Below are 57,671 nucleotides of genomic sequence, written 5' to 3'. Positions count from 1 at the left end.
TTTGACATTCCATTAGCCGTTTCAACCATCGTCTTAATTTGATTAGCTATTTCATTTGTAGATTGTAAAATTTCAGCAAAGTTTTGCTTCGTTTCATTTGCGATAACAAGTCCAGATTGAACTTCCTCATTTACATGATTCATAGATTTGACTGTCTTACCCATATCATCTTGTATTTCACATATTAATTTACTAATTTCACTAGAAGATACGCTAGACTGCTCTGCCAATTTACGTACTTCATCTGCAACAATCGCAAAACCTCTTCCATGCTCACCGGCTCTTGCAGCTTCAATCGCCGCATTTAGAGCTAGAAGGTTTGTTTGATCTGCAATATTTTGAATTACTTCTAAAATATCACCAATTTGTTTTGATTTATTATTTAGTAATTGTATAACTGCATCTGATTGTGACACAGATTCTGCAATAGACTGCATCTGGTTTACTGTTCTTCCTACTAGTTTCCCACCATCTTCTGCTTTTTCACGAGTATGTGCGGAAGCCGTATTAATAGATGATGAACTATTTGCTACATGCTGAATTCCTTCCGTTACATCAAATAGCAACATAGCACCATTTTCTACGCTTGTTGTTTGCGTCGTTGCCCCACTTGATATTTCATCCATTGCGATTGTAATTTGCTCAGTCGCTTCACTTGCTTGCCTTACACTTGCAGTTAGCTCTTCTGATGCCGCTGCAACATGCCCAGCTGAATCGTTAATTCTTCCGATTAACGTCCGTAACGAATTCGTCATCTCATTAAAGCCTTTAGCAAGTTGGCCGATTTCATCATTAGAATGAATTTCAATTGTTTGCGTTAAATCCCCTTCACTTATTTCTTTAGAGGTAACAACTAATCTCTTTAAAGGCTTCGTAATTGAAAGTGTTACAAAATAAATAAGTGCTCCACCTATTACTAATGAGATAAGCATAACAATTAACATATTATAAAATACAGGTTGAGCAGCTTCAATTACTTCACTTGAGTACATAGTCCCACCAATTTTCCAACCTGTTTTTACATTTGTAGCAAATACCATATTCTTTTCACTACCACCATAAGAATATGAAAAAGCACCGTGATTATCTTCATAAATTTTCTTTGCCCAAGAATCAGCCGCTTTTTCTCCTGATTTTTCTTGTGGATGAGCAATTATTTTTTGCTTTCCATCTAAAATGAAGGCATATCCTTTTTTACCAATATTAATTAACTTTGATGTTTTTAATAAATTATCTAAACTTAAATCTAGCGCAACAACCCCATTTTTATCTTCTGTTTGTTTTGCGATTGTTACGACAATATGTCCATTTCCTTTTGCCTTATACGGCTCAGTAACAACAATACCACCTTGTTTTGCCACTGCATCTTTATACCAAGGTCGTGCTGTTGGATCATAATCTGCTGCCATTTGTATATTTGGTTCTTGCACAAATTTTTTATCATTTCCGGCAACATATACTTGTTCAACATCTTTATTTAAATTTATATATTGAGATAATATTTTTCTTAATTCATCCTGATTATCTCCTTGATACATATTCCCCTGAATCACCCGTGCAAAATTATTCACATCATTAAATTTTGCATCAATCATTTGATTGATTAAATTATCCAGTATTTTTATATTGTCGTTGGCACTACTCTTAATTTGTGATTCAAAATTCTTTTTGGCTGTTTGATAAGACATGCCTCCGATAATAGACACAGCCGCAATTAAAATTACAAAGAATGAAATTAATAGCTTTTTTGCTACTTTCATATCACGAAACAAATTTAATAGTTTACCCATTATGAACCTCCTAATTTTCAAATTTAAAAGTTAAATTGAGTTAATTATTAATATTTCCCAATCCCTAATTATTATTTTCATAACCTATTATGATGAATACTTTGTAAAGTTTAAACAATTAATTTCTCTTTGTCTATATATATAAATAATATTATTATAAAATTTACAAATAGAAAAAACCAAAGGGCACCCTTTGGTTTTTACATTTTTTTATGTTGTTTAGAAAGCTTTTTCCACTTATCACGCTCTGCTCTGGCAAGGATTGCATCTTGTCTTCTCATAAAATACGCCAGTTCTCTTTGTAATTTTTTATAGCTTTTCAAACGATCTATCGTAATAAGTCCGTTATCAATTGCACTATGCACCGCGCATCCTGGTTCATTCTCATGCTTACAATCACGAAAACGGCATGTTGTCGCGAGTTTTTCAATATCAGAGAATGTTGTTTGAATCGCTTCGCTTCCTTCCCAAAGTTGCAATTCCCTCATGCCGGGAGTATCAATAACTAAACTACCACTCGGTAATCGGAACAATTCACGATGAGTTGTCGTATGTCTTCCTTTACTATCTTCCTCACGAATATCTCCCGTTTTTGCTACTTCAATTCCTATAAGTGCATTTAACAAAGTGGATTTCCCAACACCGGATGATCCGACTAAAGCAATTGTTTTCCCTGAAGAAACAAATTGCTGCAACGATTCAATACCAGTATGCTCTAAACTATCAACGACGAAGATTGGAACACCAATTGCCACAGCTTCCGTTTCAACAATTTTCTGTTCCATGTCCTCACATAAACTACTCTTTGTTAAAACAATTACAGGCATTGCACCGCTTTCATACGCTAAAAGTAAATAACGTTCCATTCTTCTTACATTAAAATCATGGTTAAGTGCATTCACTAAAAATAGATAATCTACATTCGCTGCTATTACTTGTTCTTCCGTTCGAGTACCAGCCTCTTGTCTAGAAAAAGAGCTTCTTCTCGGAAAAATACTATGAATGATAGCTTTCTTTTCATTCTCTATTTTCTTTATATACACCCAATCACCAACAGCTGGATAATCTCCCTTCGTTACTGCTTCATGCCGAAACTTCCCAGACAGTTCTGCCATATATTCACCATCGTTACAAATAATGCGATATATATGCTTATGCTCAAGTAAAATACGACCTACTTCAAATTTCTCTACAGCTTGTTCCTCAAAAAAAGAATCCCAGCCATACGATTCTAAAATATTTTGATTCAAATTGATATCCTCCCTAGTTTTAGCTAAGTGGAAGGATAGTGCGCTCACTTATATCGTTTCGCCCTTTCCATCCACCTTTGTATTTGGTTTATTATTCATATAAGTTATTTTCGCCATAACACATCACCCCGTTCTTATTTTAATTACTCTCATTATATGGAATTCTCCTATAAAAAGCTACATCATTTAACGTAATTTTCAAATAACTTGTTTTTGAGCATTCTAATTTGTCCTCGGTGACTAATTTCATCTTCTAGCACATGAAACCAAAGATAGTGCTGGTTATATACTACACCGTTAGGCCACTTTCTTTCTGACATGAGCCACTCATCACCTTGTTCACTTAAATACTTCAGAGATTCTTCTCGAACACTTTGTAGAAGTTGTACATAATACTGTATTTCATGACCACGGATTGCTCTACCCGCTTCCCCTAAATACAGTGCATCTTCCCATATTTCTAATTCTTCTTTTGTAAAGTCACGATCTTGAAATGAAATAAGCTGATGAACTTTTTCAATAGCTGCTATATGTTTTAATAAGGCACCAATTGAATTCCCGCTACTCTGCATAATTAAATCTAATTGCTCAACTGATAAATTTCTTACTTCGCCTAATGTTACAGCTCTCGTATGCTCAAGCATGCTTACTAATTCCCCTATTTTTTTTGTATAACCATCTACACTTCTTATTCGATAATCTATATTCATATCACGCACCCCTTTCTGCATTCATATTATTGTAAAAATGATTCATATAATAGACTGAAATCTATCGGAATTTTCTGTTATAATTAAATTGAATACAAAATATACCCAAACAAACTTTCTCAATATGCTTATATGAAATATTAAAAGGAATCAATATAAAATAATCGAATCTTATTCACTAAAAGGAGTGGATTCGATGGAAATGTATCAATGGCTAACCGCTGTTCTCGTTGGTGGCATTACTGGCTTCGTTTCCCATCTAATCAATAACCAAGGTAAGTTATTGCTTCCACGCCGTTTGAAAACATTTTTTCATTTTGGATTTTTAACTGATATTTTTACCGGTAGCCTAGCCGCACTTCTCGGACTCGTTTTATTCGATGTCACCGCAATAAAAGAAATTATAAAAGTATCCATTGTAACTGCTATTTCCGGTCAAACTTTCTTACTACATCAAGCTCTTGGTGGCGAACAGGCTAAAAATACGCAAATTGGGAAAGCTGATGAGAAGATTCAAGAAATTGACAAATTATTGCGACGTTAGTGTATACTTTCTTTTAAAATTATTGTTATAATGAGAAATAAATATTTTCTATTGCGTCGTTTGTCAGGAGAAAGGGTGTTTCGTATGACAAAAAAGAAAATAGAAGATTTCTTAACAAACTCCGAAAAAGAGGAACTGCTAGAAAACTATAAATGTTTACGAGAAGCCCGCACAAAAAGCGAAGCTAACTATTTTGGTGAAGCAGTGAACCATCTATTAAATAAAGCAAAACAACGAATTATTAAAGATGCAGGTATACATGATGAAAATGCAGCAACTGTTCAATCAAAAAGAAAAGCACTGTTTTAGTTACATTAGCTAAAACAGTGCTTTTTGTTACAATATTTTTCACATTACTTTCACATCTATTTCACAAATATAAGTACTTCTATATGTTAAACTAGGTATATCCTTTTCCGAGGAGCTATATGCCGATATATAAATCCCTATCACCATAGGGATTTTTTATTTTCCCATAATTTTATTACAATTCTTTTTCAATAATATAGCTGAACAACGAATTATTAAAGATGCAGGTATACATAATGAAAATGCAGCAACTATGCAATCAAAAAGAAAAGTACCTTTTAGACTTAACCCAAAAAGTGCTTTTTGATTTACTAAAACTTTATGATGCAATTCCTTTTTCATTATCTTTATTAATGTTTTCACTTTTTCTAAACAGAAATAAAGCTAAAACATATAATAACGCAGTAAAGCTACCTACTAATATAAAATTATGAGATGTTGCAAATAACATTCCTGCTATTGCCGCACCAATCATTTGGCCAATGTACATCGAGGCATTTGCAAGAGCAGCACCTGTTCCTCTTGCTATAGTAGACATGTTTTGTAAGTGTCCCATCATTAATACAAACAAAATTCCTGTCACAAAAAATAAAACAAAGAAAAATAATTCAACAAATATAATACTCTTTAAATAAGGGAGTATTACATATAACACTGCTGTAAATACAATTCCACCATAGAAAGAAAAATTGTAACCAATTTTATTTACGAGTCTAGGGACCCAAATATTACCAGCTAAATTTCCTAATCCTAGTACAAGCATAGCCGTACCTACTTCATGAACCTGTAACCCAAATTGAACGAAAAGCCATACACCAAAGAATGAAAATGCAGCAAAATTTCCGGTTTGAAAAATAAAGTAGGCAAAATAGGAAAGTGAAACCTTTGAATCTGTAAGTAATTGTTTATAACGCTTTAAGATAGATTTTTTATTTCCACTTATATAAACAGAGGGTACTATCCCTCTGTTTCACTAATCTTCTAAAATAGATTGGATTTCTTTCATGACTCTTTTATTCAATGAAACGTCTACCGCTTTCACACTTTCTCTTATTTGCTCTGCCCGCTTTCCACCAGGTATAACTGTATCAATTCCTTCTTTATTTAATAACCATGCTAACGCTAAATGAGACACTTCAATATCATTTTCTTTAGCTAGCCCTTTTAACTTTTCCACTTTCTTAAAATTACTCTTATATGTATTTTCTTCAAATAGATTTACATTTTGGCGCCAATCGACTTCGTTCAATTTAAAATCTTCTGTATATTTTCCGCCTAATATTCCAAAAGCAAGAGGCCCATATGGAATAAATGAAATACCCGCTTCTATACAATGCGGCAACAGTTCTTCCTCAGCCGTACGTTCTAACATATTGTACGGAGATTGTACAACATCTATATGACCATGTTGGTTCGCTTCTTTTAATTGTTCTATGTTTACGTTCGATATTCCAATTGAACGAATTTTCCCTTCTTCTTTTAAACGAGTAAGCTCTCCGATTGAATCTATGTAACTTGTTTCAGAATTTGTAAAATGCAAATAATATAAATCAATATAATCAGTCTGTAACCTTCTTAAGCTATTCTCCACAGCATTTCTTAAATAACTTGGTTCATTGTTAATATAAGTTTCTCCATTTAATAACGGTTGAATTCCACCTTTTGTAGCAAGTATAAGCTTATGGCGTTTTCCCTTTAATACTTCTCCTACCATTTCCTCAGATCTACCGACACCATATGAATCTGCTGTATCAAAAAATGTAATCCCTTGCTGAATAGCTTCTTCTACTAATTGCTTTCCTTCTTCTTCATTCACATCAGCATATAAATTATGTCCCCCTACTGCATTTGTACCTAAACCCAACTTTGAAATATTTAATCCTGCCTTTTGCAATTTTGTATACTTCATTTTTTCTCCCCCTATATTTCTATCGTTCTAATATATTCGAAGAATAGAAATATACCACTTTATATGTTATAGTGCAAATATCTCAACTTATACAAGCAGGTGAAATATGCGTACACTCTATCATCCAAATCGAGAAGAAATTCAATTTTCTTCTGTCTTATATGCACTTAGCGATCAAATTCGTTTACAAATTGTAAATATGTTACTAGAGAAAAACGAACAATCTTGTGGCGCTTTAAACATTCCTATTGCGAAATCAACTTTATCTCACCATTTCAAAGTTTTACGTGAGTCAGGTGTTATGTACACGCGCCTTGAAGGAACACAACGTTTCATTTCAATTCGTGAAGAAGATTTAAATGCTAGATTCCCAGGTTTGTTACAAGTTGTATTACATGCGACAGAGCCATATTAAAAAACATCTCATATGAATATGAGATGTTTTTTAATATGGCTATTCTTTTAATAAATCTATTAATCCATTTCCTTCAGATGTACGTTCGTACCCTAAAGGTACAGTTCTTTTAATGAGTTGTGCATATATTTCCGGCTCCGATAACTTTCGACCATATTCTTTCTCACACTGTTTAATGAGCAAGGCGAGCGCTCCAGCAACATGCGGCGTCGCCATGGAAGTTCCACTTAACACAGCATATTTCCCATCTGGATACGTAGATAATATTTCATCACCTGGCGCTACTAGATCAATTTCTTGATTTGAATTACTAAAACATGTAATCTTCCGCTCTAAATTAACAGCACCAACTTCAATTACCTCAGAATAAGCACCTGGGAAATCTAATTCCTCTGTTTCATCATCGCAATCTCCATTATTTCCAGCAGCACATACAACGAGAACATCCTGATTTACCGCATTTTGAATTGCTTCATGTAATTCTGGAACATCTTGCGGACCACCAAGTGACATTGAAATAATTCTCACTTTCTCTTGATTCGGCCCTCTCCAATTTACAGCATAATGAATTGCCTCAATAATTTGCTCATAACTTCCAGAACCATCTCCCGCTAAAACTTTTAATACTAACATTTTAGCAAGTGGTGCAACTCCCAATACACCGACACCATTTTCAGTCGCGGCAATCGTGCCCGCTACATGAGTACCATGTCCGTTATTATCAAGATACACATTTGGATCAGCTTCATAATCTTTTGTGAAATTTCTTCCGCCGATAATACGATCCTTTAAATCTATATGATTGGTATCACACCCTGTATCTAATACGGCAACGACTACATCTTGCCCCTTCACACTCTTTTCCCATACTTGTGGAGCGTGAATCAGTTGTACACCTGGTGGAATTTCATTTACTTGCTCTACCACCTTATTTACGGTAAACGGAATCAATTGTATACCTTTTTGCTTATTCACTGTACTACTCATCGTAATCCCTCCTGAAAATGTATTATTTTCATTTCAGACCACTTTTGAATACTTGTAAATGTAACATTCGTTTTATTCTTTTTGTTTTCCTTCTTTTCAAATATTTCTCAACATCATTAACTAACTCTATACTACTTTTTTATTTCCCCTATGATTTGTAGGAAGTAACAGCCCGTGTCGTTCAACTAATAACCAAAATAAGAGGACCAATTAATGGTCCTCTTACAGTCTTTTAAAAAAATGATATGTAATTTGAAAAATAATATAAATTAAGACTAAACCTCACTCTTGTTTAAAAACTTTTCTATTTCTTTTACTAAATATTCCGCTCCCTCTATCCCAACAGTAATATTTCCATTTGCTAATGATATGTTCTGTTCTGAAACATCACCTGTGATTTGGCAAGCATTGTAAGGTTGATATTTTTGCAAAATGATTTTATCTGCTTCTACAAAAATTTCAAGCGGTGATTTGATTTGTATTCCCAATACATCGCGTAATTCTTTAGGGATAACAATTCGTCCTAATTCGTCTACTTTTCGAATAACTCCTGTTGCTTTCATAGTTCTCCCCCCTTACTCTCTATTAATTTTTCCACCTCGCTTTTTCCATTTTATCACTTTTTGACAATACTTGCCTCTTTTTAGAAAATTTTGTACTCGAGTTAAAAAAACACATTTAATGCATACGTAATCTCTCTTTCAATTGTTTTACATAACGGGATCTTATAAGTAAGAAGTATACAACTTGAATACCTATGAAAATACTTAATACAACTGTATTTTCTTTAAACAATGAGTACTCAAACATTTGCCCTAACGCCGTTAAGGCTACTGCCCCATGTAATGTTGCAACACCAATTGGAACGAAGAATAAAAGCGCCAATCGAATTGTAACTACCTTCGATAATTCCCCACTCGTCAATCCAACTTTTCGAATCATTTCGAACAAGCGAACATCATCCTCCAAATCGGAGAATAAACGGAAGTAAAGGAAACTTCCTGCGCAAACGAAAAATACTATACCAATAAAGAAACCTACAAATAAAATCGGTCCTGCAATTTGTAAACTTTGGTTTTGTTCGTACTCTTCCGCACTAAACGTTGAATGTTCTTGATGCGGTTTAATTTGATGCGTAAGCTCTTTACCAATTTCAATCTCATCTTTCATTCTTTCAGTTTTATACATATAATCTTTTGTCTCTATAAATCCATCTTGTAATGAATCATATTGATTATTAGAGATTACATAAACATTTCCTCTTAATATTTTCCCCAATGAAGATGAAGTAACTTTTTTCACCTTTAAATGTTCATTCATATTGGGTAAAGTAATTTCTTTTCTTTCTTTCATCGCCGGCCCTGGTATATTAGCTGACAAAAATACAACCTCTTTATTTGCTACAGTATTAAATGGTTCTCCTGTTAACTTTGCATATTCCTTATAGTCTGATTCTTTTATAAAAGTGGCGCTTCTTAACGACTGTTCCTCCGTTTTCTTTGTCGAAATATTAGTTTTTGAAGCTGCTATATTATGTTTCTTTAATCCTTTGTCAATCATTTGTATATGTTGTGATTCGTTACTATTCCCTTGCTTAGAATGGTAATGAAACGCAATTGGTCTCTCCATTATCCCTTTCGTCATGGATGCAAAGCCAACTAATGTCCCTATTGCTGAAAATGCTACAGTAGAAATAATGGTTACAATAAAGAACATTCTTGCGTTATCTCTCATGCGATACGCTAAATCTGATAACGTAATAATATTAGTCTGTGTCCAATAGAAACGTTTACTTTTTTTACATAATCGAATAATAAAGACACTCAGCTGCTTGTACAACAAATACGTCCCAATAGTAACTACCGTTGTAACAGGAATCATCATAATAAATACCATTGCGCCATGCGATAGAAGAGCTCCTATATAGCCAGCACTAAGCAACACTACTGCTAATATTGAAGAAATGATTGATGCTTTCGGTTCCGGTTTTGCCTCTGCTGATCCTCTAAACAACTTCATAATTTTATTTTTACGAATCATTCCTGCACTAAACAATGATATGATCATAAATAATATGAAAAACATAATACTCGTTACAACAATTGCTTTCATCGGTATGTAATAGGATAAGGAGATATCTAGTTTTAATATCATCGGGGCGGCAAATATTAATACCCCTGAAAATAACATACCTGAAAGAATACCAAAAATAATTGCCCCTATTCCAATCATAATATTTTCAAAAAAGATAAGACGCTTTAATTGATATTTCGTCATACCTAGCATCATTAAAATTCCTAGCTCACGCTTTCTCGTTTTTAAAAACATTCCCATCGAATATAAAATAAAGAAGAATGTAAATAAGTAAATAATAGACTGTGCAAAAGACATACTTACGAATACGTACTGCCCCAATTCTCCTGCACTTAATGCCGGATGAAACGCAAAAAATGAATACACAAAAAAGGCCATAATTGCAAATGCACTACTTAAAAAATAGGCTGAGTATGTCCGTCTATTTCGCGTTACATTCCGATATGCGAGTTCTCTAATGTTCATATTACTTCTCCGCCCTTCTTTCTACTAACTATGTTTTTATATTAGTAAAGTACGGAAATAACTTCCATCGATTCAAATGACAAAAACCTTACATTTTTGAAAGGTTTAAAAAAATTGATTATGCGTAGCACTTTATTTATAATGACTACATTCATATTCATACACACATCCTATTGTATATTCGTTAGTTTTGCGAAATAATAAAGGATAGAAGTATGTACCAATATAATACATAATTTTTTTTACCGCTTTAATATGAATAGGAGGAAAATATAATGACATTACAAGAACAGATTATGAAAGCATTACATGTTCAGCCTGTAATTGATCCAAAAGTTGAAATTCGTAAACGAGTTGATTTCTTAAAAGATTATGTAAAAAAAACAGGTGCAAAAGGATTTGTACTTGGGATTAGCGGCGGCCAAGACTCTACATTAGCAGGACGCTTAGCACAACTTGCAGTTGAAGAAATTCGTAACGAAGGTGGTAACGCAACGTTTATCGCTGTACGTCTTCCTTATAAAGTACAAAAGGATGAAGATGACGCACAATTAGCGTTACAATTTATTCAAGCTGATCAATCAACTGCATTTGATATCGCTTCAACCGTTGATGCTTTTTCAAATCAATACGAGAACTTATTAGGTGAATCATTAACTGATTTCAATAAAGGTAACGTGAAAGCTCGTATCCGTATGGTTACACAATATGCAATTGGTGGACAAAAAGGGCTACTTGTTATCGGAACAGATCACGCTGCAGAAGCTGTAACAGGGTTCTTTACAAAATTCGGAGATGGTGGTGCAGATTTATTACCATTAACGGGATTAACGAAGCGCCAGGGACGTGCATTATTACAAGAGTTAGGTGCAGACGAGCGACTGTACTTAAAAATGCCAACAGCTGATTTATTAGATGAAAAACCGGGTCAAGCTGATGAAACAGAGTTAGGTATTACTTATGATCAATTAGATGATTATTTAGAAGGTAAAGCAGTTCCAGCTGACGTTGCAGAGAAAATTGAAAAACGTTACACAGTAAGTGAGCATAAAAGACAAGTACCAGCGTCAATGTTTGATGATTGGTGGAAATAGAACATAAAAAAAGAAGCTAATCTTTTAGCTTCTTTTTTTATGTTAGCGATATACCCCTACTCTTTTCTCCAATAAATCTTGCAAGCAATCTTCATGTTGTTTACAAAATAACGGTGGCATGTCGTCTAACGGGAAAAACTTCAAATCTAACGTTTCATCACCATCTACTTTTTTGTCGCCTCCAACTATTGAGCATGAAAAACACATCACAATTGACTGTGCCTTATCTCCATTTGGATATGATTGAAAATATTTTGTATACACTCCAATAAGCTCATTTATTTCTACATCATACCCGGTTTCTTCTTTTATTTCTCGAATCGCAGTTTCCGCAGCCGATTCTCCTATCTCCATTGCGCCACCTGGAAATCCCCAAGCGTTAAAGTCTCCTCTTTTTTGCAATAATACTTCTCCCTCTTTATTAAATACACAACCACCGGCAAAATTTAAGAAAACATAATCATGCCCTACTTTTTCACGTAATTCTTTTATATAGTTGGCCATTCTCTTTCCCTTTTTCATACTTCTATCACTATTTCTTATCTTTTTCAAGCAACTCAATAATTCGATCTAGCTTCTGGTTCATATTAATTACATAGTGTTTCTTTGCAGCGCTGCTTTGTAATACTCTTCTAATAAACAAAGTAAATGATATGAAAAACAAAACGATAAGTCTGATTACTAAACAAGTATATATCAATGTAAATATATTACTTTCGAACAAGTTCATTCAGCATTCACATCTTCTCCTTTTTATTTTATCACATAATTAACAATTTTTTAAATTAAACAACAAATATAAAAAGAGCATCTTTTACAGATGCTCTTTCTCATTACTTAATACGTAAATGTAATTGTCGCTAATGAATAACCGGTCATTGCACTATATGGTGCTACTTGATAAGACACACGCTTTGCACCTTTTGGCCAATTTATTTCATTTAATACTTTCTTTATATCTTGCATCGCTCCATCCATGGACTGCTTATATCGTACTTCTACTTTTTCTGGTTTGGCTGCAAACTGTTGCTGTAACTTTTTCTTAAATTCATTATAATTTTCTGCTCCGTATTCCGCAGATAAGTATTGTAAATTTGTTTCTTTTAACATTTGCTCATATACGACAGTTTTTGAGCTACCAGCTTTTATTTTATTTGTTAATTCACCAAAATAACTTGTAGTTGCTGCTGGATATTTACTACGATCCCAGTCGTGATCTTTACTTAACTGTTCGTCAGACATATTAAAATATGAGTAAGTTACACGCCCTACTTTATCTGGTACTGGATCATCAAATGTAGTATCTAGGTGATACCATTTGTTTTCAATGTTTACTAAATTCCACGCGTGAGCTTGTCCGTTTCCTGTGCCTGTTACAATATGATTTTGAATACCTGCCTCTTTTAACAACTCATACGTTAATAGTGTATATCCTTGGCAAACGGCAGAACGATTCGCTAATGCTTCATATGCCGTATACGCTTGATAAGACGTATCATAAGACACATGCTTAACAACGTAATCGTGAATAGCTTTTACTTTCTCATGCTCATCCATCCCTGGTTTTACAATTGATCCAACAATTGCTTTCGCCTGAGCTTTTACATATTGAGTTTGTTCTTTTGATTCACGGTATTTTACTTGCAGTGTAAACGTATAGTCCCCTGGCATTCCTTTAATAGAATATCTAGTAGACGCTACATTATATTTTACATACTCATCAGCATCTACAATTTTATTAAACTCACCATACAATTGATCCATAATATTTCTAGCATTTCTATCTTTTGTTTTATATGTGATTGTAATATTTTCTTCTCGATTATCAATCTGTTTTTTTAATTCTTTTCTGAAATCATCTAATAACTTTACATCTGATTGTGCTGTCACTGTAGTCGGATTTGTAGCTGCATAAGATACAGATGACGCTTGTAAGCCTCCCATTACTATAGTTGAACAAAGTGCGGCAGCTGTCACATACTTACTTGTCTTTCCCATCTTGTCACTCCTTATATTCTATAACTATACGAAAAAGTATCGTATAGTTTCAGAGTATACAATACTTTTTCGTATAGGTCATATGAGATTATGCATATTAACTAATTCACATAAAAAGGTTGTTCTTTTAAAAAGAACAACCTTTTTTCATTAGCAAGTTTGTAATACGCAGCATGTATTTTCAAAACGTCGATTTTTCAAATCTTCATTACTAATGCAGAAATATAGCATTCCTAGTTCTCCCCAAACCATATTACAATTTTTATGATCTGAATCAATTTGGAATAAAAGAGTCATTTGCTGCGGGTCTACTCCCATATATTCTCCTGTCTCATATAACACTTCTTCTTGTACAGAGAATGGCTCACCAAACATTTGATGGTTATCGTAGTTATCCGGAATTAGCTCTTCAAGTAATTGCAAGAAATGATCTGAATCAGCCTCATCTTCAATGAAAAGTTCTGGTAATTTGTATGTCAGTTCAAAAGTAATTGCACACTGGTTATATTTCGCTTGTATTTGATTTTCTCTTCGTAATTGCTCTACAGGAATATCATAATAAAGTACATGCCCAGCTTCTGTTAGGTTCACATTTTCTTCAAAATAATTTTCAATGCAAAAGAAATACAGCATCCCCGTTTTAGGAAGATTGTGATCCATACCAACATTTTGTAAATCACTTAAGTTAAATTGCGCGATAAATTGTAGTGGATTTCCTTTATGCTTTGGATATTCAAATAAAGCTGGTAAATCTGGAAATCCCCCCATTTTCGAACTACCTATCGCAACAGTTTCCTGCTGCTTTGGCACAACTTTTATACAAGGAAATATAGTATTAATAAGTTCCTCTTTCAAGTGTGTTAGTTCATATTTATCAATTAATACTTCAATTTTTTTATTCATAAATTCTCCTTACATTTACATACTTATTTGTATCTTAGTACAAAGATTATACTTCATTCTTTACAAAATCAACAAGCCTCCAAAAAACGGGCTTATCCTTCGTACGCGAACAAGTTTAAATAAGCATACTATACATTGTTCCTACAAACACGATAATTCTTTAGTTCTTCCAGTACATTTTCCCCTCGTTCATTTTTAAATATAAGGAGGAATTCCACATGGGTTACGGATATAGTTGCTGTGGTTACGGATACGGTGGTGGCGGCGGTTGTGGTTACGGAGGTTTCGCTTTATTAATCGTTTTATTTATCCTTCTAATCATCATCGGAGCTAGTTGTTGGGGCGGCTTTGTAGGCTGCTAGTAAACTTAAAAACTATTGCAAAAAAGCACGTACAATACGTGCTTTTTTGCCATTTCCAAATCTTTTATTCGAAAGGAAGTATGTTTAATGAAGATTGATGGTGTTTTTGAAGGAGGCGGTGTGCGCGGTATTGCGCATGTTGGGGCAATTTGCGCGTTAGCCGAAAAAGGTTATGAATGGGAACGTGTAGCTGGTACATCGGCTGGTTCGATTATTGCAGCGCTCCTAGCGGCAGGATATTCTTGTTCAGAGTTAAAAACGATTATAACTGATATTGATTATAATAAATTTATGAAAAGAACTTTTATTGATAGAATTCCTTTTATCGGTAAGGGACTAAGTGCATGGACTACTCTAGGTATATACTCTAATGTATTTATAGAAGAATGGATTGAAGAATTACTTCGAAAAAAAGGTGTTCATTTATTTACTGATTTACCAGATCTAAACAAACTCAAAATCATCGCCTCTGATATTAGTAATGGTAAAATGGTTGTCTTTCCTGACGACTTACCAAACTACGGATTTTTAAATTATCGCTTCTCTATTGCTAAAGCGGTAAGAATGAGTAGTACAATCCCCTTCTTCTTTGAACCCGTAAAATGGAGAACTCCAAAATGGAAGCAGCCTTGTTATATGGTTGATGGAGGAATTCTAAGTAATTATCCAATTTGGATCTTCGATTCACCTACCGCTCCTCGCTGGCCGACTTTCGGATTTCATTTTGTAAAGGATGAAATTCAAGCTGCCCCTGCTCGCTATAACGAGCCTATTTCCATGTTCAAAGGACTATTTAAAACAATGATGCAAGCCCATGATTTACGTCATTTAGATAAGGAATCAAAAGCAAGAACCATTACAATTCCAACAGGAACGATTACAAGTACTAATTTTGAACTGACAAAGGAAGAAAAAGAATGGCTTTACAATTCTGGTTATAACTCTGCTAATAAATTTTTACAAGCTTGGAACTTTAGGCAATATATTGATGAATATAGAAAAGGGAATCAAGACCGAAAGACAAATCGATTTTTCCGTCAACTTGACTCATAATATTATTACTTTGCATATAAATACGAGAACGTTTAACAACCTAATAGTAAATAAGCCTAGTAATTTCTTATATTACTAGGCTTATTTACTTCCTATATAATCTCGTACATTGTTTAAGGATACGTTAACCCTTCGGCTTCTTCTGCAGTAATAACTATGTAACGATTTCCCGTTCTTAATCCTAACAGTTCTGCTTTTTCAATCGCCTCTTGCTTCGTCTCCGCATAAGCAGCTAAGTATTTATGTCCACCAATCATTTGGCAAATTACATATTGTTTCATGACTTTCTCCTCTTACTTTTTCATTAGTTGTGCAAGTTTTTTTATACCTATTTCAATTTCTTCTAACGTTGCATATGAATATGATAGGCGCAAAAATTGATTTGCACTTCTATCATACAAAGTACCTGGGTTTAATAAAACCTTTTCTCGCAGAGCTTTATCAAATAAACTACGATATGAAATGGGTACTTTTATATGTACCCATATATAAAACCCACCTGTTGGTTCATGCCAAGTTGCTATTTCACGAAGATATTTATCTAACATTAGTAACATAAAATCTCTTCGTTTTTTCAATTCACTTCTTACAAATCGTAAATGCTCATCATATAGACCATTTGTAAACCACTCTGCTGCAATTTGCTGGGATATAGAGCTTGAACCATAATCTGTTTGCATTTTTATGTCTGACAATCTTTGAATTACTGGCTCGGGTCCAACAATCCATCCAATTCTTAAACCTGGACTAATTACTTTGGACATGCTTCCAATATGTAATACGATTCCATTTTTATCATAGGCTTTTAAAGGTTTTGAACAAGGTGCATCAAACCATAAGTCTTGATACACTGCGTCCTCTATAATAGGTAATCCAATTTCATTACATACTTCCATTATTTCTTTTCGCCTCTTAGTATCCATACTAAAATTCGTCGGATTATGAAAAGACGGAATTGTATATAAAATAGAGGCATTAAATTGCTTCTTATATTTCTCAATAAATGATGGATGTAAGCCACTCTCATCCATTGGGATTCCAATTAAACGTATTCCTGCTGATTGAAAAACATTAAGTGAATATAAATAGGAGGGTTTCTCTAATAAGATTGATGCCCCTTTCGAAAGAAGCCCCATAGAAATAAGTTGCAGCGCTTGAATTGCTCCCGAAACAATTAATATAGAGTCAGGAGATACATATACACCATGCCCCTTTAAGTATTCGGAAATCTTTTCCCTTAAATAAAGATTTCCTTTCGGCTCTTCATACCCAAGCGTCACATTTGACTTTAAAAGCTTATTCATAATTTCTTTCATCTTTGTCTCAGGTAAGAGACTCGGCGCGAGCTCACCTGTTCCTAACCGAATTACATGTGGATAAAATTCAGCTTGATTAATCTCTTGAATAGCTGGGAGATTCGGATAATGAACTCCTGTTTCTACATAAGACTGCCAATTAGGCGGGGGTGCGTAAGTTGAAGCATTCTCATTATTATTTACAACAATTGTTCCTTTCCTGCCATTCCCTTCAATATATCCCTTCGCAACTAGTTCATCGAAAGCCATTACAATTGTGCTTCGATTCACACCAAATGTATGGGCCAAATCTCTTTGTGAAGGTAATTTTGTTCCAACGGTCCATTCTCCATTAACGATCCTTTCTTTTATATACGTTTCTATTTGTTTATACAGCGGCGTCGCTAGAGACATATTCGGTTTCCAAACGAATCTTTCCATCATATCACCTTATATTCTTTTTGGTTGGTAGCCTCCCCAACCATATGGATGGATACAAATTTTCATTTCTTCTATACAATATACACTATCATAATGAATTAAAATAGGAGGTAATATGATGAGTGAAGCAATTATTCATGGTATCATTCTTGCATTTGGACTTATCATTCCATTAGGTGTACAAAATGTTTTTGTCTTTAACCAAGGTGCGAGCCAACCAAACATTTGGAGGGCAGCCCCTGTAGTATTAACTGCCTCTATATGTGATACGTTACTCATATTGATTGCGGTGCAAGGTGTCTCCCTTGTACTCCTTACTTTTTCTTGGCTAACTAACTCGTTATATATAATTGGATTTTTCTTTCTCCTATATATGGGCTTTGTTATTTGGAGAAGTAACCCTTCCAACGATGTAAAACAAGAAAAAAGTATGCCCTTAAAAAAGCAAATCCTTTTCGCAGCATCAGTCTCATTATTAAATCCACATGCAATTTTAGACACAATCGGTGTAATTGGAACAAATTCTATTCAATACATAGGAAGTGAAAAATGGGCTTTCACACTTGCAACTATTATCGTTTCTTGGATTTGGTTTATAAGCTTAGCTTTAGCGGGGAAATTTCTAAAAAGACTAGACTCAACCGGAAAGGCAATCTTATTATTAAATAAATTTTCTGGTCTCATCATATGGGGTGTCGCGCTTTATATGTTAAAACAAGTTATTTATTCTTAATGAACGTAAGAGAATTGCATGTTACTGAAAACATCATGCAATTCTCTTATAAATTATGAAGTAGGTTCCGGTTTCTGTTTTACCGTCTTTTCATCTTTTGCTGGTTTAATCCAAATGATTGCTATAACAGCACCAATGGCAGCAAAAATACTTGTCAAATAAAACACTTCATGGTCCGCCCCTTTCATAAAAAAAGAATATAAAGGTGGTCCAGCTGCTACACCGATAAATCGCATTGAACTATAAAATGACGTAACCGTTCCCCTTTGCTCCTTTTCAATTCCTTGTGTAATGAGGGCATCTAAACATGGGAGTGCCATACCAATTCCTATCCCCATAATAACAAGACAAAGAAGTAGTAAATAAATCCCTTTTATAAATAAAGGAATGATGACTGATGCAGCTGCCATTAAAAAACCAATATAAATACACTTCTTCATAACATTTTGATTATCTCCAATTTTTTTACCGGCCATATATGAACTAAGTGACAGTACAAGTAACGGGATAGCAAGCACACACCCTTTCCATATACCATGAATGTCATACTTTGATTCCAGTATAGTCGACAAATAAAAGAGAATTCCGAATAAAATAAGCATAATAATTGCACCTAATGCAAAAATGGCAATTAACCATCTTCCCTTTTCTCGAAACGTAGAGATAATAGATTGAATAAACTCTTTTAGTGGTGGTACTTCCCCTTCTTGTTTTTTTGCCTTTACTAATACCAGCAATAAAACAATTGATACGACACATAAAACTGGAATCGCCCAAAATGGTAAGAACCATACAATGGCAGCAAGAGCAGATCCTAAAATAGGGCTCAGCACTTTTCCAAATGTATTGGATGTCTCAATGATTCCCAAACCTGTACTAACTTGTTTTTCATCTTTGTATAAATCACCAACACACGGTATAACAACCGGCATTGCACCAGCAGCACCAATACCTTGAATCGCTCTACCCATTAGTATCCAAATGTAGGGATTATCAACTTTCCAAGATACCCAGCCAGTTATCGCTCCTCCTATAGCCGCAATCAGCAAACTCGGAACCATTACCATCTTTCGTCCCCATCTATCTGATAAATAACCAGCAATCGGTATAAGTAAAATGGCTACGATAGAGTAAATTGTAATAATCATGGATACTTGAAACGATGAAATATGTAATTTCTTTTCAATTGTCGGCAAGATTGGAATAAGCATTGAATTCCCTAATGTCATGACAAGTGGAACTGATGCAAGCGCAATTAAACAACAGTTTTCTTTTTTTAACATGTTGATTTCGGAACCTTTCATCATATATTTCTTACCATATAATAGCCCTGCTGGAACATAATTTTCATTCCACCAGGGCTATTACATCTTTAATACTTCCCATTCACAACAAAAGAAATTGGGTAAAATATAGTATTACTTCTATTCTTTGAATTCTGTTCGCTATATATCCATACCAATTAATTGAAAAAAAAAGAAAGGAAGAATCCTTCCTTTCTCCTATAACCTTCTACATTTAGCGAGTATATCCGCCACCAAGCTGTTGTTCTGCCATCGCTACTAGGCGTTTTGTGATTTCACCGCCTACAGAACCGTTTGCACGTGAAGAAGTATCAGCTCCCAGTTGTACACCGAACTCTTGTGCAATTTCATACTTCATTTGATCTAAAGCCGCTTGTGCTCCATGTGATGCTAATTGATTAGAATTACGATTTCTAGCCATTACCAATCACCTCCTTATTTATATATAAATTGTGTAAAATTCAAATTAAAATACATGGAAATTTTTGGTTATTATTTCACGATAAAAAAAGAGCCTCTAAACGAGACTCTCACATCATTTCACATTATGAAGTTACTACTTCTAAATTTCTATTTATTAATACTTTCATTTCTTCTTTTAATATCTCCTTTGAGTTATGTCCAAACCATTCTAAAGAAGCAAAAAGATTCGTATCCCTCACTTCCTGAATAATCTCATCATAATTTACAATACCTTCAAATAACGGAACCATACCAATACGACTTCCTGCTGCAGCATATACATTATTAGGTTCAAACACATGCAAATAATTCGCTGAAGATATATTCTTAAAATGGTAATGTAATGTCCACGGCTTTAATTGATGGAAACTGTCTATTGGATCTGCGCCAGACTCCCATATATGAAGAAAATCAAGATTTATTTTTAAATTCGGATGATTTACTTCTTCTAATAGTTCTATAGTAGCAGGCAATGTGTCCGTTAGTGTATTGGGATGTGTTTCTAACAGCACATACATATTGTGCTGAGCAAACACATCACAAATCTTATGTATTCGCTTCACATACTCTTTTCTCTCTTGTTCCGAGAAGTCCTCGCTCCCTTTTTGCCCAGCAAACGTGCGAATTTTATTCGTATTAAACCAATTAGCTAGTACTACAAGTTGTTCACTTTTCTCTATCGTTTTTTCAAAATCTGCTGATAATGATATATCTAAGTAATCACTTATCATCGTAATTTCTAAGTTTTTATCCTTTAGAAAATTCAATTCTCGTTCTGTCGTTTCACGTTCTTGCATGTACAAATTTTGTGCATGCGTCCCCCATAATTCAATTCCTTCAAAACCGTTTTCATATGCAAATTGAACAATATCAGTAAATGAAATTAATTGATGACGAAATGAAATGGTACATAGCGAATATTTCATAGCATTAAACTCCCCTATCTTAAATTCAGTTAGCTTATTAAAGAGTTACGACAGACTGATTTGTTTTCATACCTTTCCATGATAGAAACTGTCTCTCTAATTCCTTCTTAATTTGCAGTTCAATTGCATTCATTTCATCCAGTTTTTCAATAATCGATACTAGCATACCTTTATTATTCGTCATTGCCATTTTAATTGCACGATACTGTACATTTGTAAATCCTTGTACAATATCCTCTACCCGATCACACCAATAATCAAATTCTTGCTCCGAATATTGCAACGTTTCACGGAAGTATGCAAAGGCATGCTCATAACTATATTTACGAATTGCAAGTACTGGTATTTGTTTTACTGCTGCTACAAGTCCAGAAAGCGTATACCCTTCTTCCTCATTTGCCATTTTTACAATTACATTTTTTAGTTCCATAGTCAGTTCATTGTCGTTCTTTTTGAATGTTTCTGTGAAATAACTAGCTACTGTTTCTTGCGTTGGCTCCCCAATTCTTTCTATATCAATGAAATACCCTCCACCAAATGGGTTATCTTGAACAGAGTGAAGTACTTTTTCTCTTTCCATACTCCCTTCCCAACGAAAATCAGGATCTAGCATGAACCACTCTTCTTCTTTCTCTGTTTTTGATATCATTAAATAATGCGGAAACGGTTTTTGATGAAATTTATTTTCCCTCTCTGGCAATAAAGACATATCAACCATTACAATGATATAACGATTTTCCGGCTTGTTTTCTACTAATTCTAAAAACATTTCTACATTGCTATCTTTATCTTTTGCATGATCATACCATTCGTTTACTTTAATACCGTACAATTTTTCAAACCAAAGTAAATAATGATCATGGTTAATGTTTTCAGAGTGATATGAAATAATTCCGCCTTCTGTTATATCAAAATCTCCATCCCATAGTCCAAAATAAAATGGACGAAAATCAATGTCGCTACGCCTTTTTATAATTTCACAAAAACAACTCACTAAACAGTGCACTTTAATTGAAGTCATACTCTCATCCACTTTCCTAAAGGTTAGTTATTCACATTTACTTCCTGTAACGGCTGTAACTCCTCCATAAAATCAAGCAAAGATCCTACAGTAAGAAATGCTTTTGGATCTACCTCATCCTCTGGAACGCATAGCTTTAAATCCATTTCTATGTATACAATAAGCTGTAACATCATTACCGAATCTATATATAAATCTTGATTTAAGCGCATCGTTTCTTCTAAATGCGTTACATTTTTCAGTTCCATTTTTTCTATCATAATTTTTAACACGGCATTCTTTAACGCTTCCCGTCTCATGTTGTAACCTCTCCCATCTCTAGTAACTTTCTACTTACTTTTCCCGTTTTATTTTTAGGAATTTCATTTACACTTTCAATTTCATGCGGAACTTTATAAGAAGGTAAGTGCTGAATACACCATCCTCTTATTTGCACTGGATCAACATGAGAGATCACTTTCGCTTTAACTATTTCGCCCATCACAGGATGTTTCCCTCGATATACAATTGCCTCTTGAACACCTTCCAATCGAAGCATTGTTTCTTCTACCTCTATAGGAAATACTTTTAATCCTGAAACGTTAATTACATCATCCATACGCCCCATAAAATGAAGGCCGCGCTCAGATTTATACCCTAAATCTTTCGTGAAAATTTCCTTATCGTTCATTTTCACGACGATTTCTTCCGGTGCATTTTCATCTGAACCTATGCTTATACTCGCATGAGGTAGAGGGTTCCCTAAATCTAAATGGCTTGTCATATCATGACATATACTAATACAACCTGCTTCAGAACAACCATATTGCTGCATCATAAATGTTGTCATTTCTTTTAGTTTATAAAATAGTGCTTCTGGCAAAGGCGATCCGGATGTCATAATTTTATGAAACCGAAACGTTCCTAATGGAAAACTCCCCATAATGTGTAACATAAGTGGCACTGCATATATGATATGTTTTTCTGTATTACGAACTATATTTAATGCGAATTTAGGATTTTTGTTCGTAATGATTACAGGCTTGCTCCCCCTCTTAATTGCTGATAACGTACCACATATTAGTCCGTATGAATGTGAAACAGGAGCCATAACGATTGGCACTTCATCTACTCCACAGTTTAAAGCTTCATTATAAGCGGTAATTTCCGTATCAACTTCTGTCCATGCTCTACGAATCAATTTCGGTTCCCCTGTAGTTCCAGAACTATATTGCAATAAAGAAGGCTCTTCTAGTAAAAAGTTCCCTACTTCTAATTTTGTAAAATCCCCATATTCTCCATATAAAATTCCTACACAATTTGCACGCTTTGCCATTTCAATAGCTGTTTCTTTTGGCGTATCTTCATGTATAAGTAATACTGATGATTTCTTTTCTTTTAAGAAAAACACAAGCGTAATAATATCGAATGGATCTTTCAGACAAAGTGCAAATCTATTTCCTTCTGCTTTTTGAAATTGTTCCATTTCCGCATAAACTTGTAATCTCAATTCAAAATCACTTTTGCTATACTCTTGTTTATTAACGATTAGCATAATTTCCCCCTGTAACAACTGATTTTTGTTTCATAAGTTGTCTTACTCTATACAATGGATTTGGAACTTCATGAACAAGCGATTCCACATCCATATATAATCGACGTTTCGTTAATTGTTCAGCATAGAATGTAGGTGCATATAATTGAATATTTTCAAATCTACCTTTCAAATGTGGATATATTCTTAAATGATTTTCAATTTCTTCAACAACCATTATCCAAAAACGTTCTTCTTTCAATCCATATTCATCCGCAAGTACGAACGCTAATTCTCCTAAATTAAACAGGAAAAGTGCATCTAATACCATCTCTTGCAAACATTCGATGCGATCCATTTCAAAGAAATCATTCATTTTTCCATTCGCATATGTTCTATGCATTTTAGTAAAGTCGGGACATTTATCAACTTCTTTCAAATATGGACGATAAAACTCAAGCCCTTCATGAAAATCCTTTAACGCAATACGAACAGGCACCCCTTCTTTATGGACTAGAATCATATTTTGTCCATGTGATTCCAGTGCGATGCCATGCTCTACAACAAGATGTATAACTGGTATTATCGCTTTTTGAATAAGTAATTGTAGCCAATCCTTCATTCCATATTTGTTCAACCATGCATCAATAATTGGTGTACCATCTTTCTCTTTAGCGTATAAACCATTAAAAGGAATTGCGTCCTCTTGTGCATCTAAATACTTGTGAACGCTTTCGCGCCAAATACATCCTAATGAACCATATATAGCTTTCTTATTTGTGTCATACGTTACACTGGAAAACTCCTTTAACAAGATTAAACGTGCTTCATCGCTTAAATAGGCGTCATTACTTACAACATCACTTAACCAATTTGATATTGCTGGTGCACTCACAACAGAATACGGTTTCAACGTACGGAGTGTTGAAGTGTTGAGTAAATTCATCGATAATTTAACGTACGGTTTCTTTGGATTCGTAATATTTCTTACCGTTCTCATTGACTGTTGTGCGCAATACTCATCCTCTGATGTTCCTAAATAAATAATAAATTTACCCTGTATATGATCCGCATAATTTGAAATGATGAAATTCTCCCACTGCCAAGGATGAACAGGTATAAACACGTACTGTTTTGGATTACATCCCCGATTACAAATTCGCTCCATAAACTCTTCTAATTTACGCTCACCAATCTCCTCTATTAAAATTTCGTCATAAATTACTTCATTCTCATACCCTACACTGGAATATTTTTTATGCGCTGCAATCCATATGAGTTTTATTGGCTGCATAAATTCATATCCATATTGAAAATTGTCACGATATTGAAATCCAATACGAGCTTTATAACTAGGGTGATATGGATGGCCGTCTATTAAATGGCTTTCAAACTCATCGTAAGATTTTTGATTGTATTCTTTCTTATTATTTCTTTCATATTGTGCAATCGTGTCTTTAAATATTGTTTGTTCTAATTCGTGCATAAAAGAATCTAATTTGGCTTGTTCTACACTAGCAACTCGAAAAACTTCTTCTAGAAATTGCGAGACAGATTGTATTTCTTGCTGTTCATCTTGGACTCTTACTATTAATGAGTCTAAAGAAATACGTCCAAATGTCATCCGTTCCCTGCCATAGCATTTGTACGTGACACTTTTGTCTTCTTCATCAAGTCCTTGTATTATAAAAAGAATTTGTTCTTCTTTTTCTATGCGAACCGGTGTAATAATCCCCTCATAAATTAACGATTCTACTAATTGACGTAGCACTCTTCTTCGTACTGAAATGTAATCTTCTGATTCGAGCGCCTTCAATACTTTCGTATGATACATGTCCACTCTCATAAAACCCTCCACCTTATGACAAAATACCATTATTTGTATTACGTGAAATTTTAACGCTATTTATGAACGAACAGCCACTTCTCTAACGAGCGGATTATGTACTTGCACATAAATTGCTTGCTCTAATGGATTACTTAACTCATCGACATCGAAAAATCTCGTTAGTAAATTTGCTTTACACGCTAACTTATCTTCGTCCAATAATTCTCTTAAAAATGTTGAAGGTTCCCGGTTATACGGAAGGAATGATTCAAGTACAGACCTTAATTCCGAGAGAAGAATTTCCTCCTTAATTAATCCTGCTGTGCCAAAACCATTAATGAGGCCAAACATATGATTGAAAATTAAGTAGTAACGAAATCTCTCATCCACAATATAGTCGTCATATAAATTTCCAGTACGTTCTCCAATACCAGCTAATTCATTATTAAGCATCTCTTTCATTGAATTACAGAAATAAAATCCTTGATTATCACGGAAATAATATTTGACCGGATAACCATCTTTTAGCTGAACAACGCTATTTTGCTGATGAGCTTCTAATGCAACACCATACTGTAAATACATCCATACCATTGGCTTTAAAGAAATATTCATATATCTTCTAAACCACTCTAAGCTTACTTCTTCACAGCTTTTACTTTCTAAATCTGCTAGGCGATGAATAATATTCGATAACCGCGTACGCTCCCCAGGTATAGCATCTTGAACTAGCCCAGCAATTAATGTTGCGTCGTTTGCATGTTCACTATAAAAAGGGTTCTCGCGAATAATCACTTCAAATCCAGATTCTTGTGTTCCATAATTTAATGTAATATAGGCTGGATCACAAATAAAATCAAAGCCTGGAAATCTTTCTCGTACTTCACCAATAGCCGTATTTAACATTTCCTTCCCTTCAAGACCACTCTCAAGTTCTTTCAGTTTATTAATACGCATTGAATTCGTTACTTTCACCGGAAATGAAAACTTAAGCATATACTTCGAATCGGGATGATACAGCGTCCTTAGTGATGATGTTGCCATAAAATACTTACCTACAGGTCCAATATACTCAAGCAATTCTTGAACTATCCAATCCTGTACGTAAGCTTGATGCAAGAGCCATTCTGCCTGAAGCGGATGAATTGGAATTAATGCATATTGATCTTCCTTACAGTACTTCGCTATAAATTCCTTACTAACCATCTCATCATTACTTAATTCTTCTTTTATAATCGTTGTTGTAGAAGCTGATAATAATGATTTTTCATTTACTATACTTTTATGTGCCCGAAAATAATGAAGCTGACATTCTCCTTTTAATTCTGGAGAATACATTTCACTTTTCCAATCCAATATCCCCTGTCTACTCTTTGGTGTAGGATGAGTTAAATGCCCAAATAATAAAGACTGCTCCGCTTCTATAAAAGTTGTATGGAAACCGTATAATGCGGATGTATCTTCTATTCTCTCTTTTATAAATTCCTCAATATTTTGACAACTACGAATGACTCGAAGCATAAGTTCCGCAGGATTCGTTCCTTCTCCGTAGTTGATAGACATCTCTTTTATTAAAAATGTAATAACTGTAACGTAATCTGCTTTAATAACAGAATTACTATCTCCAATTTGATAATAAAATTTTTCTCCAAACAAATGGCGATCTGTTGATGATTTATATATAACTTCTCCATACAAAGTAACGTTCTGTGCCGATAGCCGACAACATAAATATGTGGGGACTGTATCTCTATTCAACGTATTACTGAAGATACTCTTCATTCTTTCATCCTCTGTAATCCATTCTCCACTCCCTGTTTCTCTTAAATAACAGTTTAAAAAGCTTTGTAATGTTGCATGTTCTGCGATTTGTTTCGCATGCTGCATGTTGGTCCTCCTCTTTATATTAAAGCTATCGAAATTTTATATAATAAACGATAATTGAATGTCGTTATCAATTATGATTCTAATTGATAATGATATTCAATTCAAGAGTATATTTCAGAATTTTTTTATCAAATAAAATTTTTCTTTTTTTCTTTCTTTTCTTTAATCTAGTTAAAAGTACACTAGAAAGATTCTTGTTTTCAAACTAATTACCTACTTTTATTAATCCATTTTTTGATGGATTAATAAAAAGGTACACCAAATGAGGTATACCTTTCCCTATGATATGTTTACATAATACTATTATATGCATCAATCTATATAGCTGTTTGTTTTTGTAACAAATTCAAATCTCTCCAACAATACGCTGTTTCTTCTACCTTTACTCTCTCTAAAAATTTCGTATCAATTTTTTCAGGGTTGAATTTTTCATAAAACTTTTTAGAAGGATTATTCGTAACGACCCAAACTAAAAGAGATTGCATATCATTCTTTACACATTCTGATAGTAACGCTTGAAATAACTTTTGGCCTATTTTCAATCCTTGATACTGTTGTAAAAGATAGATTGCATATAATTCCCCATCACAATTATATGCACCGCTTCTTTCAACTCCCCCATCAATAAATCCGACTATCGTTCCATTTAACGTCTCTGCTACAAATCTATATTGGCATGTATCTTCTTGTTGAAAAATGTTTTCCCATTGTTTTTCTCGTTGCTCATATGTTATATTTTCTAAAAATTCGTCAGCAAATATACCTTAATACGTTGTTTTCCAGCTATCAACATGCACCTTTGCTATACCTCGTATATCATCTTTTATAGCTCTTCTAATATGTATTTCCATCATTTCTCCCCCTTGTTATTCATCATTATATCAATTTATTTCCTTAAAAATCCAAATAAAAAAAGAGCGAATGCACTTCACTCTTTTTTATCACAATTATCTACTTTCCACTTCCACTGAAACAACACGATCAATCTCTTTCAGGGAGCTATATAACTCTGTTGTATATAAATCTTCTGGAGCTAAAATAACCATTTCCAATTGCTGAAATGCTCCACTATCTATATCTTTAATTTTCACTCGTTTCACATGCATACCTAAATTTTTAATTTGCTTAAATATACCATCTAACTCATGATGCTCTTTTACAGTAATTTTTATAGATAAATCCTTTTGTCGTAATGAATACGGACCTGCAATTTTCACAAGTTGTGGAAGTACGTTAATTGCTAAAATAATTAAAATCATAGCAACCGTCGCTTGTAAATAAAAGCCTGCCCCAATTGCTATACCTAAAGCTGAAGCAGCCCACACCATAGAAGCTGTCGTTAATCCAGAAATAACATCATTACTTCTTCGTAAAATAACACCTGCCCCAAGAAAACCAATCCCACTCACAATTTGAGCAGCTAGACGCATTGGATCCATATTTGTATGCCCTGGAACAGAATATACATGTACGGCTTCAATTGAAACCATCGTAATTAAACAACTTGCTACAGAAATAACCATACTTGTTTTCACACCAAGCGGTTTATTCTTTAGCTGCCTATCTATCCCGATGAATAATCCTAAAAAGAGTGCTAAACCTAATTTGAGTAAAAATTCATATGACATATTTCCATTCTCCTTACTTTACAATATTTCCCTTGGAATAATTCACTATAACTCTTTTATGATATCAATTCCAGTCTTTTCTATTCATTCAACATAAAAAACCGAAAAAACATTTGTAACGATGTTTCTCCGGCTTTTTATTATGCTTAAGATTCTTCTTTATTTCTGATCTTTAATCTTAATCTCTGCATCTTTGTAGAATGCTAATTTACTGTCATTATACTCTTTTGTAAATTTGTTAAACTGCTCTTTCGACTTTTGTGCTTCCACATTTAATTCATTAACAGTTTTAACTTTTTCACCGATTTCTTTTAATTTCGTTTCTTTTACTTTTAATTTTTCATACAGTTCTTTTTCAGTCGCTAATACTTTCGTGTAATTTTCATTCATCTTTTTGAATGCATCATAACGATTTTTATACGACTCTTCTACTGCTTTTGCTTGTTTTTGTAACTTCTTATCTTCAATTTTCTCTATATTACTTTGAACAGATTTCGTTTCCTTCTGTGCTTTTTCTAGCATTTCTTTTTCACTTTTCAATACTTTTTCACGGTCATCTACATTTGCAGTAGCTTGCTCTATTTTCTTCACAACTGCTTCATTATGATCTTTACCTTCTTGCAAAATTTGAGCATATAATTCTTGCCCTTGTTTCTCTAACTGCTCTAATTTTTTTGCTTCATCCACTAAAGATTTTTCTTGTGTTGCTGCTGTTTCAAAAGCTGTATATAGATTTTCTTCTGGCTTTTCACCGAAACAACCTGTTAAAAGCCCTACTGATAATGCTCCAACTACTGCTACTTTTCCATACTTCAACGTTCATTCCTCCATTACATACGGTTATCATGCCAGAAGTTCACTGGAAAGTGACTCTCTTCATGATAAGCTTCAAACTCATAACCCTTTTCTTTTAGCCCCTTTAAAATTGCTGGCACAGCAGCAACTGATTGCGGGTGAATATCATGCATTAAAATTACTTCTTGTGGTTTTGTTGCGTTTGTTAAGACATTTTGAGCAATTTGTGCTGCAGCTGCATCAACTGGCATTTTATTGTATTTCCAATCTAATGAATCAATTGTCCAATCCCATACTTTAAATCCGCCTTCTACCACTTTATTTCGAAGACCTTCATTCAATCCAGGCATCGAACCATATGGAGGACGTGTTAATTTAGGTGATTTCCCAATAATATTAGCGATTAAACCTTGATCTTCTTTCATTTCATTTACATACTCGCCATTTTTATATAACTTTGCGAAATTATGTGTCATACTATGCATGCCTACATAATGACCCTCAGCATTTTCACGTTTCACTAAATCAGGAAATTCTTTTACATTCGCTCCAATTAAAAAGAACGTCGCCTTCGCATCATGTTGTTTTAGCGTATTTAATAATTCAGCCGTATATTTCCCTGGCCCATCGTCAAATGTAAGATAAGCAACTTTTCTTTCTTTTCCATTAAAACGACTTGGTGCCGTTTTATTCATTTCAACTTTCGGCTGTTCACTTGCAAGCTGCACTACATTTTCTTGTTTTGCAACAGCTTTTGCTGGTGAAGTAATTGATTGGAACATGTAATACCCAATAGCTACTGCGGCAATCGCTATTAAAACGACTACTATTTGTTTAATTTTTAAAGCTTTTTCCATTCTATCGAATTCCTCTCCCTATTAATCTTATATATAAATCGCCCAATATAATTATACATCTATTTATTTTTATTTCACCATGTAAACAGATTTTTTTGTATTATACTGGGAGTTTTATCAAAAGTATTGTTCCATGTGCTTATAAGACTCAACGTATCTCCATGAAGATCCACCATTTTTTGACGATAGCTAAACCATATTTTCACCTATTACATAATTATTAATCTGGCAAAATAGCTGGTCAATATATGATAAATGATCTTTCGCAATTACTATCTCTTCATCTTTCACCTTAATCGCTTCAATGTGTATGAATATGTAATTGCATTTTGAACAGTCTTTCTTTAACCTGTTTCAATTTCCACCAATTCAATTGTTCTATAAATAGTGATAAATTGAATTTCCTTTCCTTCAACTTTAGGAGCTAATTTCCAAATAGTCCCCTCTAGTATATCGTATAATTACACCTTTTGTTTATATAAATTAAAATGATTTTAGTATAATTTTTCTAGAACAAAAAAACGTTATTAAAAAGTTGCTAATCCACTTCAAAAAAAAGATTGGCAAAAGCCAATCTTTTTTTATTATTCGTTTCGAACTGATTTTGGCGTTACACCTAAATGATCATTTAATTTTTTTGAAATATCTTTTATATTTTTTTCATTTGGAATGTAATAATAAATACCACCGATACGTTTATCTGTACCTTCTATTTGCATTTTTTCCATTTCCAAATTAGTTCCTGCCATATTTTTTGTAATGGCAAGCATATCGTCAAATGTTAAGTTCGTTTTCATGTTTTTATCAACCGCATCTAGTAAAGAGCCCATTTTGCTAATTGATTGAACAGACATCGCTTTTTTGGCAATTGCTTCTATTACAAGTTGCTGTCTCTGTCCACGCATTGCGTCACTATCAATTTTACGCGTTCTTGCAAGTGCAAGTGCTTGTTCTCCATTTAAATGTTGGTAACCTTTTTCTAAATGGATCATACCAGCTTGGTCTTTACTATCTTGTTCAGTGAAAGTAACTGGTACATCAATATCAATACCACCAATTGAATCGACAATTTGTACGAATGATTCAAAGTTAAACTTCACATAATAATCAACAGGGACATTTAAAAATCTTTCCACTGTATCGCGTGTGCTTTCTACGCCACCAAATACGTGAGCATGAGTAATTTTATCTAATTTTTTTCTAGTTGGAATATAAACACGTGAATCACGTGGAATACTTACTAGCTTAACAGACTTATCATCTTTATTAATTGTTGCTAATAAAAGTGCATCTGTTCGAACTGCTTCGCCATATTGGCTTTTTCTCATTTCACTTCCATCTACACCCATGATTAATATTGAAATATTATCCTTTAAAGGTTCAACTTCTTTATCACGCTTTGATGACTTTTCAATTTTTGCATATGCATCATTTACAACTGCTTTTGCTTTATTATATATAAACGAACCATATCCTACTCCTCCAAAAATAAGTAGGAAAAATGGAATTAATATGAACCATTTTATTGACTTTCTTTTAGAACGCTTTTTATTACTTCTCGTATTTTGTTCTAATTCAGAGCTCATACCCATTCGCCTCTCTTTCTCTTTACCAAGTATAATGTAAGTCTATTTATCTTCATATTGAATTTCCTTTCACTAACCTTACAATTTTGTAAGGTTACTACTTAAACCCAATACGTATTCCATTTCACATTATACTCTCGTACTTATTTTTGGCAAGTCACTATTTACCAATTTCAAAAATTTAGCACTTCGCAACATGTGAATTTACAAATTCATTAACTCTTTCATTTTAAATCAGGATATCTTTTTCCAGATAAATGATATGAATAAAGAGTCCAGCTAATTATAAAATCTCTATGAATACAGTATATTTCACGTTATTATTTCTCAAACGGCGTATACATGCTTTTCTTCCCCTGATTATCAATAAAAGCCGACTTTGCTTTTATTTTCGTTTTTTCTACTTCCATGTCTTCATTTGAGAAGTTCACAATGATTTTAATATCTTTTCCATAAGAAACAGATTGTACTAGCTTATCTTCTGACAAATATGCAAAATTCGTCACCTCTTCTTTTACTGCTTTTTCATGAACTTCATTCCAAACTTTTAGATGCTCTGTAATTTCTTTTTTATGCTTATTCCACTCTACTTCATCTAAATGGTACAACGGAGGAACATTATACAATAATTCAGACAGCATTCGATTTCCAACTTCATCTTTTACCTTTAAACTTCCCCATTCCCAATGATGCGTTGTAATAACGGAATCATTGTATACTAATTTATATAATGGTACCGAATATACTGGGTTTAAATATACTTGTTTATATTCTTCTTTCAATGGTACTTGTTTTGCATATTTTTCAGGCACATTTTGATTTGGTGACCAATATCCACCGACATAATACGGACTTGTTTTATTTTTCCGCATATCTTCATCGTCCCATTTAATAACAGGTGTTTCAATTCCATGTGCAAATGCAATCGTACTACTAGCAAAATCATTTCCGCCTTCAGAACCAACGACCATACCCTTTTCTTGCGCAATGTAGTCCATTCGTTTTAAACGTGCTTTTAAATCTTGCTCTTGCGTCGTTATATGTTTCGCTGAATAGTCATCGTAAATTTCACCTGTCGCATCACAATCAATAAACCATGAATTATATTTAGGACCATTTTGTAATATATCATTCATGCGTTCCTTTACACTAGGCAGCGATAAAGTCGGATTTAACTTGCGACCTCTTCCTAAAAAGCCTTGCACCTTTTCTCCGTTTTTCTTCGTTACAGTAGCCTCTTCATATAATGACGGGTCATTAAAGGATGCTGTGTTCCAATTTTTATCACTTTTTTCGTGAATGGAATGATATGAATCATACGGACCAACTAAATACCCCATTTCCTTAGCTTTTGTCACGAAATTAGGTTGCATAAATCCTTGTTCCCAGTTCGGCAGACCAATCCACGCTTTTTCTATTCCTGCCTCTTTCATTTCCTTTAGTATATCCGTTCCATCTGCATTACCCCATTTACTTACCTCTTCAACCGCATCACCAAGTAGCGACTTTAATGAATGCTTATTTAAGCTATACAATTCTGTATTCGTTAAGTGACCTACACCTTTCTTTAATAGCACACTAGCTTCCTGATCAACGTTTTGAAAAATATCCTCTTTATAAAATTCCTTCATAGATAATACTTCGTTTATATAACGTAAAATAACATTTTTTTGATACTTATCAATGAAATCTTGTTTACTTACTTGATCTAATACATTCAGTTCCCCAGGCTCTGAACTATTCTTTTGAATAAGTTCTTTTATATGGCTAAACAGCGGGCTATTTATTTGCTCTCTTAGTTTTGGCCAATTTATATTACTTTCTGATAAACCATTTTGATTCCAAAAATAAAAATGCGCCGCTCCATATAACTTTTCGATTTCTTTATTTTTTCTAGCCTTTTCTTGTAATGTTTTAAATTCACCTTTTCGAACAATATCATCCTTATACAGTTTAGCAATGCTTACCGCATCATTATTTGTCACATATAATTGAAATCCATATGTTTTATTTTTATTTATGCTCGGAAATTCATGTGTAAAATCAAATCCTATTTTCGGATCCGAATGAAATTTCAATTCATTATTAAACATATTGTTTGCAATATATACAATTGAATATTTCGAACCATTTAATACGAAAAACTTCATAGAAAATGATTCAGCAAATGAATATGCATCATCCTTTAAAAACTTCTTCCAATTCTCATCATTGCTCGGAATTTGCTTACCCTCCCATAACGGAAGTGTATAATTTTCAGCTTCTACTTTCGGCCATGTAAAACTTTCTGCACCAGTCGATTCCACTTCAATGTTTAAGTGGTCTTTTTTCTTTTCTAATTTTATTTTTACTTTTTGATCTGGATATTCCCACGATGTACGATCCTTTTCTTTTTTTACATTCGATACCTTCATTTTCGGTAGGGGTTGTGATGCCTGTTCCTTTACACCCTCATGTTCTACAGTTACTGTGAATGTTTCTGGATTTACATCATAAGTAAAATCTTTATACGTCGATTTCTTTATTTTAGACTCTTGTACAGCATTACTACCTTTTACGTCACAACCGACTAAAGTCGAAAATGGCATAGTTGTTAGAAGACATATCGCTATCATTTTTTTCATCCTCTGCACCTCCACCAATGAATATACAGGTGGTTTGTTACAGAAATGTGGCAAAAAATAATAGAGCTAGCATTTTGCTAGCTCTATTTGGAGTATTAAAAGTTGATATGAACAACTATAATTCGCTTAGAAGATATGTAATACAGTAACTGCATTTTTTCTCAACAATTATGAAACTAAACAAATCAAAATTTTAACAAGCATTCTTTAACTGAAAAAATCAAAATTTTAACAAGCATTCTTTAACTGAAAAAATAAGTGTATACAATGTATCCTAAAAGTAGTACTAAAATGATTATCCCTGTACCTTTCCAATTCATACCACCTGCTATATCAACTGAACTACCTGTTTCCGCTCTATTGAGTCCGTCATGTAAAGAACCCGTAGGATTACTTTTTAATTCACTTTGTCTCATACGCTCTCTTTTTTCTTCTGGTGACTCTTTATTCATTTAATCACCTCCAAAATGAATGCACTCTTTACTTACATTATTCAAAATCAACATTTGTTTTATATTTTTTTCCGAAAAAACCCAATTTAAAATAGGTTTGCAACGTAAAGAAAGCTAGCCATGCCAGCTTTCTTTATAATCCAATATGCTCTTCCTTATTTACAATAATACCTTTATGGTCGATTTCAAGCTCACATACTTTCATATCTGTAAATACTCTCGCTAATTGCTCAGCGATTTCTTGACGTTTCTCATATGGTGTTAATATAAAAATAGATGGTCCCGCACCGCTAAGTGCTGTGCCGTACGCACCAAATTCTTTTGCGCATTTACGAATAGATGGTAATAACGGTACGAGTTCTAAACGATATGGCTCGTGAAAATGGTCTCTCTCCATCATTTCACCTACAACTTCCCACCGCTTTTGACATAATGCAGCTACTAATACGTTACTTATCGCACTAGCTTTAACTGCCTCATGAAACGGAAACATCTTTGGTAATACAGATCGACTTTCATCTGTATTTAATTCTTCATTCGGAATAAGAGAAATTACCCCTAATTCCTTGCTCTCAATTCTTACGACGGAAATATCCTTTCCATCAAGTGCTCCGATTACAGTTCCACCTAATATAGAAGCAGCAACATTATCAGGATGTCCTTCAAAATTTGTAGCAATTTGAACTTTTTGATCAGCAGTTAAGTTCAAATCACCTAGTTGATTCGCAAGCTCTATCCCAGCTACAATCGCTGATGCACTACTTCCTAGCCCTCTCGTTAATGGGATATTGCTAGTAACTTCTATTATATGGGGTGATATAGAAGGACATACTTTACATGCCGTGCTAACGATTAAATTTTTATCGTCTGTCGGAATTGATTCTTCAAAGGAATGGATTACTTGCCATTTATCAGCTTTTTCTTTAACCACCACATCTAAATACAATGACAAAGCTATTCCAACTGAATCAAATCCAGGACCAACATTCGCCGTACTAGCAGGGACACGAACGCTAAATGGTATCACGACATAATCACCCCTTTAATATGATCTTTAATTTGTTCTATATCATTTGACACACTTGCGATGTCTAGTTGATTTGAAGAAATAGCGATATCAGGATCCTTCAAACCATTTCCAGTTAATACTGCAACAACTGTTTCTCCCTTTTTGATTTTTCCAGATTCAACATGTTTAATTACGCCGGCTAATGAAGCATTTGATCCCGGTTCAGCGAAAACTCCTTCAGTTTTTGCCAATAACCTATACGCATGTAAAATTTCTTCATCTGATACCATATCTATTTCACCGTGAGACTGCTCAGCAGCCTCTACTGCGTATGACCAACTTGCCGGGTTACCGATTCGAATCGCTGTTGCAATTGTTTCAGGCTCTTCAATTACATGCCCTTTTACAATTGCAGCTGCTCCTTCCGCTTCAAAGCCATGAATTCTTGGCTTCTTATAACCTTTTTCTTTCTCATATTCACAGAAACCTTTCCAATATGCTGTAATATTTCCTGCGTTCCCAACAGGGATAGCTAGAACATCTGGTGCATTTTGCAATTGGTCACAAATTTCAAATGCTGCCGTTTTTTGCCCCTCAATTCGATAAGGATTTACTGAGTTTACTAACGTAATCGGCTCTTCTGCAGCAATATTTCTTACAGCCTTAAGTGCATCATCGAAATTCCCTTCTATTGAAATAATTTCAGCTCCATAAGCGACCGCTTGCGCTAATTTCCCATGTGCAATCTTTCCTTCAGGTATGACGATTATACATTTCATCCCAAGACGTGCCGCATATGCTGCAGCTGATGCTGATGTATTACCTGTTGATGCACAAATGATTGCTTCTGAACCTTCTTCTTTCGCCTTAGCAACTGCCATCACCATACCACGATCTTTAAAAGAACCTGTCGGATTCGCTCCTTCGTACTTACCATATAGCTGAACCCCTAATTGCTTTGATATATTTAATAACGGAATAAGAGGTGTGTTTCCTTCCATTAAGCTCACATCAGGTGTTTTTTCATTCACCGGTAAATAAGAAGCATACTGTTTTAATAGTCCTTTATACATATTGTTTTTCCTCCTCAATAATGTAGTAACTGTTTATTTCACTTGCGACAGCTTCTATCGCTCCTAAAACTCGTTCGAATTGATACTTGGAAGTTCGATGTGTCACAACAACAACTTCTGCCAGTTCACGGTTTAAAGGTAATTGAATAACTTCTTTTAAACTTACAGAATAATTAACGAAACATTCTGTTACTTTTTGCAACATCCCAGGCTCATCTCGTAATGAAATACGCAAGAAATATTTCGAAACTACTTCTTCATCACCTTGTAATTCATAAGGAACTGGTTCTTTTAACGCACTTTTATTTTTCGGCACTTGATTCATATTTTTAACGATGGAAATAATATCACTTACTACAGCAGAACCAGTTGGCAACTTTCCAGCTCCAGGTCCGTAAAACATTACTTCTCCTACCGCTTGACCGTGAACATATACTGCATTAAATTCATTATTTACATTCGATAATGGATGACGACTTGGTAAAAGTGTCGGTTCTACACTTAAATGAATGGCTGATCCTTGTTTTTCTGCTTTCCCAATTAACTTCATAGTAAATCCTAACTTTTCAGCCATTTGTAAATCTTCTTTTTCGACCTTTCGAATCCCTCTTACTTGCACATCATCTAATGAAACATTCATCGAAAAACCTAAGTTTGCAAGAATTGCTACCTTTCTCGCCGCATCTAGTCCATCTACATCTGCTGTCGGATCCGATTCTGCAAAACCTAATTTTTGCGCTTCCTGTAAAGCCTCTTCATAAGACCACCCATTTTGACTCATTTTTGTTAACATATAATTTGTTGTACCATTTACAATTCCCATTATTTTTTCAATTTGATCTGATGCTAGCCCGTCAGTTAGTCCTCTTAACACTGGAATACCGCCTGCTACGCTCGCTTCATAACATAAATCACAATCATTATCATTTGCCAGTTGAAGAAGCTCTGCACCATATACAGCCATTAAATCTTTATTTGCTGTTACGACATGTTTTTTATTTTCTAAAGCCTTAACAATATGCTGTTTTGCTTCTTCAATTCCGCCCATTACCTCTACTACAATATCAATATTTGAATCATTTAGAACTTCATCTGCATGACTTGTGACTGCAATTCCGTCAATACAAACATCGCGTTCTTTTTCCAAATCACGTACAACGACTGTTTTCACTTTCACTTCGTATCCTGTATCAAGAGCGATTTTTTTATAATGTTCTTTCAAAATATGAACAACACCACTTCCGACCGTACCTAAACCTAATACCCCAACATTTATAACGTTATTCATCTTCTAATCTCCTCCTAAAAGTTTAATTGTTACACCTATAAATCACCTTATTCTGCTCTTTGGCCATGCAGGTGGTGGTTATTTCCGTACGTACAAATTGTTTCATGTTACAAGCACCTCCTTTCAAAGTAATAAAAAAACACACTCATCCCTAGGAAAGGGACGAATGTGTTTTCGTGGTTCCACCCTTGTTCCAATCTAGACGTATCTCCTTCTAGATTGCTCAAGTTCAGATAACGGCTGATACCGTCAATAATTACTAGATTACTCGTTCACTATTGAAGTTCAAAGGTGGTAAAATCATTTCTCGTGTTAGGAAGCTCACACCCTTGGCTTCCCTCTCTGTAAACCGTAAAAATGATTTCTTGTCCTTATCGTTACTTTTTCGTTCATGTTTATTTGTTAACTCATTATACTCGCATAAAAAACAAAATCAATACTATTTTTTAATTATTTTAAATTTTCAATCTCTAAGGTCGTAAAAAAACACACTCATCCCTAGGAAAGGGACGAATGTGTTTTCGTGGTTCCACCCTTGTTCCAATCTAGACATATCTCCTTCTAGATTGCTCAAGTTCAGATAACGGCTGATACCGTCAATAATTACTAGATTACTCGTTCACTATTGAAGTTCAAAGGTGGTAAAATCATTTCTCGTGTTAGGAAGCTCACACCCTTGGCTTCCCTCTCTGTAAACCGTAAAAATGATTTCTTGTCCTTATCGTTACTTTTTCGTTCATGTCTATTTGTTAACTTATTATAGTTATCAACTTTTTAAAAAGCAAGCCTATTTTTACTAACTATTTTCAAGAACTTTTTTTATTATATTTTACAATAGCATTATGCAACCGCCACTCAATTTATCTATTTTGTTATTTCTCCAGTTTGTAAATCAACGGTTCGTATATAAATTCCCCATTCTAAAACCCGTACATATCCGCTCCACAAAACTATATCAATAAAATTTTTAATACAATCTTTTTGTATAACTTTCTTCTAAAGAACGTGCAACATCTTCTTCTGAAGTATTCACTTTCGCATGCTCCAGCAACATTTTTGCTGCTGAAGGTAACTCTTTTTTATTTAACCAAGATTCTGAATCCCACATCTTAGAACGAATAAAAGCTTTTGCACAATGAATATAACACTCTTCTATTTCAACAACAATTCCAAGCAATGGATTACGTCCATTCGCCTGCATTTCTTTCAAAACTTCTTCGTCGTTTGTAATATACGCTCGGCCATTTATTCTGAGTGTCTCCCCAAGACCTGGAATAAAAAAGATTAATCCTACACTTGGATTGGAAATAATATTCAAAATGGAGTCTATACGGCGGTTTCCTGGTCTTTCCGGAATAATAATTTTACTATTATTTAATATGTAAACAAATCCAGGTGCGTCTCCTCTCGGCGAGGCGTCACACTCCCCCAACTTATTTGCAGTAGATAATACTAGAAAAGGAGATTTAGAAAGAAAATCTATGCAATGGTGGTCTAATGATGAAATAACTTTTTTCAATGCTCGCTCACTTGGTTGCCCCAATATTTTCCGTAACTCTTCCTCTGTTGAAATAATCGATTTTATTTCCATACGCTCTATCTCCACTTATAACCACTCCTTTTTCTTTATTTTCCCAAAATTCAATACAAATATTGTATAATAAAATTTGAGGAAAGGGGAATTAAAATGACAGAGTGGTTAACAATATTTGATCCTGAAAGAAATACACTTGGGAAGAAATTACGTGACGAAGTGCATCGTGACGGTGATTGGCACGAAACATTTCATTGTTGGTTTGTAGAAAAAGATAATGAAGATATGTTCTTATATTTCCAATTACGCTCTAAAAATAAAAAAGAAGCTCCATGTATATGGGATATTACTTCAGCTGGACATATTATGCATGATGAAGATGTACAAATTGGTGGCCTTCGTGAAATCGAAGAAGAATTGGGGCTTTCCTTTCAAACTACTGATTTAATATACAAAGGCATCTTTAAAATAGATTATGAAATTTCAAATCTTACTGATCGTGAATTTTGTCATATGTATTTTCACAATGTCAACAATCCACTTCCATTCGCACCAGGTGAAGAAGTAGACGATGTGATGAAAGTACATACAACTCCTTTTCTACAACTATTAAAAGGAGAGATTTCATCTTTAACGACGATTTCAGTCCTAAACAATAAACCGATTACGATAACATTTGAAGATATTTATCCGTATGATCTTGCATACTATGAATTTGTTATAGAGCAAGGAAAAGAAGTATTAAAAAATAATAGTTTATAAATAAAATAGGACTCTCAGCATCATATTGCGTGGAGTCCTATTTTTCATTATTGCTCAAGTACTTTTAATCTACTCTCTACTTGTATAAATAAACGCATAATTAATAACAGCATAACCACCATAATCGCTATCATTGTATGTGGATATCTAAACAGTATACTAATAACACTCCCAATTAACATCATGATGAATCCATTTTGCTTCATCACTGCTGCACTATACCTATTACCCGCATCCCATAATTCCTTATTTTTCATAGATCGTTTCGTACGATAACCATATGCCGCATTAATATCTGTCGGTGGATTTTTTTGAAGGATAAGTGCCGCAAGTATAAATATAATTCCAATCAATATGCTTATTCCTATGTTTACTAGTGCATAAATCAATTATATCCCTCCTAAACTTACACTTTCATTATACGGCATAACCCTATTTTTTCCAATTTATAACACATTCACTTTCTTTCTTTTGATGTCTGAAACATACTTGGAAGTGTTACAAAACGTGCCCCTTTCGTTTTTAACTGCGGAATGATTTTGTCTAGTGCATCTACAGATCCTTGTAAATGTCCACCTGGTGTTGAATGCTGGAGGATGACACTTCCAGGAAATGAATTCCCTAACACATTATTTGTAATCGTATCAGCGCTTACACCTTTCCAATCAACCGTATCAACACTCCACTGTACAATCATAAAATTTTGCTCTGTTGCCCATTTTAATTGATTTTCAAGTATTTCACCGTATGGCGGACGTATAAACTTTGGTGCGTAACCAGCTAAACGATTTAATATTTCTTCCGTTTTTATTATTTGATTATGGTACTCAACGTCATTTACTTTTGCTAAATTCGGATGACTATACGTATGATTACCAATTACATGCCCTTCATTTGCAATACGCTTTACTACGTTTGGATACTTTTCTGCGTTTTCACCAAGCAGGAAGAAAGTCGCTTTCACATTATGTTGTTTTAACTTATCTAATATTTTTGGCGTAAAGACTAAATCTGGCCCATCATCAAATGTAAGGGCTACTTCCGCTTTATTGTAAGAACCTGAAAATGCATACGCATATTTTTCGACCCACGAAAATGGTGTCCATGATCCACGCTCATATGCTTTCATTGGTACTTCATAATTTTGAGGGGTATATACGTAAGGTAATGAGCTTTTATAGTCTCCATAATAAAATGAGTTATATGGCATATAAGCATACGAAACATCTCGTTCTAGTCCCCATTGATATGGAACGAACATTTCTGGCGAATAAAAATAATACATGATAAAAACCTCCCTAAATTTTCATATGTGATTCATCTGCACTTTGTTAGAGAAATTGTTATTCATAAGCACAAATAAGACTGTCCGTTAACAGGACAGTCTTACTGCTTTATATTATTAATAAATCGATGTACTATCTTTTGGCAAAGCTTTCACATGTTTTAAATAGTTCGTCACTTTATCATCATCATCTTGCGCATATTGATATCCATATGTATTAGCAATTTCATTCGCCACTTCTCTAAATAAATCACCCATGACAAAGAATGAGCCCCATATGTTTTCGTATTCTGCATTAGAAAATGTCTTTTTAAATTGCTTCCACATATCTTCTTCAACATATTGCTCGAAATGCTTTCCAAACTTACCTGCATTAACTGTAAAATCTGTTTTCATACCAATATACCATTCTAGCATTACGATGAACATATCTCGCACTGGTCCTTCAAGCATTCCTTTTGCATAAGAAAGTTCCTCTCGCCATAACCCTTTTGCGATATTCGTACTACACCACCAAAATTCATTACAACAATCTAAAAACTCTTTTTCTGTAGGCTTTTTTACTAAGTAATCTTTATCACTTGCTGGTGGGAATTCTTCCAGACAATTATCTTTATCAAGAAGCAGTTTACTTAAACTATCTTGTCCAACGAACTTTTTTATTAACTCAACTGGAACTAGCGTTAAATCAATCCGATTCCCATCCATGAACTGCATTAAATACGGAAACTTTCCATCTTCATCTGGTTGAACTAACGACATTTCTTCTGGCATTTGTACTATCATTATTTCTCCAAATCTATGAACCCAATTATGATTAGACGTAAAAGATTGTATATCATTTACAACATACATAATATCATAGTCTTGAAAACAATCTCTTTTCACATTTGGATTTACACGCGATCCATTCATGATAACTGCTCGAATTCTTTCATCCTCTATTGCTGTATTTATAATTACGTCTAACATTTCTTTTTCAGTTCTCATCTATTCCTAACCTCCAATTTTTATATAAACTTATATTTCCAAGTATGTTGGAGGTCCACGAGGTAGCTGCGTTGTACAAGATACATGTTATAATTTTTGAAATTTCTTTTTCATTTTCTCTCCTCCTATTTTTTTATATCTTTCATCCCCTTCAGCAATTGCAAACTCTTCTGTAATTTCATTCATAGGTACTATTGTTACTTCAATTGTTTTTACAATTGCTACCGGATTTTCATCGTAATCCAAAATAACAGAGTAGTCCTCTGTAGTTGGTAACGGTACATTCTTTAATTCATAGAAGAGATATGCAGAACAAGTTGCCGTTTTCGTTCCGTCAACTACTTGCTTAGCAAGACGATTTGCGGTATCACCAAATTTCCAAGCACTCACCGTTTTTGGTATCTCAGCATCTTTCCAATACTCCGCCCAGTATTGGAAAGATGCTTCATTCATTATCTCTCACTCCCCTAAAGTCTACTATAAATATAATAGACTTTCGAACGGTATCACTCTTTTACTACTGCCATTACAAACCCATCGTATCCTTTACTTCCGACAGTTTGAAGCGCTGTAGCACTAACACGTGGCTCATCAGCTATTAATTCATAGAAACGACGTATCCCTTGTACACGAGGATCGGTACTAGTATTGTCAATAACTTCTCCTTCACGTACTACGTTATCCCCAATAATTACAGTACCCGGTCGTGATAGTTTTAGTGCCCATTCAAAATAAGCAGGGTTATTTTGTTTATCAGCATCTATAAAAATAAAATCAAACGGTTCATACTTCTCGTTTTCTATTTGTTGTAAAGAATCTAACGCTAATCCTGTTCGTATTTCAATTTTATCAGTCAAATTAGCACGCTCAATATTGCTACGTGCAATTTCTGCATGTTTTTCACTTGCTTCCAATGTAACAACTCGGCCTCCAGATGGCAATGCTCTAGCAATCCATATCGTGCTATATCCGCCTAGCGTACCAATTTCTAAAACATTACGGGCCCCTTGAATTTGTACTAATAGTTGTAAAAACTTACCTTGCGTTGGTGATACATCATGTGCTGGCAAATTAGCTGCAGCATTAGTTTGAAGAACCCCTTCTAATGTAGAATCTTTCGGTATTAATACATCACTCATATATTGATCAACAGCCGTCCATTTCTCAATTCCAATCATGCAAATACCACCCCTTTCAATTTTCCAATGCTTTCTACCATTCACTTTTGATTATACAGAAAATTCTGTCTTAAACACAAAAAATAAAGAAGGGACATCTATCCCATTACAGAATAGATATCCCTTCTTTTATTAATAAATGTAATTCTTATGGATTAGTAGACCAAAGTCCAGCTGATTTAATAAATGTACGTTTATTTAATTTCAGCTGTGCTACGATAAATTCTGCAATATCTTCAGCTTGCATAACTTTATCAGGATTTCCGTCAGTTAATCCTAAATCAACAGCCATATCAGTTGCTACTGTACTTGGTGTTAAAGCCGTTACACGAATGTTATGCTTACGAACTTCCATCGCTAACGATTCTGTTAAACCAAGAACACCAAATTTAGAAGCACTATATGCACTTGTTACAGGTGCACCTTTTTGTCCTGCTGTAGATGAAATGTTAATGATATCACCAGATTGTTGTTCAATCATGCTTGGTAAAGCAGCACGAGTTGCATAATATACACCCATTAAGTTTACTTGAATGATTTTTTCCCAATCAGCAACATCTAATTCTAAAAACTTACCGAACTTAGAAATACCAGCGTTATTAATTAAAATATCGATAGATCCTAAACCATTTTTTAACGTTTCAATCGCAGTAGTCACTTCTTCGTATGAAGAAACATCAGCAGTTGCAATAACAGCTTTTACACCTTCTGCTTCTACTTCTTTCGCTACTGCTTTTAAGTTTTCTTCTGAACGAGCTAATAGTCCTACATTTACGCCTTCTTTCGCTAATGCGATTGCGACAGCGCGACCAATCCCTCTACCTGCTCCTGTAATTAAAGCATTTTTGCCTTGTAATAATTCTGCCAAGTATAACACTCCTTAATCATCTCAGTTATGTATTATATTAAAATTGTATCTATGTTTATGTAAAAAGGCAATGATGCACTTTCATGTGCGTAGGTTACTTGTAGGTAACTATAAAAAGTTTTTATTTATAAGTATCATGTTTTTTCCATTATTCATATAAAATAAAAATAAATCCAGCATAGGAGCGTGTATGTGTATGAAAAGAAAAAAATGGTTCTTATCACTAACTGCAGTCGGACTATGTATCATATTTTTGGCTATGTATTTTATATTTGGTAATCCACTACATTATAAAGTAATAGAAAAAGATACTAGCGACTATCTCCATACTATAAAAGGATATAAGCAAAAAGAAATACAAAGCATAACCGGAAAATATACTCCCCTTTATAATATCGGCTATTATGCAACAGTAGTATATAAAGACGAACCCTATTTTACATACTCTTATACATACGATAATAATAAAATAATACAAGACGAAGGCATTTTAGGAAGACATACTGAGTCATTTGAAAATCTTAATTTAAACTGGTCATTGTTTGACGAGTTAGTAGACAGTATACATAAAAATTTGCAAGAAAAGGGATTAAGTGAAAAGGAAGATTATTCTATACGATCCGTTCAATTCATTGATATAGATGATGATAAAAACGGTGCAGAAGCGTACGTTGACTTTAAGAAAGATAAAGAATCAGATTACTCATACCGTATGAATAGCGAAGGAAGAGCTTATCAATATAGCTGCAACAATGGTAAATGTATTTATAAAGAGAAATAGTGTTAGAAGATATCACCCTAACACTATTTCTCTTTATATTTAGGAATACACACAATAAATTCAGTACCATTCCCTTCCTCACTCTCAACTTTTATTTCCCCATGATGAAGATCGAGTACTTTTTTTACAATAGCTAAACCTAAGCCACTTCCTCCATAAGCACGATTTCGTGAAGAATCCGCTTTATAAAAACGCTCAAAAATATGTTGTTTCTGTTCTTCAGATATACCAATTCCTGAATCACGGATACGCACTTCCACTACTGTTTCATGTTCCTTTAACTGAATAATAATCGTACCACCGCTTGGAGTAAATTTAATACTATTATGAATTAAATTAATCCACACTTGACTCATACTTTCTTGATCAGCAATAACATGTACTTTTTCTAAATCTAGTTCTAACTCAATTTCTTTTTCAGCCCAGAGTGGTTCACTATTTAACACAATTTGCTTTAACTGCTGATCTAATCGATAACTCACTCTTTCTGGTATATACTCTTCTGATTCTAAAAGAGTTAGCTTTAATAAGTTTTGACTTAGTTTAGATAATCTCGTTGTTTCAGTTTCAATAATGGTAAGATAATGCTTTCTTTTTTTCTCAGAAAGATTATCGTCTTGTAGTGCTCTAGCAAATCCTTTTATAGAAGTTAATGGTGACTGTATTTCATGAGAAACATTCGATACAAATTCTTGTCTCATTTTCTCCATCGTATTCAGTTCATCTGTCATATCATTTATACTTTTTACGAGCACGCCAATTTCTCCATCATACTTTTCTTCATTTCGTATTTTTACGGAGAAATCTCCTTTTGCAATTTTTTGTATCGGTTCAATAATAGTCCAAATCATTGCCTCTCGTTTTGGCCTCATTAATATTCCAATTAATGTCCAAATAAGAATAATAAATACAAAACCGACCATATCACTAATTAGAAAGGCAACAAATGGCGATACGTTTACGTCAAAAGCATTCAATATACTAGTTGCTACATAAAATGCGATAGACCAAATGATAGTAAGAAAAGAAAAGAGCGCTAATACCGCTCCAAATACTTTCAGCATCTTCAACTTACTCATTCGTTTTCCTTTTCTCATTTACTTACCTCTAAGCGATACCCTAATCCTCTTATTGTTTTAATACTAAATTTCGACTGCTCTTCTTGAAACTTCTCACGTAACCGATTAATATGAACGTCTAGTGTACGTTCATTCCCTTCAAAATCATATCCCCATATTTCTTCAATTAATTGCTCTCTCGAACAAGTTCTTCCCGATTTAGACCCTAAAGTAAAGAGCAGCTCAAATTCTTTTAACGGTAACGTAACCGTTTGTTCTCCAGATGTAACTTCGAATGTTTTACGATTTAATAATACATTTCCAACTTGAATCGATTGTGAAACTGTAATTTGGTAACGTTTCAATAATGCCTTTACTCTCACTACTAGTTCTATAGGATCAAATGGCTTTACAAGATAATCATCTGTCCCAAGGTGAAATCCTTTTACTTTTTGTGATGTTTCTCCTTTGGCAGTTAGCATCAGAACCGGGATATCATAGTATTTTCTTAATTCAAAACATACATCAAATCCATCCATATTTGGCATCATGATATCAAGAATAACCATATCGACTTTTACGTCATCCATTTTCCGAAGTGCATCTACTCCATCAATTGCCTCATATGTTTGAAAACCTTCTCGTTCTAAAAATACAGAAACGAGTTCCCTAATGTGTGGATCGTCGTCTACTATTAAAATTTTAGGTATCAAAGGAACCATTTCCTTTCTACTTAGCATCTAATATATTTTTTTAAAATGAATCATCAGTGGAGTAAAATCCCACTGATGATTCATTTTATAATGCACCCTCTTTAATTTTCAATTGTTGCGTTGCAAACTCGCGATACATATCATGCGTCTGTAATAATTCATCATGCGTACCACTACCTGTAAGATTCCCTTTTTCAATAAAGATAATTTTATCTGCATCTACAACAGTAGAAAGTCTATGCGCGATCACTAACGTTGTTCTGCCTTTCATTAAGTTATTTAACGCTTTTTGAACGACAGACTCAGATTTACTATCTAAGCTTGAAGTTGCCTCATCGAGCATAAGAATTTGCGGATTTCGAAGTAACGCCCGGGCAATGGCAATTCGCTGTCTTTGTCCACCAGAAAGCTTCACACCGCGTTCTCCAACTTCTGTTGCATAACCGTTTGGTAAGTCATGAATAAATGCATCAACATATGCCATTGCTGCTACTTTTTCAATTTCTTCATCCGTTACTTCGCCTTCAACGCCGTAACAAATATTATCACGAATCGTTCCATCGATTAACGGACTATCTTGTGATACGTAACCGATTTGACGTCGCCATGACTGTAATGAATAACTCGTAATTGATTCTTTTCCTAATTTAATGGCACCGCTAGTTGGCTCATAAAAACGTTCCAGTAATGAGAATAACGTTGTTTTCCCACTACCACTTGGTCCTACAATCGCTGTCACTTTTCCTGATTCAATTGTAAAATCAATATTTTTCAAAACTTGCTCTTCTTCGTTATACTCAAAATGTATATTTTCAAGAACGATCGGCTGCTTAGCATTTGCCACTTTCACACCAGTTTCATGATCTTCTACTTCATATTCTAAAATCGTACTAATTCTTTCCGTTGCACCGATTGCCTTTTGAAATTGTGTAAAGAACATAGATAATTGACTCATCGGCATTATAATTTGAACTAAATACAAAATAAACGCTACAAGTTCACCAGTTGTTAATGCACCGCTAGAAACTCGCATCCCGCCATATCCTACGATAATAACAAGTAGTGCCATTAAAACAAACGACATAACTGGCGAAATTAATGCTTGCACTTTTCCTTCTTTCAAACCAAATTGTAATAACTTTTGTATACCTGTATTACCCGTTTCATATTCTCTTTTTTCTGTATTTGAAGATTTCACTAAACGAATTTCCGATAACACTTGCGTTAACACACTTGTAAAAGATGCCGTTTCATCTTGAAGCGCTTTTGAAATCTTATACATTTTTCGTCCAAGTGGAACTAAAATTAATACAGACAACGGAATAACCGTTAAAAGTAACGCAGTCATTTTCCAATCTAAAACAAATAATACAATTAACGATCCAACAATTGAAATACCACCTGTTAATAAGTTTGACAAATGCTCAGAAATTAACGTTTTCACAACACCTGTATCATTCGTCATACGGCTAATCGTATCACCTGTTCTATTTTGATCGTAATAAGATACCGGCAAGATAAGTACCTTTTTCCACAAACGTTCTCTTAGTCCCGCTACAATCTTCTGACCGATGTAATTTAGTAAATATATAGATAACCCTGCCGCAATAGTTTGCATTACAAAGAAAGCAACTAACCCAACAATTTGTCCTGCACTAATTGAAGAAAGCGAAAAATTATCTACTAATCCTTTTGTTAGCATGGGAATAAATAAACTCGCTCCCGTAGAAAGCAAACTCATTAATAATGCAAAAACTAAAATTCCTTTCGGAGGATTTGTATCTTGAATAAGGCGTAAAAACTGCCTCCAACTCCCTTTTTTCTTCATTTCATTTCTAACTTCCATTCCTGTTCATCTCCTCGTGTTAAACAAATCTGTTCTTTCTAAAATTAGAATACGATACAAATGTAAACTGAATGTAAACACACTTTTTCTATTTTTACAAAATATACATAAAAACTCATCTTTACAACAGATATAAACATCTGATATTATTACCTGGTACTTAATATTATTCTATGTAAATTATAAATAATTTACAACACGATATAAATCTCCAGTTAGTGAAAGGAGTATCCTTTTTGCAAACAAATATACATTCTGAAAAGGAAACAATTATTTTTATTCATGGGTTAGTTGGTAATCGTCGCGCCTTCAAAAAGGAGCAAAAACGATTTTCTGCCTCCTACAACATTATAACTTATGACTTATTAGGTCACGGTGATGATAAAGGAGAAGCAATCGACTTTTCATTACAGCGCCTCGTAGATCAATTATTAAACTTATATGAACAAGAAAATATTAAAAAAGCTCATATTTGTGCACTAAGTTACGGCTGTTACATCTCTACAATTTTTGCACAAATGCATCCAGAAAAAGTATTAAGTATTTGTCATATTGGAGGACATTACAATAACCCTTCTCGTTTATATAATGTATTTCAAAATTTTTGGGAGAAGCGAGGAGATGAATACTCTAAATGGCTCTCTCAATACGCAAATACTATTTTTCCAAGTGGTATACTAAAAGCAAATCCATTCGCAGTCATTTCAAGAAATATTTACTACCGTTTCGGATTACAATTACATTCATCCATAATTGCCCAGTCATTACGACATCGGTTAGAATTCGATTTAAAATCTAAATTAAAATCACTCCCTCACCCTATACTATGGGTAATGGGAGAGCATGATCATCTCTATAAATCTTGTCTATTTGATTTGAAATCTATTTTACCTAACGTTCTATACAAGGAAATACCTTTAGCAGGACATGCAGCGAACTTATTTCGTCCTAACTATTTCCACGACTTATATGATCGATTTTTAAATGGAAAGTTAAAATAAAAACTATTAAACTTCCAATTTATTCAACTATAAAAAGGCTTCCCAAGTTTCCTTGGAAAGCCTTTTCTCTATACGAAAAGTATATAAACTACTTTTTCTTAGTATGGTTTTGAGTAACCTTTTAGATGTTTGCTCCAATAAGAGTTACTTACAGAACTAATACGCACACCAGTTTTTTCAGTTTCTGCACTAATGAACTGACCGTTTCCTAGGTAAATACCCATGTGAGTTAAACCTTTTCCAGGACCTGTAGTATCGCTAAAGTATACTAAATCTCCCGGTTGTGGATTACTAGTCTTTGTCATTGTACTCCAATATCCCGCAACACTCATACGTTGTATATTATGACCAGTATTCTTTAATACATAGTAAACAAAACCACTGCAGTCAAAACCAGCAGGTGTTGTACCAGCAGTTCTGTATGGTTTACCCTTTAAAGATTGAGCGAATGAAACGATTGAAGATGTATCTCCACCTGTTGTTGGTTTTTGTACGTCTTTACCTGGTTGTTGAACGTTATTTGTAACGTTATTGTTATTTGTAACGTTATTTACTCCGCCTTTTACAAACTTAACGAAGTCTGCACTTACGTAACCTGTGCGGCCGTTATGGTTAATTTTGTACCAACCATTTTCAGCGCCAGTAACGTTTAATACTTTACCATTTGTTACTCCACCGATTACAGCGTTGTATGTAGCTGGGCCTGTACGTACTTTTAAAGCACCAGTGTTAACAACATAAGAACCACCAGTTTGAACTGTTGTAGTATTGTTGTTTGTAGTTGGTTGTTGTGTTTCGTTAGATACAGCAGAACCACCTTTTGTTACGAAGTCTTTGCTTACGTATCCAGTTCCACCATTGAAGTTGATTTTAAACCAATCTTGTACTTCACCTACAACTTGTACTGTTTTACCTTTGTTTACAGAACCTAATACTGTATGAGATGTACTTGGGCCTGTACGTACGTTAAGTGAAGAAACGTTTACTGTGTAAGTACCTGTTCCTTGTTGAACAGTCGTTCCTGTTTTGCCACCAGTCGTTACGAAGTCACCACTTACATAACCTGTTTGACCATTTACGTTTACTTTGAACCAACCATTTTCTTGTCCAACTACTTGTAGCACTTGGCCTGATTTTACTTTAGAAATAACGTTATGTCCTGTACCAGCACCTGAACGAACATTTAATACATCAGCAGTTACTGTGTATTTTAATTCAGAAGTTGTTTCTACAGTTTTTGTTTCAGTTACAGTCGTTTGAGTTTGAGTTTGAGTTTGAGTTTGAGTTTGAGTTTGTCCATTAATTTCTTTTAGCGCTTCATTTGAAACTTGTGCATGAGCAGAATCCATTCCTGGAACTGCAACGCCAGCTACAGAAGCTGCTGCTAAACCTGCAATTACTTTTTTCATAAGTTGTCTTTACTTCCTTTCCCTACTATCCTCTTAAAAAAAACTTAAAACTTTAATACTTTACAATATTATCAAAGTAAAATATTCATCCAGTTCCATTTTTTAGCAAGAGTTTTATTTTTCACACAGAGTTCATTTTAAATGAACAAAGTGAAATCCGTGTGAACTTCATGTGAACTTTATCATTAAACATAGTGTTTTTGCAATGTTTTTTTCAAATTTCTTGTATATCGCATAAAAATTCGACATTTCATTTAATATCTCAATATAAAATATCCCTTTTCTATCTTCTATAAAAAATTCTATTAACCTAATACAAACTACATTATGTATTTCCTTATAAAGCTCCTTACATAAAGTATACTTTCATCATGACAAAAATCACTCTATTAATCAATAGTATAATATTTTTAGAAAACTAATTTTCTATACTATCTACAATTTTGAAATAATTTGACGAATTGTAAGATTTATTTTATAAAAACCATTTCTCCTTTAAAGAAAGCACACACTATACCAATTGTTCTCTTTTTCTGATTATAGAATTTATAGGATAACCATAGTATTATATACATATCCTAATAAAAAGAGGAGGCATATTTGTGAGACATATAATAGATGATCCTATACAAAAAAATATAGAGCTGTACTATGCTTTTATTCAATTCGTTTCAATGATAACATTACAAAAAATATCAGTTGTTGAAACACGTAAAGATGAATTGAAAAATCAGATAAAAAATGAAGGACAAAAAAAACCTTATTACTTATAAAAAAAGGCGAACAGGTTATATTCCTGTTCACCTTTTATCAAATTATTTATAAATTTTTACACGGTTTTCTAACGATTGGAATTCTTTTTCACCAGCCTGTACTACCGGTTTACCAAATGGCATTTGCGCAGTGAGTTTCCAATTTCCTGGAACATCCCACTCTTTTCTCACTTCTTCATCAATTAGCGGATTGTAATGCTGTAACGTAGCACCAAACCCTTCAATTTCTAAAGCTGTCCAAATTGCAAATTGTAACATTCCTGATGATTGCTGAGACCAAGTTGGGAAATTATCTTTATATAATGCAAAGTTTGCTTGAAGGCCTTCCACTACTTCACTGTCTTCAAAATATAAAACCGTTCCATAACCACTTTTAAATGCATTCATTTTTTCTTCAGTAGGTGCAAAGTTATTTTCAGGTACAATTTTTCTTAACGTTTCTTTCGTAATATCCCATAATTTATCATGTTGTTCTCCTAATAAAACAACAACACGAGCACTTTGAGAATTAAAAGCTGAAGGTGTATGTTTTACAGCATGATAAATCACTTCTTGAATTTTCTCATCAGAAACTACTTGCTCTTTACTAATTGCATAAATAGATCTTCTGTCTTCAATTGCTGAGTAAAAATCTTTTGCCATCATAATTCCCTCCAATTTTCAATTGAGGCTATTTCATATGTATACATCATATTACGCCCCTCAAGCTTATTATTAATAAGCTTATAACTTTATAATATCACAGCAATAAATAAACTCAAATGATAACACTTGTATTTAGAATCTTTTCCCTTTTTAAAGTTAAAATAAAAAGACTGTTTGTTGTTATCTAAAATTAGTAACAACAAACAGTCTTACTTATGTAGCGATCTAGATTGGTATTTTACTTACTTAATTAACTAATCCAAATGCATACGACATTAACTTATTCGTCTCTGTAAAACGTTTTGTTTTACTTGATGTCCCCATGACCACTGTAATAATTCGATTATCACCTTGCTTGGCAGTCCCAGTAAAACAGTATCCTGCACTATCTGTAAATCCAGTCTTTAGTCCGTCCATTCCTTCTATATATAAACTTTTATTATTTTTGTTTAACATGTCGTTTGTGCTTATAACATTAATATTATTAAATGCTAGCTGACTTTGGCGTAAGTGAGTCACTTCTAATATTTCCGGATAATCTTTTATAAGATGATACGCCAATTGTGCTACATCAGCAGCCGTCATTTTTGTTTCACTTCCATCTGGCTCTTGTAATCCAGAAGCATTTGCAAATTTAGCATGTTCCGACATTTTTAACTGTTTCGCTTTTGCATCCATAAGCTGAACGAAATCTTTCTCCGATTTTGCCATATGTTCTGCTAAAGCCACAGCTGAATTATTAGCTGACTCAATCATTAATGCATGATATAAATCTTTAACAGTTAATGTGTCATTAACTTGTACTGGGATTCTCGCTCCCTCTGTTTGTGCCGCCTTCGCACTCATTTTAACTGGATCTTCCCAGCGAACTTTCCCGTTATGTATACTCTCTAGTAGGAGATACGCTGTCATCATCTTAGACATACTAGCCGGTGCAAAAGCTTCATTTTCATTATATTGATAAATAATATCTCCATCACTCGCATCGATAATCATAGCTGCTTTTGCATTAATTTCTGGTGGGATGTACTTTGGCGGGACTACTTTTTCAGAAAATCCTGCTTTAGGTAGTTCTGCCACTTGCAAAGGTTGTCCCTCTACATTTGCTACGCTCTTTTGATTTCCTTGGAATAAGAACCAACATACCCCTAAAATAATGACTAATAGGACTGTCATCCTTCCCCATTTTAACCGATTCATTTCAAAACTCCTTTAGCAAACCTTTTATACACTCACATTTAACCTTAACAACAATTCCTTTATACAGTCAAGGCAAAAAGGTATGTTTATTCATATACAGCAATGATTATTTTAATTTATTTATGGTAAACTTACAATATTGAAACGTAAGAATATTCAATAATGAATTCTCGTAAATAAAGGAAACTTTAATCAGCCCCACCAATCGGGCTTTTACGGGCAGCCCGCCCCCCACCTAACTTCTTCGCTTTCACTGAATTTTGAGGTGGGGATCTTACTGCACAGCAAATAGCGGGATAAACTATTTAATAGAAGGGATTCATTCAAATGCTACTTCCAAAATCATTGCAATACGGAGACACAATTGGGATCTATTCCCCTTCTTCACCAGTAACTTACACTTCTCTAAAAAGATTTGAACGAGCAAAATCTTACTTACAACAGAAAGGGTTTCGTATATTAGAAGGTTCATTAACAGGTCGATATGATTTTTATCGTTCTGGTAGTATACAAGAGCGTGCTGATGAACTAAATGCCTTGATAAGAAACCCTAATATTTCTTGTATTATGTCAACAATTGGTGGGATGAATTCAAATTCAATATTACCTTATATTGATTATGATGCTTTTCTAAATAACCCTAAAATAATGATTGGATATTCAGATGCAACTGCTTTATTACTAGGAATTTATGCTAAAACAGGAATCCCTACATTTTATGGGCCCGCTCTCGTCCCTTCCTTTGGCGAATTTGAACCTTTTGTTAACTGCACATACAAATATTTTGCAGAAACTTTACTACATGATCAATCTCTTCCTTATCATATAAAACAACCATTATTTTGGTCAGATGAATTTATTAATTGGGAAGAAAAGACGAAGGAGAAAGAACTTCGACCAAACAATTGGATTTCAGTAATTGACGGAAAAGCTACTGGGCGTATTATTGGCGGGAATTTAAACACGATACAAGGAATTTGGGCTAGCCCCTATATGCCACATATTCAAGAAGGCGATATTCTCTTTATTGAGGACAGTTCAAAAGATGCAGCTACTATCGAAAGAAGCTTTTCATTCCTTAAAATTAACGGTGTATTTGATAAAATTTCAGGTATCATTCTTGGAAAACATGAGCAATTTGATGATTGTGGTACAAATCGAAAACCTTTTGAAATACTGTTGGAAGTACTTCAAAATCAAAGAATTCCTTTTCTAGCTGACTTCGATTGTTGTCATACACATCCAATGATTACTATACCTTTCGGTGTTCAAGTAGAGTTGGATGCAACAAATAAAACGATACATATTGTAGAATCTTGGAAAAAATGAATGCATGGCTTCTATTGTTTTACAATAAAAGCCATGATACTATATAATTTGGAATGTGAAAGATTAAACAAAATATATTTCTATATCTATCATTTAAAAAAACAGATATAAATAGATATTTATATGTAAAAGAGAGTGAATAAATGAAACCAACTATTAAAAATTATGTATTTTTACATGTAGCTTTTTTGATATATTCTATCATTATGGTTTACATGAAATGGGCAGCTCAATTTCCAATTGCTTCAATCTCATTTTTTGTTGCTTATTTCGGACTAGTTATACTTTTATTCGGATATGCAATTTTATGGCAACAAGTAATTAAACATTTCGAAATTTCAAAAGCATATTCACATCGAGGGATTATTATACTATGGTCAATGCTTTGGTCAGTATTTCTATTTGGAGATACAATTCAGTGGAATCATTTACTTGGTGCAGCTATTATTATCGTCGGAATTGTGGTGGTGACAAAAGATGAATAGTTATATGCTATTGTTTATTTTCGGGATAATTTTAGCAAATTACTCACAAATATTATTAAAAAAAGCTACTTTACAACAATACGATTCTAGAATAAAAGAATATGTGAATCCTTATGTTATTATCGGCTACTCTTTATTTGTACTTAACGCTGGATTAAATGTAATCGCCATGAAGGGCATGGAATTAAAACAAGCATCAGCATTAGAATCCTTAAGTTATATCATCATATTAATTTTCGGTTGGTATTTCCTAGGGGAAAAAATAACGAAACGTAAACTCATCGGTAACATGATTATTATCTTTGGTGTAATCGTTTATTGTATCCAATAGTAAAAAGCTCCGTTTATCACAAACGGAGCTTTTTACTATTGACCTAAATTTTGCACCTTATCTTTCAAATCTCGAACTTGATCTACCGTCTGCATAAGCTCTGAGTTTTTAAATTGCTCTACATCCACTTTCCCTTCTTCTATCTTTGTCATCGCCGTATCAATTAACGTATTTAACTTTTCGTTATATCCGACGATTTGTTGATGAAGATCCTTTGCTACATCAGGTGGCGTTAATTCATTGAATGCGGGTATATCTTGTTTAATTTCACTAAGCTTCGTTTCTAATTCTTTTCGAGCCTCACTATCATTAACGGCCTTTTCTGCTAATGCTGGTGCATCATTTGCAAATGCACTTATTTCATTTACATAGTCTGTCGCCTTTTGAGCATAATCTATCGAGTTCTTTCCTTCCTCCACTATTGAACATCCCATTAAACCAATTGAAACTATAAATACTAATAAAATTGATTTTATTTTCATTTTAGACTCCCTTCGTTTTTATAATTGTCTGTAGTTTTCTCTATACATAACTTCTAGCTAAATTGTTTATAACCTTTTTCAAATAGCTATTTATCCTCTTACATGCCCTATTATCGTTACAACATCTATTTCTATATGTACGCTTATAATATCTTCAATTATATCCATATATCCTTGTCCTATAGCTGTTCCATAGTGTAATGTAAGCCCCTTCTTTTCATACACTGACTTTGGCACTGAAAAAATAAATCTCCTCAAGTTTCTTTCATCAGCTGGTTCCATAATTAATACAATCCCATCCTCATCAAACATATACGCTCGCCCTCCAACTTTACATTCACTATGGCTCAGTATTGCCTTGGTCAGCAAAATTTAAAACATAATAAGTTAAGATAC

60 protein-coding genes, 1 pseudogene and 2 other annotated features (1 of these 63 only partly in view) are annotated in these 57,671 nt (G+C 33.9%); of the genes and pseudogenes, 14 read left to right on the top strand and 47 right to left on the bottom strand.

The annotated features are described in order from the left end of the window. The 3 genes from DOS87_RS09920 to DOS87_RS09910 form a co-directional block, all read right to left on the bottom strand. Positions 1 to 1,790, bottom strand: partial view of a HAMP domain-containing methyl-accepting chemotaxis protein gene (locus DOS87_RS09920; protein WP_000517283.1) — the 5' portion only. Its footprint begins 193 nt before the window's first position; the window shows 1,790 of its 1,983 coding nt (coding positions 1-1,790); the start codon lies at positions 1,788 to 1,790; the stop codon falls past the left edge of the window. Between the two features lie 200 nt (positions 1,791 to 1,990). Continuing rightward, entirely contained in the window at positions 1,991 to 3,040 is a 1,050-nt protein-coding gene (gene rsgA, locus DOS87_RS09915; RefSeq protein ID WP_001073085.1) for a ribosome small subunit-dependent GTPase A, read from the bottom strand. Between the two features lie 182 nt (positions 3,041 to 3,222). Continuing rightward, a complete protein-coding gene (locus DOS87_RS09910) occupies positions 3,223 to 3,750 on the bottom strand; it encodes a DinB family protein (protein ID WP_098506288.1) in 528 nt (175 codons plus the stop codon). A gap of 196 nt (positions 3,751 to 3,946) precedes the next feature. Here DOS87_RS09910 and DOS87_RS09905 point away from each other — a divergent pair, with 196 nt between their 5' ends. Both DOS87_RS09905 and DOS87_RS09900 read left to right on the top strand, forming a co-directional pair. After that, positions 3,947 to 4,294 carry a DUF4257 domain-containing protein gene (locus tag DOS87_RS09905; RefSeq protein ID WP_000426317.1) on the top strand — a complete coding sequence of 116 codons (348 nt, stop codon included), beginning with the start codon at positions 3,947 to 3,949 and terminating at the stop codon, positions 4,292 to 4,294. Between the two features lie 84 nt (positions 4,295 to 4,378). Continuing rightward, positions 4,379 to 4,603 (top strand): hypothetical protein, encoded by a 225-nt coding sequence (locus DOS87_RS09900; protein ID WP_000162602.1) that lies wholly within the window; start codon positions 4,379 to 4,381, stop codon positions 4,601 to 4,603. A 319-nt stretch (positions 4,604 to 4,922) separates the two neighbouring features. Here DOS87_RS09900 and DOS87_RS09895 read toward each other — a convergent pair. Continuing rightward, positions 4,923 to 5,561, bottom strand: a pseudogene (locus tag DOS87_RS09895) (MFS transporter); the annotation flags it as partial. A gap of 15 nt (positions 5,562 to 5,576) precedes the next feature. Further along, complete coding sequence (locus DOS87_RS09890; protein WP_098577923.1) at positions 5,577 to 6,512, bottom strand: aldo/keto reductase; 936 nt, start codon at positions 6,510 to 6,512, stop codon at positions 5,577 to 5,579. A gap of 106 nt (positions 6,513 to 6,618) precedes the next feature. On the opposite strand from DOS87_RS09890, the gene DOS87_RS09885 reads away from it, so the two are divergent. Next, on the top strand, positions 6,619 to 6,927 hold the full coding sequence (locus DOS87_RS09885) for an ArsR/SmtB family transcription factor (protein ID WP_001259903.1): 309 nt from the start codon (positions 6,619 to 6,621) through the stop codon (positions 6,925 to 6,927). 39 nt (positions 6,928 to 6,966) lie between these two features. On the opposite strand, the gene DOS87_RS09880 is transcribed toward DOS87_RS09885, so the two are convergent. The 3 genes from DOS87_RS09880 to DOS87_RS09870 all read right to left on the bottom strand — a co-directional run bounded on the left by DOS87_RS09880 (position 6,967) and on the right by DOS87_RS09870 (position 10,473). After that, entirely contained in the window at positions 6,967 to 7,914 is a 948-nt protein-coding gene (locus tag DOS87_RS09880; protein ID WP_000099758.1) for a serine protease, read from the bottom strand. A gap of 275 nt (positions 7,915 to 8,189) precedes the next feature. Then, positions 8,190 to 8,477 (bottom strand): AbrB/MazE/SpoVT family DNA-binding domain-containing protein, encoded by a 288-nt coding sequence (locus DOS87_RS09875; RefSeq protein WP_000648324.1) that lies wholly within the window; start codon positions 8,475 to 8,477, stop codon positions 8,190 to 8,192. A 115-nt stretch (positions 8,478 to 8,592) separates the two neighbouring features. Further along, positions 8,593 to 10,473, bottom strand: a complete 1,881-nt coding sequence (locus tag DOS87_RS09870) for an ABC transporter permease (protein ID WP_063675241.1) — start codon at positions 10,471 to 10,473, stop codon at positions 8,593 to 8,595. 275 nt (positions 10,474 to 10,748) lie between these two features. On the opposite strand from DOS87_RS09870, the gene nadE reads away from it, so the two are divergent. Continuing rightward, positions 10,749 to 11,567, top strand: a complete 819-nt coding sequence (nadE, locus tag DOS87_RS09865; RefSeq protein ID WP_000174897.1) for an ammonia-dependent NAD(+) synthetase — start codon at positions 10,749 to 10,751, stop codon at positions 11,565 to 11,567. Positions 11,568 to 11,609: 42 nt separating this feature from the next. Here nadE and DOS87_RS09860 read toward each other — a convergent pair whose 3' ends face one another. From DOS87_RS09860 to DOS87_RS09845, 4 genes are all read right to left on the bottom strand, one after another. After that, on the bottom strand, positions 11,610 to 12,071 hold the full coding sequence (locus tag DOS87_RS09860) for an NUDIX hydrolase (protein WP_000024996.1): 462 nt from the start codon (positions 12,069 to 12,071) through the stop codon (positions 11,610 to 11,612). Between the two features lie 28 nt (positions 12,072 to 12,099). Beyond that, entirely contained in the window at positions 12,100 to 12,297 is a 198-nt protein-coding gene (locus DOS87_RS09855; RefSeq protein ID WP_014894789.1) for a DUF4083 domain-containing protein, read from the bottom strand. Between the two features lie 107 nt (positions 12,298 to 12,404). After that, positions 12,405 to 13,565, bottom strand: coding sequence for a transglutaminase domain-containing protein (locus DOS87_RS09850; protein ID WP_098577922.1), 1,161 nt, complete (start codon positions 13,563 to 13,565; stop codon positions 12,405 to 12,407). Between the two features lie 150 nt (positions 13,566 to 13,715). Next, complete coding sequence (locus DOS87_RS09845; protein WP_001034829.1) at positions 13,716 to 14,468, bottom strand: YwqG family protein; 753 nt, start codon at positions 14,466 to 14,468, stop codon at positions 13,716 to 13,718. 218 nt (positions 14,469 to 14,686) lie between these two features. On the opposite strand from DOS87_RS09845, the gene DOS87_RS09840 reads away from it, so the two are divergent. Together DOS87_RS09840 and DOS87_RS09835 are read left to right on the top strand one after the other, a co-directional pair. Beyond that, positions 14,687 to 14,830, top strand: coding sequence for a YjcZ family sporulation protein (locus tag DOS87_RS09840; RefSeq protein ID WP_000540420.1), 144 nt, complete (start codon positions 14,687 to 14,689; stop codon positions 14,828 to 14,830). A gap of 87 nt (positions 14,831 to 14,917) precedes the next feature. Beyond that, positions 14,918 to 15,883, top strand: a complete 966-nt coding sequence (locus DOS87_RS09835; RefSeq protein ID WP_098577921.1) for a patatin-like phospholipase family protein — start codon at positions 14,918 to 14,920, stop codon at positions 15,881 to 15,883. A gap of 113 nt (positions 15,884 to 15,996) precedes the next feature. Here the strand turns inward: DOS87_RS09835 and DOS87_RS09830 are convergent, their stop codons facing one another. Both DOS87_RS09830 and DOS87_RS09825 read right to left on the bottom strand, forming a co-directional pair. Continuing rightward, positions 15,997 to 16,164 carry a DUF3933 family protein gene (locus DOS87_RS09830; protein ID WP_000816388.1) on the bottom strand — a complete coding sequence of 56 codons (168 nt, stop codon included), beginning with the start codon at positions 16,162 to 16,164 and terminating at the stop codon, positions 15,997 to 15,999. 12 nt (positions 16,165 to 16,176) lie between these two features. Then, the gene (locus tag DOS87_RS09825) at positions 16,177 to 17,619 is read right to left on the bottom strand and encodes an aminotransferase-like domain-containing protein (RefSeq protein ID WP_000439418.1); all 1,443 of its coding nucleotides are present in this window, start codon (positions 17,617 to 17,619) and stop codon (positions 16,177 to 16,179) included. Between the two features lie 118 nt (positions 17,620 to 17,737). Between DOS87_RS09825 and DOS87_RS09820 the strand changes: the two genes are divergently transcribed. Continuing rightward, a complete protein-coding gene (locus DOS87_RS09820; RefSeq protein ID WP_001287302.1) occupies positions 17,738 to 18,352 on the top strand; it encodes a LysE/ArgO family amino acid transporter in 615 nt (204 codons plus the stop codon). A gap of 53 nt (positions 18,353 to 18,405) precedes the next feature. On the opposite strand, the gene DOS87_RS09815 is transcribed toward DOS87_RS09820, so the two are convergent. From DOS87_RS09815 to DOS87_RS09725, 19 genes are all read right to left on the bottom strand, one after another. Further along, positions 18,406 to 19,635: a bacillibactin exporter BcbE gene (locus DOS87_RS09815; protein ID WP_002083274.1), complete on the bottom strand. Its 1,230-nt coding sequence runs from the start codon at positions 19,633 to 19,635 to the stop codon at positions 18,406 to 18,408. A gap of 235 nt (positions 19,636 to 19,870) precedes the next feature. Beyond that, positions 19,871 to 20,077: an alpha/beta-type small acid-soluble spore protein gene (locus DOS87_RS09810; protein ID WP_000113545.1), complete on the bottom strand. Its 207-nt coding sequence runs from the start codon at positions 20,075 to 20,077 to the stop codon at positions 19,871 to 19,873. Positions 20,078 to 20,201: 124 nt separating this feature from the next. After that, a complete protein-coding gene (locus DOS87_RS09805) occupies positions 20,202 to 21,044 on the bottom strand; it encodes a sugar phosphate isomerase/epimerase family protein (protein WP_000877677.1) in 843 nt (280 codons plus the stop codon). 37 nt (positions 21,045 to 21,081) lie between these two features. Further along, positions 21,082 to 22,065 carry a DUF6005 family protein gene (locus DOS87_RS09800; protein WP_000200701.1) on the bottom strand — a complete coding sequence of 328 codons (984 nt, stop codon included), beginning with the start codon at positions 22,063 to 22,065 and terminating at the stop codon, positions 21,082 to 21,084. Between the two features lie 23 nt (positions 22,066 to 22,088). Further along, positions 22,089 to 22,364, bottom strand: coding sequence for a petrobactin biosynthesis protein AsbD (gene asbD / locus DOS87_RS09795; RefSeq protein WP_001250559.1), 276 nt, complete (start codon positions 22,362 to 22,364; stop codon positions 22,089 to 22,091). Then, complete coding sequence (locus DOS87_RS09790) at positions 22,361 to 23,599, bottom strand: AMP-binding protein (protein WP_000909566.1); 1,239 nt, start codon at positions 23,597 to 23,599, stop codon at positions 22,361 to 22,363. The genes asbD and DOS87_RS09790 overlap by 4 nt, the downstream gene beginning before the upstream one ends. Beyond that, entirely contained in the window at positions 23,586 to 25,424 is a 1,839-nt protein-coding gene (locus DOS87_RS09785) for an IucA/IucC family protein (protein ID WP_001261817.1), read from the bottom strand. The genes DOS87_RS09790 and DOS87_RS09785 overlap by 14 nt, the downstream gene beginning before the upstream one ends. A 60-nt stretch (positions 25,425 to 25,484) precedes the next feature. Beyond that, positions 25,485 to 27,293, bottom strand: a complete 1,809-nt coding sequence (locus DOS87_RS09780; protein ID WP_001163341.1) for an IucA/IucC family protein — start codon at positions 27,291 to 27,293, stop codon at positions 25,485 to 25,487. Between the two features lie 317 nt (positions 27,294 to 27,610). Then, positions 27,611 to 28,054 carry a GNAT family N-acetyltransferase gene (locus DOS87_RS09775; RefSeq protein ID WP_225986733.1) on the bottom strand — a complete coding sequence of 148 codons (444 nt, stop codon included), beginning with the start codon at positions 28,052 to 28,054 and terminating at the stop codon, positions 27,611 to 27,613. Between the two features lie 186 nt (positions 28,055 to 28,240). After that, positions 28,241 to 28,921 carry an MgtC/SapB family protein gene (locus DOS87_RS09770; protein WP_000119503.1) on the bottom strand — a complete coding sequence of 227 codons (681 nt, stop codon included), beginning with the start codon at positions 28,919 to 28,921 and terminating at the stop codon, positions 28,241 to 28,243. Between the two features lie 159 nt (positions 28,922 to 29,080). Further along, positions 29,081 to 29,737, bottom strand: a complete 657-nt coding sequence (locus DOS87_RS09765; RefSeq protein ID WP_000873563.1) for a YkyA family protein — start codon at positions 29,735 to 29,737, stop codon at positions 29,081 to 29,083. 14 nt (positions 29,738 to 29,751) lie between these two features. Further along, positions 29,752 to 30,573: a peptidoglycan-N-acetylglucosamine deacetylase gene (locus tag DOS87_RS09760; protein ID WP_000409482.1), complete on the bottom strand. Its 822-nt coding sequence runs from the start codon at positions 30,571 to 30,573 to the stop codon at positions 29,752 to 29,754. A gap of 584 nt (positions 30,574 to 31,157) precedes the next feature. Beyond that, positions 31,158 to 32,159 (bottom strand): LCP family protein, encoded by a 1,002-nt coding sequence (locus DOS87_RS09755; protein ID WP_002083270.1) that lies wholly within the window; start codon positions 32,157 to 32,159, stop codon positions 31,158 to 31,160. Between the two features lie 320 nt (positions 32,160 to 32,479). Then, complete coding sequence (locus DOS87_RS09750) at positions 32,480 to 34,783, bottom strand: glycoside hydrolase (protein WP_098577920.1); 2,304 nt, start codon at positions 34,781 to 34,783, stop codon at positions 32,480 to 32,482. 242 nt (positions 34,784 to 35,025) lie between these two features. Further along, positions 35,026 to 35,235: a DUF6366 family protein gene (locus tag DOS87_RS09745; protein ID WP_001031480.1), complete on the bottom strand. Its 210-nt coding sequence runs from the start codon at positions 35,233 to 35,235 to the stop codon at positions 35,026 to 35,028. A gap of 133 nt (positions 35,236 to 35,368) precedes the next feature. Then, complete coding sequence (gene thrB / locus DOS87_RS09740) at positions 35,369 to 36,262, bottom strand: homoserine kinase (RefSeq protein WP_000612099.1); 894 nt, start codon at positions 36,260 to 36,262, stop codon at positions 35,369 to 35,371. Next, positions 36,259 to 37,317, bottom strand: coding sequence for a threonine synthase (gene thrC, locus DOS87_RS09735; protein WP_000276427.1), 1,059 nt, complete (start codon positions 37,315 to 37,317; stop codon positions 36,259 to 36,261). Before thrC ends, thrB begins: the two co-directional genes overlap by 4 nt. Beyond that, a complete protein-coding gene (locus DOS87_RS09730) occupies positions 37,310 to 38,605 on the bottom strand; it encodes a homoserine dehydrogenase (protein ID WP_001066895.1) in 1,296 nt (431 codons plus the stop codon). Before DOS87_RS09730 ends, thrC begins: the two co-directional genes overlap by 8 nt. Positions 38,606 to 38,760: 155 nt before the next feature. Further along, positions 38,761 to 38,992, bottom strand: a binding site (T-box leader). Positions 38,993 to 39,107: 115 nt separating this feature from the next. After that, positions 39,108 to 39,339 (bottom strand) — a binding site (T-box leader). 233 nt (positions 39,340 to 39,572) lie between these two features. Then, a complete protein-coding gene (locus DOS87_RS09725; protein WP_000402141.1) occupies positions 39,573 to 40,211 on the bottom strand; it encodes a pyridoxamine 5'-phosphate oxidase family protein in 639 nt (212 codons plus the stop codon). Between the two features lie 81 nt (positions 40,212 to 40,292). Here DOS87_RS09725 and DOS87_RS09720 point away from each other — a divergent pair, with 81 nt between their 5' ends. After that, on the top strand, positions 40,293 to 40,901 hold the full coding sequence (locus DOS87_RS09720) for an NUDIX hydrolase (protein WP_000141354.1): 609 nt from the start codon (positions 40,293 to 40,295) through the stop codon (positions 40,899 to 40,901). Between the two features lie 47 nt (positions 40,902 to 40,948). Here the strand turns inward: DOS87_RS09720 and DOS87_RS09715 are convergent, their stop codons facing one another. From DOS87_RS09715 to DOS87_RS09690, 6 genes are all read right to left on the bottom strand, one after another. Then, entirely contained in the window at positions 40,949 to 41,290 is a 342-nt protein-coding gene (locus tag DOS87_RS09715) for an SdpI family protein (RefSeq protein WP_000638559.1), read from the bottom strand. A 68-nt stretch (positions 41,291 to 41,358) separates the two neighbouring features. Next, positions 41,359 to 42,186 carry a peptidoglycan-N-acetylglucosamine deacetylase gene (locus DOS87_RS09710; protein WP_000291212.1) on the bottom strand — a complete coding sequence of 276 codons (828 nt, stop codon included), beginning with the start codon at positions 42,184 to 42,186 and terminating at the stop codon, positions 41,359 to 41,361. Positions 42,187 to 42,303: 117 nt separating this feature from the next. Beyond that, positions 42,304 to 43,176, bottom strand: coding sequence for an aminoglycoside 6-adenylyltransferase (locus tag DOS87_RS09705; protein ID WP_098577919.1), 873 nt, complete (start codon positions 43,174 to 43,176; stop codon positions 42,304 to 42,306). Between the two features lie 87 nt (positions 43,177 to 43,263). Next, positions 43,264 to 43,629: an ASCH domain-containing protein gene (locus DOS87_RS09700; RefSeq protein ID WP_002162838.1), complete on the bottom strand. Its 366-nt coding sequence runs from the start codon at positions 43,627 to 43,629 to the stop codon at positions 43,264 to 43,266. 53 nt (positions 43,630 to 43,682) lie between these two features. Beyond that, on the bottom strand, positions 43,683 to 44,354 hold the full coding sequence (locus tag DOS87_RS09695) for an O-methyltransferase (protein WP_000579239.1): 672 nt from the start codon (positions 44,352 to 44,354) through the stop codon (positions 43,683 to 43,685). A 148-nt stretch (positions 44,355 to 44,502) separates the two neighbouring features. Next, the gene (locus DOS87_RS09690; protein WP_000818985.1) at positions 44,503 to 45,222 is read right to left on the bottom strand and encodes a 3-ketoacyl-ACP reductase; all 720 of its coding nucleotides are present in this window, start codon (positions 45,220 to 45,222) and stop codon (positions 44,503 to 44,505) included. 190 nt (positions 45,223 to 45,412) lie between these two features. Between DOS87_RS09690 and DOS87_RS09685 the strand changes: the two genes are divergently transcribed. Further along, positions 45,413 to 46,003 carry a DUF3139 domain-containing protein gene (locus DOS87_RS09685; protein WP_002162839.1) on the top strand — a complete coding sequence of 197 codons (591 nt, stop codon included), beginning with the start codon at positions 45,413 to 45,415 and terminating at the stop codon, positions 46,001 to 46,003. Positions 46,004 to 46,026: 23 nt separating this feature from the next. On the opposite strand, the gene hitS is transcribed toward DOS87_RS09685, so the two are convergent. From hitS to DOS87_RS09670, 3 genes are all read right to left on the bottom strand, one after another. After that, positions 46,027 to 47,100 (bottom strand): envelope stress sensor histidine kinase HitS, encoded by a 1,074-nt coding sequence (gene hitS / locus DOS87_RS09680; protein ID WP_001225395.1) that lies wholly within the window; start codon positions 47,098 to 47,100, stop codon positions 46,027 to 46,029. Beyond that, positions 47,097 to 47,774: an envelope stress response regulator transcription factor HitR gene (hitR, locus tag DOS87_RS09675; protein ID WP_000612415.1), complete on the bottom strand. Its 678-nt coding sequence runs from the start codon at positions 47,772 to 47,774 to the stop codon at positions 47,097 to 47,099. The genes hitS and hitR overlap by 4 nt, the downstream gene beginning before the upstream one ends. Positions 47,775 to 47,859: 85 nt before the next feature. Then, positions 47,860 to 49,620 carry an ABC transporter ATP-binding protein gene (locus tag DOS87_RS09670; protein ID WP_208730249.1) on the bottom strand — a complete coding sequence of 587 codons (1,761 nt, stop codon included), beginning with the start codon at positions 49,618 to 49,620 and terminating at the stop codon, positions 47,860 to 47,862. 236 nt (positions 49,621 to 49,856) lie between these two features. Between DOS87_RS09670 and DOS87_RS09665 the strand changes: the two genes are divergently transcribed. After that, positions 49,857 to 50,621 (top strand): alpha/beta fold hydrolase, encoded by a 765-nt coding sequence (locus DOS87_RS09665; RefSeq protein ID WP_001194308.1) that lies wholly within the window; start codon positions 49,857 to 49,859, stop codon positions 50,619 to 50,621. A gap of 98 nt (positions 50,622 to 50,719) precedes the next feature. Here the strand turns inward: DOS87_RS09665 and entFM are convergent, their stop codons facing one another. Beyond that, positions 50,720 to 52,030: an enterotoxin EntFM gene (entFM, locus tag DOS87_RS09660; protein ID WP_208730248.1), complete on the bottom strand. Its 1,311-nt coding sequence runs from the start codon at positions 52,028 to 52,030 to the stop codon at positions 50,720 to 50,722. Between the two features lie 602 nt (positions 52,031 to 52,632). On the opposite strand from entFM, the gene DOS87_RS09655 reads away from it, so the two are divergent. Beyond that, positions 52,633 to 52,803, top strand: coding sequence for a hypothetical protein (locus tag DOS87_RS09655; protein ID WP_001215911.1), 171 nt, complete (start codon positions 52,633 to 52,635; stop codon positions 52,801 to 52,803). Positions 52,804 to 52,845: 42 nt separating this feature from the next. Here DOS87_RS09655 and DOS87_RS09650 read toward each other — a convergent pair whose 3' ends face one another. Next, a complete protein-coding gene (locus tag DOS87_RS09650; protein ID WP_002083262.1) occupies positions 52,846 to 53,448 on the bottom strand; it encodes a nitroreductase family protein in 603 nt (200 codons plus the stop codon). Positions 53,449 to 53,694: 246 nt separating this feature from the next. Next, entirely contained in the window at positions 53,695 to 54,648 is a 954-nt protein-coding gene (locus DOS87_RS09645) for a D-alanyl-D-alanine carboxypeptidase family protein (protein WP_001080883.1), read from the bottom strand. Positions 54,649 to 54,975: 327 nt separating this feature from the next. On the opposite strand from DOS87_RS09645, the gene DOS87_RS09640 reads away from it, so the two are divergent. The 3 genes from DOS87_RS09640 to DOS87_RS09630 all read left to right on the top strand — a co-directional run bounded on the left by DOS87_RS09640 (position 54,976) and on the right by DOS87_RS09630 (position 56,793). Then, complete coding sequence (locus tag DOS87_RS09640; protein WP_150158397.1) at positions 54,976 to 55,977, top strand: S66 family peptidase; 1,002 nt, start codon at positions 54,976 to 54,978, stop codon at positions 55,975 to 55,977. 143 nt (positions 55,978 to 56,120) lie between these two features. After that, complete coding sequence (locus tag DOS87_RS09635; protein WP_000805130.1) at positions 56,121 to 56,462, top strand: EamA family transporter; 342 nt, start codon at positions 56,121 to 56,123, stop codon at positions 56,460 to 56,462. Beyond that, positions 56,455 to 56,793 (top strand): EamA family transporter, encoded by a 339-nt coding sequence (locus DOS87_RS09630; RefSeq protein ID WP_001089871.1) that lies wholly within the window; start codon positions 56,455 to 56,457, stop codon positions 56,791 to 56,793. The genes DOS87_RS09635 and DOS87_RS09630 overlap by 8 nt, the downstream gene beginning before the upstream one ends. A 35-nt stretch (positions 56,794 to 56,828) precedes the next feature. Here the strand turns inward: DOS87_RS09630 and DOS87_RS09625 are convergent, their stop codons facing one another. Next, complete coding sequence (locus tag DOS87_RS09625) at positions 56,829 to 57,275, bottom strand: DUF6376 family protein (RefSeq protein WP_000695203.1); 447 nt, start codon at positions 57,273 to 57,275, stop codon at positions 56,829 to 56,831. A 90-nt stretch (positions 57,276 to 57,365) separates the two neighbouring features. Next, complete coding sequence (locus DOS87_RS09620) at positions 57,366 to 57,587, bottom strand: hypothetical protein (protein ID WP_000459099.1); 222 nt, start codon at positions 57,585 to 57,587, stop codon at positions 57,366 to 57,368. Positions 57,588 to 57,671: the final 84 nt, after the last annotated feature.

This window comes from Bacillus sp. CR71, assembly GCF_003429245.1.
Lineage (GTDB): Bacteria > Bacillota > Bacilli > Bacillales > Bacillaceae_G > Bacillus_A > Bacillus_A thuringiensis_S.
This window is presented reverse-complemented; position numbering and strand designations above follow the sequence as displayed.

Bases quoted from the DNA above. Each gene is read 5' to 3' on its own strand.
- DOS87_RS09910 (WP_098506288.1), bottom strand. From the start codon at position 3,750: ATGAATATAGATTATCGAATAAGAAGTGTAGATGGTTATACAAAAAAA.
- DOS87_RS09905 (WP_000426317.1), top strand. From the start codon at position 3,947: ATGGAAATGTATCAATGGCTAACCGCTGTTCTCGTTGGTGGCATTACT.
- DOS87_RS09900 (WP_000162602.1), top strand. From the start codon at position 4,379: ATGACAAAAAAGAAAATAGAAGATTTCTTAACAAACTCCGAAAAAGAG.
- DOS87_RS09890 (WP_098577923.1), bottom strand. From the start codon at position 6,512: ATGAAGTATACAAAATTGCAAAAGGCAGGATTAAATATTTCAAAGTTG.
- DOS87_RS09885 (WP_001259903.1), top strand. From the start codon at position 6,619: ATGCGTACACTCTATCATCCAAATCGAGAAGAAATTCAATTTTCTTCT.
- DOS87_RS09880 (WP_000099758.1), bottom strand. From the start codon at position 7,914: ATGAGTAGTACAGTGAATAAGCAAAAAGGTATACAATTGATTCCGTTT.
- DOS87_RS09875 (WP_000648324.1), bottom strand. From the start codon at position 8,477: ATGAAAGCAACAGGAGTTATTCGAAAAGTAGACGAATTAGGACGAATT.
- DOS87_RS09870 (WP_063675241.1), bottom strand. From the start codon at position 10,473: ATGAACATTAGAGAACTCGCATATCGGAATGTAACGCGAAATAGACGG.
- nadE (WP_000174897.1), top strand. From the start codon at position 10,749: ATGACATTACAAGAACAGATTATGAAAGCATTACATGTTCAGCCTGTA.
- DOS87_RS09860 (WP_000024996.1), bottom strand. From the start codon at position 12,071: ATGGCCAACTATATAAAAGAATTACGTGAAAAAGTAGGGCATGATTAT.
- DOS87_RS09855 (WP_014894789.1), bottom strand. From the start codon at position 12,297: ATGAACTTGTTCGAAAGTAATATATTTACATTGATATATACTTGTTTA.
- DOS87_RS09850 (WP_098577922.1), bottom strand. From the start codon at position 13,565: ATGGGAAAGACAAGTAAGTATGTGACAGCTGCCGCACTTTGTTCAACT.
- DOS87_RS09845 (WP_001034829.1), bottom strand. From the start codon at position 14,468: ATGAATAAAAAAATTGAAGTATTAATTGATAAATATGAACTAACACAC.
- DOS87_RS09840 (WP_000540420.1), top strand. From the start codon at position 14,687: ATGGGTTACGGATATAGTTGCTGTGGTTACGGATACGGTGGTGGCGGC.
- DOS87_RS09835 (WP_098577921.1), top strand. From the start codon at position 14,918: ATGAAGATTGATGGTGTTTTTGAAGGAGGCGGTGTGCGCGGTATTGCG.
- DOS87_RS09830 (WP_000816388.1), bottom strand. From the start codon at position 16,164: ATGAAACAATATGTAATTTGCCAAATGATTGGTGGACATAAATACTTA.
- DOS87_RS09825 (WP_000439418.1), bottom strand. From the start codon at position 17,619: ATGGAAAGATTCGTTTGGAAACCGAATATGTCTCTAGCGACGCCGCTG.
- DOS87_RS09820 (WP_001287302.1), top strand. From the start codon at position 17,738: ATGAGTGAAGCAATTATTCATGGTATCATTCTTGCATTTGGACTTATC.
- DOS87_RS09815 (WP_002083274.1), bottom strand. From the start codon at position 19,635: ATGTTAAAAAAAGAAAACTGTTGTTTAATTGCGCTTGCATCAGTTCCA.
- DOS87_RS09810 (WP_000113545.1), bottom strand. From the start codon at position 20,077: ATGGCTAGAAATCGTAATTCTAATCAATTAGCATCACATGGAGCACAA.
- DOS87_RS09805 (WP_000877677.1), bottom strand. From the start codon at position 21,044: ATGAAATATTCGCTATGTACCATTTCATTTCGTCATCAATTAATTTCA.
- DOS87_RS09800 (WP_000200701.1), bottom strand. From the start codon at position 22,065: ATGACTTCAATTAAAGTGCACTGTTTAGTGAGTTGTTTTTGTGAAATT.
- asbD (WP_001250559.1), bottom strand. From the start codon at position 22,364: ATGAGACGGGAAGCGTTAAAGAATGCCGTGTTAAAAATTATGATAGAA.
- DOS87_RS09790 (WP_000909566.1), bottom strand. From the start codon at position 23,599: ATGCTAATCGTTAATAAACAAGAGTATAGCAAAAGTGATTTTGAATTG.
- DOS87_RS09785 (WP_001261817.1), bottom strand. From the start codon at position 25,424: ATGAGAGTGGACATGTATCATACGAAAGTATTGAAGGCGCTCGAATCA.
- DOS87_RS09780 (WP_001163341.1), bottom strand. From the start codon at position 27,293: ATGCAGCATGCGAAACAAATCGCAGAACATGCAACATTACAAAGCTTT.
- DOS87_RS09770 (WP_000119503.1), bottom strand. From the start codon at position 28,921: ATGTCATATGAATTTTTACTCAAATTAGGTTTAGCACTCTTTTTAGGA.
- DOS87_RS09760 (WP_000409482.1), bottom strand. From the start codon at position 30,573: ATGGAAAAAGCTTTAAAAATTAAACAAATAGTAGTCGTTTTAATAGCG.
- DOS87_RS09755 (WP_002083270.1), bottom strand. From the start codon at position 32,159: ATGAGCTCTGAATTAGAACAAAATACGAGAAGTAATAAAAAGCGTTCT.
- DOS87_RS09750 (WP_098577920.1), bottom strand. From the start codon at position 34,783: ATGAAAAAAATGATAGCGATATGTCTTCTAACAACTATGCCATTTTCG.
- DOS87_RS09745 (WP_001031480.1), bottom strand. From the start codon at position 35,235: ATGAATAAAGAGTCACCAGAAGAAAAAAGAGAGCGTATGAGACAAAGT.
- thrC (WP_000276427.1), bottom strand. From the start codon at position 37,317: ATGTATAAAGGACTATTAAAACAGTATGCTTCTTATTTACCGGTGAAT.
- DOS87_RS09730 (WP_001066895.1), bottom strand. From the start codon at position 38,605: ATGAATAACGTTATAAATGTTGGGGTATTAGGTTTAGGTACGGTCGGA.
- DOS87_RS09720 (WP_000141354.1), top strand. From the start codon at position 40,293: ATGACAGAGTGGTTAACAATATTTGATCCTGAAAGAAATACACTTGGG.
- DOS87_RS09710 (WP_000291212.1), bottom strand. From the start codon at position 42,186: ATGTATTATTTTTATTCGCCAGAAATGTTCGTTCCATATCAATGGGGA.
- DOS87_RS09705 (WP_098577919.1), bottom strand. From the start codon at position 43,176: ATGAGAACTGAAAAAGAAATGTTAGACGTAATTATAAATACAGCAATA.
- DOS87_RS09700 (WP_002162838.1), bottom strand. From the start codon at position 43,629: ATGAATGAAGCATCTTTCCAATACTGGGCGGAGTATTGGAAAGATGCT.
- DOS87_RS09695 (WP_000579239.1), bottom strand. From the start codon at position 44,354: ATGATTGGAATTGAGAAATGGACGGCTGTTGATCAATATATGAGTGAT.
- DOS87_RS09685 (WP_002162839.1), top strand. From the start codon at position 45,413: ATGTGTATGAAAAGAAAAAAATGGTTCTTATCACTAACTGCAGTCGGA.
- hitS (WP_001225395.1), bottom strand. From the start codon at position 47,100: ATGAGAAAAGGAAAACGAATGAGTAAGTTGAAGATGCTGAAAGTATTT.
- DOS87_RS09670 (WP_208730249.1), bottom strand. From the start codon at position 49,620: ATGGAAGTTAGAAATGAAATGAAGAAAAAAGGGAGTTGGAGGCAGTTT.
- entFM (WP_208730248.1), bottom strand. From the start codon at position 52,030: ATGAAAAAAGTAATTGCAGGTTTAGCAGCAGCTTCTGTAGCTGGCGTT.
- DOS87_RS09650 (WP_002083262.1), bottom strand. From the start codon at position 53,448: ATGATGGCAAAAGATTTTTACTCAGCAATTGAAGACAGAAGATCTATT.
- DOS87_RS09645 (WP_001080883.1), bottom strand. From the start codon at position 54,648: ATGAATCGGTTAAAATGGGGAAGGATGACAGTCCTATTAGTCATTATT.
- DOS87_RS09640 (WP_150158397.1), top strand. From the start codon at position 54,976: ATGCTACTTCCAAAATCATTGCAATACGGAGACACAATTGGGATCTAT.
- DOS87_RS09635 (WP_000805130.1), top strand. From the start codon at position 56,121: ATGAAACCAACTATTAAAAATTATGTATTTTTACATGTAGCTTTTTTG.
- DOS87_RS09630 (WP_001089871.1), top strand. From the start codon at position 56,455: ATGAATAGTTATATGCTATTGTTTATTTTCGGGATAATTTTAGCAAAT.
- DOS87_RS09625 (WP_000695203.1), bottom strand. From the start codon at position 57,275: ATGAAAATAAAATCAATTTTATTAGTATTTATAGTTTCAATTGGTTTA.
- DOS87_RS09620 (WP_000459099.1), bottom strand. From the start codon at position 57,587: ATGTTTGATGAGGATGGGATTGTATTAATTATGGAACCAGCTGATGAA.